Source organism: Nonomuraea sp. NPDC003707 (assembly GCF_053587055.1).
This window is the reverse complement of the sequence record NZ_JBSFNK010000030.1, coordinates 56520-113316: the sequence shown is the minus strand read 5'-3', so window position 1 is coordinate 113316 and position 56797 is coordinate 56520. Positions and strand designations below refer to the sequence as shown.

The 56797-nt window shown below is 70.9% G+C and carries 48 protein-coding genes and 1 riboswitch (2 of these 49 only partly in view); of the genes, 28 read left to right on the top strand and 20 right to left on the bottom strand.

The window, feature by feature from the left end; all coding sequences use genetic code 11:
• Nucleotides 1–602 carry the start of a lysine N(6)-hydroxylase/L-ornithine N(5)-oxygenase family protein gene (locus ACWDRB_RS49225; RefSeq protein WP_449906479.1) on the bottom strand. It extends 697 nt beyond the left edge of the window, so 602 of the gene's 1299 nt are visible here — the first part of the coding sequence; its start codon is at nt 600–602; its stop codon lies beyond the left edge, outside the window.
• Nucleotides 603–729: 127 nt separating this feature from the next.
• Between ACWDRB_RS49225 and ACWDRB_RS49220 the strand changes: the two genes are divergently transcribed.
• A complete protein-coding gene (locus ACWDRB_RS49220) occupies nt 730–1674 on the top strand; it encodes a methionyl-tRNA formyltransferase (protein ID WP_449906476.1) in 945 nt (314 codons plus the stop codon).
• A gap of 4 nt (nt 1675–1678) precedes the next feature.
• Here the strand turns inward: ACWDRB_RS49220 and ACWDRB_RS49215 are convergent, their stop codons facing one another.
• The 3 genes from ACWDRB_RS49215 to ACWDRB_RS49205 all read right to left on the bottom strand — a co-directional run bounded on the left by ACWDRB_RS49215 (nt 1679) and on the right by ACWDRB_RS49205 (nt 6287).
• A complete protein-coding gene (locus ACWDRB_RS49215) occupies nt 1679–3436 on the bottom strand; it encodes an ABC transporter ATP-binding protein (protein WP_449906473.1) in 1758 nt (585 codons plus the stop codon).
• Nucleotides 3433–5166, bottom strand: a complete 1734-nt coding sequence (locus ACWDRB_RS49210; protein ID WP_449906470.1) for an ATP-binding cassette domain-containing protein — start codon at nt 5164–5166, stop codon at nt 3433–3435. Before ACWDRB_RS49210 ends, ACWDRB_RS49215 begins: the two co-directional genes overlap by 4 nt.
• Before the next feature lie 77 nt (nt 5167–5243).
• Nucleotides 5244–6287: a cellulose binding domain-containing protein gene (locus ACWDRB_RS49205; protein ID WP_449906467.1), complete on the bottom strand. Its 1044-nt coding sequence runs from the start codon at nt 6285–6287 to the stop codon at nt 5244–5246.
• Between the two features lie 372 nt (nt 6288–6659).
• Between ACWDRB_RS49205 and ACWDRB_RS49200 the strand changes: the two genes are divergently transcribed.
• Nucleotides 6660–8216: a glucuronyl esterase domain-containing protein gene (locus ACWDRB_RS49200; protein ID WP_449906464.1), complete on the top strand. Its 1557-nt coding sequence runs from the start codon at nt 6660–6662 to the stop codon at nt 8214–8216.
• 23 nt (nt 8217–8239) lie between these two features.
• On the opposite strand, the gene ACWDRB_RS49195 is transcribed toward ACWDRB_RS49200, so the two are convergent.
• The gene (locus ACWDRB_RS49195) at nt 8240–8656 is read right to left on the bottom strand and encodes a VOC family protein (protein ID WP_449906462.1); all 417 of its coding nucleotides are present in this window, start codon (nt 8654–8656) and stop codon (nt 8240–8242) included.
• 73 nt (nt 8657–8729) lie between these two features.
• Here ACWDRB_RS49195 and ACWDRB_RS49190 point away from each other — a divergent pair, with 73 nt between their 5' ends.
• Nucleotides 8730–9347: a TetR/AcrR family transcriptional regulator gene (locus ACWDRB_RS49190; RefSeq protein ID WP_449906459.1), complete on the top strand. Its 618-nt coding sequence runs from the start codon at nt 8730–8732 to the stop codon at nt 9345–9347.
• Here the strand turns inward: ACWDRB_RS49190 and ACWDRB_RS49185 are convergent.
• Genes ACWDRB_RS49185 through ACWDRB_RS49170 form a run of 4 tightly spaced genes read right to left on the bottom strand, consistent with a single transcriptional unit; the run spans nt 9320 to nt 13397 of the window.
• Nucleotides 9320–10135, bottom strand: a complete 816-nt coding sequence (locus tag ACWDRB_RS49185; RefSeq protein ID WP_350735656.1) for a carbohydrate ABC transporter permease — start codon at nt 10133–10135, stop codon at nt 9320–9322. The genes ACWDRB_RS49190 and ACWDRB_RS49185 overlap by 28 nt on opposite strands.
• Nucleotides 10132–11016 carry a carbohydrate ABC transporter permease gene (locus ACWDRB_RS49180; RefSeq protein WP_355199872.1) on the bottom strand — a complete coding sequence of 295 codons (885 nt, stop codon included), beginning with the start codon at nt 11014–11016 and terminating at the stop codon, nt 10132–10134. The genes ACWDRB_RS49185 and ACWDRB_RS49180 overlap by 4 nt, the downstream gene beginning before the upstream one ends.
• The gene (locus tag ACWDRB_RS49175) at nt 11013–12365 is read right to left on the bottom strand and encodes an ABC transporter substrate-binding protein (RefSeq protein WP_449906454.1); all 1353 of its coding nucleotides are present in this window, start codon (nt 12363–12365) and stop codon (nt 11013–11015) included. Before ACWDRB_RS49175 ends, ACWDRB_RS49180 begins: the two co-directional genes overlap by 4 nt.
• Nucleotides 12366–12386: 21 nt before the next feature.
• Entirely contained in the window at nt 12387–13397 is a 1011-nt protein-coding gene (locus tag ACWDRB_RS49170) for a LacI family DNA-binding transcriptional regulator (RefSeq protein WP_449906451.1), read from the bottom strand.
• A gap of 182 nt (nt 13398–13579) precedes the next feature.
• Here ACWDRB_RS49170 and ACWDRB_RS49165 point away from each other — a divergent pair, with 182 nt between their 5' ends.
• From ACWDRB_RS49165 to ACWDRB_RS49150, 4 genes are all read left to right on the top strand, one after another.
• Nucleotides 13580–14590, top strand: coding sequence for an ADP-ribosylglycohydrolase family protein (locus tag ACWDRB_RS49165; RefSeq protein ID WP_449906448.1), 1011 nt, complete (start codon nt 13580–13582; stop codon nt 14588–14590).
• Entirely contained in the window at nt 14580–15638 is a 1059-nt protein-coding gene (locus ACWDRB_RS49160; protein ID WP_449906446.1) for an ADP-ribosylglycohydrolase family protein, read from the top strand. Before ACWDRB_RS49165 ends, ACWDRB_RS49160 begins: the two co-directional genes overlap by 11 nt.
• Nucleotides 15639–15692: 54 nt before the next feature.
• Nucleotides 15693–15875, top strand: coding sequence for a hypothetical protein (locus ACWDRB_RS49155; protein ID WP_449906443.1), 183 nt, complete (start codon nt 15693–15695; stop codon nt 15873–15875).
• Between the two features lie 162 nt (nt 15876–16037).
• Nucleotides 16038–17495 carry an MDR family MFS transporter gene (locus tag ACWDRB_RS49150; RefSeq protein WP_449906440.1) on the top strand — a complete coding sequence of 486 codons (1458 nt, stop codon included), beginning with the start codon at nt 16038–16040 and terminating at the stop codon, nt 17493–17495.
• A 216-nt stretch (nt 17496–17711) separates the two neighbouring features.
• Here the strand turns inward: ACWDRB_RS49150 and ACWDRB_RS49145 are convergent, their stop codons facing one another.
• The gene (locus ACWDRB_RS49145; RefSeq protein WP_449906437.1) at nt 17712–18476 is read right to left on the bottom strand and encodes an IclR family transcriptional regulator; all 765 of its coding nucleotides are present in this window, start codon (nt 18474–18476) and stop codon (nt 17712–17714) included.
• Between the two features lie 137 nt (nt 18477–18613).
• On the opposite strand from ACWDRB_RS49145, the gene ACWDRB_RS49140 reads away from it, so the two are divergent.
• Nucleotides 18614–19546, top strand: a complete 933-nt coding sequence (locus ACWDRB_RS49140; RefSeq protein ID WP_449906435.1) for a U32 family peptidase — start codon at nt 18614–18616, stop codon at nt 19544–19546.
• Nucleotides 19547–19636: 90 nt separating this feature from the next.
• Here the strand turns inward: ACWDRB_RS49140 and ACWDRB_RS49135 are convergent, their stop codons facing one another.
• A complete protein-coding gene (locus tag ACWDRB_RS49135; RefSeq protein ID WP_449906432.1) occupies nt 19637–21277 on the bottom strand; it encodes a glycoside hydrolase family 53 protein in 1641 nt (546 codons plus the stop codon).
• Nucleotides 21278–21553: 276 nt separating this feature from the next.
• On the opposite strand from ACWDRB_RS49135, the gene ACWDRB_RS49130 reads away from it, so the two are divergent.
• Nucleotides 21554–21685, top strand: a complete 132-nt coding sequence (locus tag ACWDRB_RS49130; protein WP_449906429.1) for a Beta-galactosidase C-terminal domain — start codon at nt 21554–21556, stop codon at nt 21683–21685.
• A gap of 26 nt (nt 21686–21711) precedes the next feature.
• Here ACWDRB_RS49130 and ACWDRB_RS49125 read toward each other — a convergent pair whose 3' ends face one another.
• On the bottom strand, nt 21712–22584 hold the full coding sequence (locus ACWDRB_RS49125) for a helix-turn-helix domain-containing protein (RefSeq protein ID WP_449906426.1): 873 nt from the start codon (nt 22582–22584) through the stop codon (nt 21712–21714).
• A 77-nt stretch (nt 22585–22661) separates the two neighbouring features.
• On the opposite strand from ACWDRB_RS49125, the gene ACWDRB_RS49120 reads away from it, so the two are divergent.
• From ACWDRB_RS49120 to dgoD, 7 genes are all read left to right on the top strand, one after another.
• Complete coding sequence (locus ACWDRB_RS49120) at nt 22662–25007, top strand: beta-galactosidase (protein ID WP_449906423.1); 2346 nt, start codon at nt 22662–22664, stop codon at nt 25005–25007.
• Between the two features lie 116 nt (nt 25008–25123).
• Nucleotides 25124–26455: an ABC transporter substrate-binding protein gene (locus tag ACWDRB_RS49115; RefSeq protein ID WP_449906420.1), complete on the top strand. Its 1332-nt coding sequence runs from the start codon at nt 25124–25126 to the stop codon at nt 26453–26455.
• Nucleotides 26452–27393, top strand: a complete 942-nt coding sequence (locus ACWDRB_RS49110) for a carbohydrate ABC transporter permease (protein WP_449906417.1) — start codon at nt 26452–26454, stop codon at nt 27391–27393. The genes ACWDRB_RS49115 and ACWDRB_RS49110 overlap by 4 nt, the downstream gene beginning before the upstream one ends.
• Complete coding sequence (locus ACWDRB_RS49105) at nt 27390–28220, top strand: carbohydrate ABC transporter permease (protein ID WP_449906414.1); 831 nt, start codon at nt 27390–27392, stop codon at nt 28218–28220. The genes ACWDRB_RS49110 and ACWDRB_RS49105 overlap by 4 nt, the downstream gene beginning before the upstream one ends.
• Before the next feature lie 9 nt (nt 28221–28229).
• Entirely contained in the window at nt 28230–29471 is a 1242-nt protein-coding gene (locus ACWDRB_RS49100; protein ID WP_449906411.1) for a cellulase-like family protein, read from the top strand.
• The gene (locus ACWDRB_RS49095) at nt 29468–30211 is read left to right on the top strand and encodes an SDR family NAD(P)-dependent oxidoreductase (protein WP_449906409.1); all 744 of its coding nucleotides are present in this window, start codon (nt 29468–29470) and stop codon (nt 30209–30211) included. Before ACWDRB_RS49100 ends, ACWDRB_RS49095 begins: the two co-directional genes overlap by 4 nt.
• Nucleotides 30212–30222: 11 nt before the next feature.
• The gene (dgoD, locus tag ACWDRB_RS49090) at nt 30223–31368 is read left to right on the top strand and encodes a galactonate dehydratase (RefSeq protein WP_449906406.1); all 1146 of its coding nucleotides are present in this window, start codon (nt 30223–30225) and stop codon (nt 31366–31368) included.
• Here the strand turns inward: dgoD and ACWDRB_RS49085 are convergent, their stop codons facing one another.
• Nucleotides 31369–32067 carry an MBL fold metallo-hydrolase gene (locus ACWDRB_RS49085; protein WP_449906403.1) on the bottom strand — a complete coding sequence of 233 codons (699 nt, stop codon included), beginning with the start codon at nt 32065–32067 and terminating at the stop codon, nt 31369–31371.
• Nucleotides 32068–32176: 109 nt separating this feature from the next.
• On the opposite strand from ACWDRB_RS49085, the gene ACWDRB_RS49080 reads away from it, so the two are divergent.
• On the top strand, nt 32177–33121 hold the full coding sequence (locus tag ACWDRB_RS49080) for a LysR family transcriptional regulator (protein ID WP_449906400.1): 945 nt from the start codon (nt 32177–32179) through the stop codon (nt 33119–33121).
• A gap of 25 nt (nt 33122–33146) precedes the next feature.
• Here ACWDRB_RS49080 and ACWDRB_RS49075 read toward each other — a convergent pair whose 3' ends face one another.
• Nucleotides 33147–33743 carry a TetR/AcrR family transcriptional regulator gene (locus tag ACWDRB_RS49075; RefSeq protein ID WP_449906397.1) on the bottom strand — a complete coding sequence of 199 codons (597 nt, stop codon included), beginning with the start codon at nt 33741–33743 and terminating at the stop codon, nt 33147–33149.
• A gap of 114 nt (nt 33744–33857) precedes the next feature.
• Here ACWDRB_RS49075 and ACWDRB_RS49070 point away from each other — a divergent pair, with 114 nt between their 5' ends.
• The 3 genes from ACWDRB_RS49070 to ACWDRB_RS49060 all read left to right on the top strand — a co-directional run bounded on the left by ACWDRB_RS49070 (nt 33858) and on the right by ACWDRB_RS49060 (nt 35913).
• On the top strand, nt 33858–34256 hold the full coding sequence (locus tag ACWDRB_RS49070) for a hypothetical protein (RefSeq protein WP_449906394.1): 399 nt from the start codon (nt 33858–33860) through the stop codon (nt 34254–34256).
• Between the two features lie 23 nt (nt 34257–34279).
• Entirely contained in the window at nt 34280–35305 is a 1026-nt protein-coding gene (locus ACWDRB_RS49065; RefSeq protein WP_449906391.1) for a patatin-like phospholipase family protein, read from the top strand.
• Between the two features lie 107 nt (nt 35306–35412).
• Nucleotides 35413–35913, top strand: coding sequence for a MarR family winged helix-turn-helix transcriptional regulator (locus ACWDRB_RS49060; protein WP_449906388.1), 501 nt, complete (start codon nt 35413–35415; stop codon nt 35911–35913).
• 85 nt (nt 35914–35998) lie between these two features.
• Here ACWDRB_RS49060 and ACWDRB_RS49055 read toward each other — a convergent pair whose 3' ends face one another.
• From ACWDRB_RS49055 to ACWDRB_RS49035, 5 genes are all read right to left on the bottom strand, one after another.
• Entirely contained in the window at nt 35999–36676 is a 678-nt protein-coding gene (locus ACWDRB_RS49055) for a DUF4142 domain-containing protein (RefSeq protein ID WP_449906385.1), read from the bottom strand.
• A gap of 274 nt (nt 36677–36950) precedes the next feature.
• Nucleotides 36951–37718 (bottom strand): glycoside hydrolase family 25 protein, encoded by a 768-nt coding sequence (locus tag ACWDRB_RS49050; RefSeq protein WP_449906382.1) that lies wholly within the window; start codon nt 37716–37718, stop codon nt 36951–36953.
• A gap of 11 nt (nt 37719–37729) precedes the next feature.
• Nucleotides 37730–37874, bottom strand: a riboswitch (cyclic di-AMP (ydaO/yuaA leader).
• Nucleotides 37875–38340: 466 nt separating this feature from the next.
• Entirely contained in the window at nt 38341–39732 is a 1392-nt protein-coding gene (locus tag ACWDRB_RS49045) for an MBL fold metallo-hydrolase (RefSeq protein ID WP_449906379.1), read from the bottom strand.
• Between the two features lie 82 nt (nt 39733–39814).
• Nucleotides 39815–40084 (bottom strand): metal-sensitive transcriptional regulator, encoded by a 270-nt coding sequence (locus ACWDRB_RS49040; protein ID WP_350735590.1) that lies wholly within the window; start codon nt 40082–40084, stop codon nt 39815–39817.
• 284 nt (nt 40085–40368) lie between these two features.
• Nucleotides 40369–41325 (bottom strand): Lrp/AsnC family transcriptional regulator, encoded by a 957-nt coding sequence (locus tag ACWDRB_RS49035; protein ID WP_449906375.1) that lies wholly within the window; start codon nt 41323–41325, stop codon nt 40369–40371.
• Between the two features lie 141 nt (nt 41326–41466).
• Here ACWDRB_RS49035 and ACWDRB_RS49030 point away from each other — a divergent pair, with 141 nt between their 5' ends.
• From ACWDRB_RS49030 to ACWDRB_RS49020, 3 genes are all read left to right on the top strand, one after another.
• Complete coding sequence (locus tag ACWDRB_RS49030; RefSeq protein ID WP_449906372.1) at nt 41467–42927, top strand: carboxylesterase/lipase family protein; 1461 nt, start codon at nt 41467–41469, stop codon at nt 42925–42927.
• Between the two features lie 147 nt (nt 42928–43074).
• Entirely contained in the window at nt 43075–44511 is a 1437-nt protein-coding gene (locus tag ACWDRB_RS49025; protein ID WP_449906369.1) for a multicopper oxidase family protein, read from the top strand.
• A gap of 132 nt (nt 44512–44643) precedes the next feature.
• Nucleotides 44644–45330 (top strand): TIGR00266 family protein, encoded by a 687-nt coding sequence (locus tag ACWDRB_RS49020; protein ID WP_350735582.1) that lies wholly within the window; start codon nt 44644–44646, stop codon nt 45328–45330.
• 484 nt (nt 45331–45814) lie between these two features.
• On the opposite strand, the gene ACWDRB_RS49015 is transcribed toward ACWDRB_RS49020, so the two are convergent.
• Nucleotides 45815–47047 (bottom strand): alkyl sulfatase dimerization domain-containing protein, encoded by a 1233-nt coding sequence (locus tag ACWDRB_RS49015; RefSeq protein ID WP_449906366.1) that lies wholly within the window; start codon nt 47045–47047, stop codon nt 45815–45817.
• A gap of 434 nt (nt 47048–47481) precedes the next feature.
• Between ACWDRB_RS49015 and ACWDRB_RS49010 the strand changes: the two genes are divergently transcribed.
• The 5 genes in view from ACWDRB_RS49010 to ACWDRB_RS48990 are tightly spaced (at most 37 nt apart) and all read left to right on the top strand, a layout consistent with a single transcriptional unit that may run on beyond the window.
• Entirely contained in the window at nt 47482–52803 is a 5322-nt protein-coding gene (locus tag ACWDRB_RS49010; protein WP_449906364.1) for a non-ribosomal peptide synthetase/MFS transporter, read from the top strand.
• 37 nt (nt 52804–52840) lie between these two features.
• Nucleotides 52841–54361: an AMP-binding protein gene (locus ACWDRB_RS49005; protein WP_449906361.1), complete on the top strand. Its 1521-nt coding sequence runs from the start codon at nt 52841–52843 to the stop codon at nt 54359–54361.
• Complete coding sequence (locus ACWDRB_RS49000; RefSeq protein ID WP_449906359.1) at nt 54358–55857, top strand: condensation domain-containing protein; 1500 nt, start codon at nt 54358–54360, stop codon at nt 55855–55857. The genes ACWDRB_RS49005 and ACWDRB_RS49000 overlap by 4 nt, the downstream gene beginning before the upstream one ends.
• Nucleotides 55851–56090 (top strand): phosphopantetheine-binding protein, encoded by a 240-nt coding sequence (locus tag ACWDRB_RS48995; protein WP_350735567.1) that lies wholly within the window; start codon nt 55851–55853, stop codon nt 56088–56090. Before ACWDRB_RS49000 ends, ACWDRB_RS48995 begins: the two co-directional genes overlap by 7 nt.
• Before the next feature lie 8 nt (nt 56091–56098).
• Nucleotides 56099–56797, top strand: the 5' portion of a protein-coding gene (locus ACWDRB_RS48990) for a condensation domain-containing protein (RefSeq protein WP_449906354.1). 621 nt of this gene lie beyond the right edge of the window; only the first 699 of its 1320 coding nucleotides appear in the window; the start codon lies at nt 56099–56101; the stop codon falls past the right edge of the window.

Here is a 56797-nt window from a genome sequence, read left to right as displayed (position 1 = left end):
CGGCGCGGGTCCGTCAGCGTGGGGAGCCTGTCCAGGAGCTCCTCGCTGTGCCAGACGCGGTCGTCGCCGACCATCCCGTCGGGCAGCACCGGGACCAGGCCGACGGCGACGACCACGTTGCGGGTGCGGCGGGTGCTGAGCTCCCCGTCGCCCTGGCGGACCACCACGTCGAGATACTCCACCGCGCCGTCGACGGTGACGGGGGTGACCGCGACGACCTCCGAGCCGTACTCGACCTGGTCGGCGAACGGCGCCGCGGCCCACTCCAGGTAGTCGTGGAACTCCATGCGGGAGGGGAACATCGTCTTGTGGTTGATGAAGTCCAGCATCCGGCCGCGCGCCTTCAGGTAGGACAGAAAGCCGAACTCGCTGGTGGGGTTGCGCATGGTGACCAGGTCCTTGAGGAAGGAGACCTGCATCGTGGTGCCTTCGAGGAGCATGCCGCGGTGCCATCCGAACGAGAGTTGCTTCTCCAGGAACACCGCGTCGATCCGCTCGCCGGTACGCGCCTGCCGCTCGCGCAGCGCGATGGCCAGGGCGAGGTTGGACGGTCCGAAACCGATGCCGACGAGGTCGTGGACGGGCTGCTCGGCAGTGGGCATGAAAGGCCTTTCGAGAGAGCGGTCCGAGATGGGGAGCCATGGGTGGAATCAAGAACCAACTTAGGTTAGGCTCGCCTAATTAGGCGAGCCTAACCTTTATTCCCCTCACCTCACAAGGAGAGCGCTGATGCGGGTCGTGATGTTCGGCTACCAGACCTGGGGGCATCGCACCCTCCAAGCCCTGCTGGACTCCGGGCATGACGTGGTGCTGGCGGTCACTCACCCTCAGAGCGACCACGCCTACGAGAAGATCTGGAGCGATTCGGTGGCCGAGCTGGCCGAGGCGCACGGCGTACCGGTCGTGCTCCGCAACCGGCCCGACGACGAGCTCCTGCTCACCCTCAAGGAAGTCGAGCCTGACCTCATCGTCGCCAACAACTGGCGCACCTGGATACCGCCGGAGATCGTCACCCTGCCCCGGCACGGCATCCTCAACGTGCACGACTCGCTGCTTCCGGCCTACGCCGGCTTCTCCCCGCTCATCTGGGCGCTCATCAACGGCGAGAAGGAGGTCGGCGTCACCGCCCACATGATGAACGCCGAACTGGACGCCGGGGACATCGTGGTGCAGAGCGCGGTCCCGGTCGGCCCGGCCGACACCGCCACCGACCTGTTCCACCGCACGGTCGACCTCATCGGCCCCATCGTCGCCGAGGCCCTGGACCTCATCGCCTCCGGCCGTACCGAGTGGACGCCCCAGGACCGCACCAAGGCCAGCTTCTTCCACAAGCGTTCGATCGAGGACAGCAACATCGACTGGAACTGGCCCGCCGAGGACATCGAACGGCTGGTGCGCGCCCAGTCCGACCCCTACCCCAATGCTTTCACCCACTACAGGGGCGAGCGCGTCCGCGTCCTGAAGGCCTCGGTCTCCCAGGGCGTCTACGGCGGCACCCCGGGCCGGGTGTTCATCCGCGAGGGCGACGGCATCGTCATCGTCGCCGGCGCCGAGGCCCGCCGGGGCGGCAGCCACGGCCTGGTGATCGAACGGGTGCGCACCGAGGACGGCACCGACCTGCCGGCCGGCGAGGTGTTCCGGACGATGGGCGGCTACCTCTCCCGCCACCCGTGAGCGATCACCGGTAGGCGGACGCCTGGAGGTCGTACAGGCGGGCGTACCGGCCTGAGAGTTCGATGAGCTCGGCGTGCGTGCCGCACTCGGTGATGCGGCCGCCGTCGAGCACGACGATCAGGTCGGCCATCCGGATGGTGGCGAACCGGTGCGAGACCAGCAGGGTGATCCCGCCGGTGGCGTGCTGCCATTCCTGGGCCGCCTCCGCGTACCGCTGGTAGACCTCGTACTCGCTGGCCGCGTCCAGCGCGGCCGTCGGCTCGTCTAGCACGGCGAGCAGTGGCGTCGACCGCATGAACGCCCGTGACAGGGCGACCTTCTGCCACTGGCCGCCGGAGAGCTCGACGCCGTCGCCGAGGGCCTTGCCGAGCCTGGTCTCCCCGCCCTCCGGCAGGCGGTCGAAGACCCGGGCGGCGCCGCCCTTCTCTGCGGCCCGCGCGATGTCGTGCATCCTGGGCAGGTCGCCCACGCCGACGGCCTCGCGGGCCAGGAACGGGAAGCGGCTGAAGTCCTGGAAGGCCGAGGTCACGCGGTCCCGCCAGGCCGCGGGATCCAGCTCGGCGAGGGGTGTCCCGTCCACGGTGACGGTGCCGCCGGTCGGCCGGTAGAACCCGCACAGCAGCTTGACCAGCGTCGTCTTCCCGCTGCCGTGGTCGCCGACCAGCGCCACCGTGGCCCCGGCCGGGAGCCGCAGGTCGATGCCGCGCAGCACGGGCGGGCCGCCGTAGGAGAAGTCCACGCCGGACAGGGCGATGCCGTCGCGCAGGCGGTCGGGCGGGGCGAGCGTGCCGCTGGTGCTCGCCGTGTGCAGGTCGCGCAGCCACAGGTAGTGGCCGGCCATGGTCAGGCCGCGGCCGGCGCGGGTGAGCGCCTGGGTGAGCAGGTCGAGCTGGCCCCTGATCTGGCCGCCGAGCGTGGCCACCAGCAGCAGCGCGCCCGCGCTGACCGCGCCGGACAGGGCCAGCTGGACGGTGAGGAACAGCGCCCCGATGAAGGCCGCCACGAAGACGAGCGAGCCGAGCAGGGTGAGACCGCCGACGGCGAGCGTGGCCCGCAACAGGATCGCGGTCCGCTCCTCGCGCAGGCGGCGCGCGATCGCGGCGGCGTGCGCGCCGGAGGTGCCGAGCCGGAGCTCCTTGGCCGTGTTCGCCTCGGTGATCATCGTGAAGAGGTGCTGTTCGGCCCGGTTGCGCTCGGCGGTCTCCGCCCTGGCCGCCTCGGTCCGGCGCGAGGTGGTCCGGGTGAGCAGGATCGACGGCACCGCGAACAGCGGCAGCGCGAGCAGCACGGGATGGACCCTGGCCAGCAGGATCGTGGTGATGACCAGCCAGAGCCCGCTCTGCACCACGAACAGGGAGGCCAGCCCGGTGATGACGGTTCGCGGGCCGAGCCCGCGGATCTGCTCGATCCGGCGCAGCGACTCGGTGTCCTCCAGGTGCGCGGTGGTCGGCAGGGTCGCGCACCACCGGATGATCCGCCGGTCCAGTACGGTGCCGACCTCGCTGCCCAGCAGGTCGGTCTGCACCTGGAGGACGCGAGTGCCGGCCAGGACGAAGGCGCCCGCCGTCGCCGCGCAGAGCGCCCCGCCGACGATCAGCGGCCGGTGCCCGGTGAGCACACCGTCCACGATCCACTGCAGGCCCAGGGCGGTCATCCCGGGGGCGATCGCGCCGAGCGGGGTCAGGATGAGCACCAGCCAGGTGCGTCCCGGCGCGTGGCGCAGGCACTCGCCCAGCAGCGTACGGATCTCGGCGAACCTCATGCGCTCTCCTTGAACTGCCGGGCCTGGAGGTGAAACATCCGCGCGTATTCACCGCCGGTGGCGAGCAGCTCGTCGTGGGTGCCGTCCTCGGTGATCCGCCCGCCGGACAGCACGACGATCCGGTCCGCCTTGCGGACGGTGGAGAACCGGTGCGAGATCAGGACGACGCTCGCCCGGCCGCGCACCTGGCGGATGCGGTCGAAGGCCTCCAGCTCGGCCTCGATGTCCAGGTTGGCGGTCGGCTCGTCCAGCACGAGCAGCCGCGCCCCGCAGGCGGCCGCCAGCGCCGCCCGGGCGAGCGCCAGCTTCTGCCACTGGCCGCCGGACAGGTCGCCGCCGTCGGCGTACTTGGGTGAGAGCACCGTCTCCCAGCCCCTGGGCAGCCTCTCGATCAGCCCGGTCGCGCCCACCGCGGCGGCCGCCGCCTCGACCTGCTCCCGCGTCGCCTCCGGCGCGGCGATCCGGATGTTCTCGTACGCGCTCAGCTCGTACCGGTTGAAGTCCTGGTACACCGCGTACGCCGTGGGCTCGGTGACCACGGTGCCGCCGCGCGGAAGGTACTGGCCGGTGAGGAGCTTGGCGAGGGTCGTCTTCCCGGCCCCGTTCACGCCAACTATCGCGATCACCTCGCCGGGTGTGAGCGTTAACGTCACGCCCTTCAGCACGTGGACCTCCCCGTACCCGAAGTCCACGTCCCGAAGGGCGATCTGTCCGGCGCCGTCCGGTGCGGGCGGCGTCTCCAGGCCGGGCGCGAGCGCGCGGATCCGGGTGACCGCCTCCACGGCGGGCATCGCGACCTCGTCCATGTCCTTGCCCTGGCTCGACATGGAGATGACGAACATGGCGGAGACCGCGCCGATCGTCGCGGCGATCCGGCCGACCGACACCTCGCCGGAGGTGGCCACCGCCACGTACACCACCGACGCGGTCGCCGCCCACCCGAGGAAGACCGACATCTCGCGCCGCAGCAGGGCCACCCTCGACTCGACGACCCGCCGCGCTGCGTCGGCGATGTTCTCGTCCGCGTGTCTCTCCAGCCAGTCGGTCAGCCCGAAGATCCGCACCTCCTTGGCGTCCCGGTTGTCCGACATCATCGCGGCCCACGCGCGGCCGCGCATCGCGGCCGGCATGGTGCCCGACACCACCCTGAAGAACTCCCGCCACATGCTCGCCCGGTAACGGCCCAGCAGCAGCGCCGCCGCGACCGTCGCCGGGCCCCACCACCACACCACGGAGGAGAGCGCCAGCATCGCCGTCACCAGCCCGGCCATGGTCAGCCCGGCCCGGAACCGCACCACCGCCCCCGCGCCGATGCCCTCGTCGGTCCAGGTCAGCAGCGGCGAACGCATGGTGGTCAGCTCGTTCTGGACGGCGATGTCCTCCACCCGGTCCAGGGTCGGCAGCGCCAGCACGCGGGAGGTCAGCTCCTCGCGGACCGCCGCGTCGATCCGCTGTCCCACCCGGTCGGCAAGCGGCCGGCTCATCGAGCGGAGCACGTTGCCGGTGACCAGCAGCGCGCCGAGCAGCGCCAGCGGCGCCACGATGCCGACCTGCCCGGCCGCGCCGGTGGCGACGCCCTGTGCCAGGCGGCCCACCAGCTCGCCGGTCACCAGGGCCACTGCGGTCGGCTCCACCAGGAGGAACAGTTCGAGGAGGGAAAGGGCCGCCAGCCACGGCCGGCCGGCCAGCAGGAGGAAGCCCAGGAACCGGCGTTTGGGGGATAAGGCCACAAACAGCACCCTATCGACGTCCCGGCCTCAAGATCGATCAGCGCCGGCCGCACTGCGCGGCCGGCGCCGGGGACCGCTCAGGGGCTGGAGCAGCCGATGCCGGTGGGCGTGTTCGCGCCGTTGCCGCCGGCGACGTAGCCGAACGTCGTGGTGCCGCCGCCCGCGAGGGTGCCGTTGTAGGAGGCGTTGCGGACGCTGATCGCGCCGCTGGTGCCGGTGTTCACGCCGCCCCACAGGTTGGTGACGGCCTGCCCGGCGGCCAGGGTCATGCCCACGGTCCACCCGTTCAGCGGCGCCGACCCGTTGTTGCGTACGGTCACCTCCGCCTGGAAGCCGCCGCTCCAGGTGTTGACCGTCCGGTAGGTCGCGGTGCAGGCGCCGCCCTGCCCGGGAGGCGTGGGCGTCGGGGTCGGCGTGGGGGTCGGGGTTCCCTCCAGGCTGCCGGGGACCGAGCGCAGGGCGTTGTACCAGACGGTCGCCATCTTGCTGTAGCCGCCGGCGTTGGGGTGGACGCCGTCGGCCAGGTCCGCGGTGGTCAGGGCGCTGTACATGTCCACCAGGTGGACATGTTTGCCGGCCGCGGCCCTGGACTGCACGATGCCGGGGATCGCCGAGTTGAAGCCCCTGACGGTCGGGTCGGCGCCGTTGAGGGGGATGATCGTCGCCACGAACACCTCGGCGTCGGGCGCGGTGCCGGTGATGCGGTCGATGAGCGTGGCCAGCCTGGAGGACGCGCCGGTCGGGTTCTGGTACATGTCGTTGGTGCCGATGTGCAGCAGGATCGTACGCGGCTGGTAGGTGCGCAGCCAGGTCACGATGTTGGCGTCGATCTGGTCGATCCGCCATCCGGAGTGGCCTTCGTGGTCGTGGTCGCCCAGGTTCGACGGCCCGTTGAACTGGGATCCGACGAAGTCGACCCGGTAACCGGCCGCCACCAGCTTCTGCCACAGGTCGACGCGGTAACCCCCTGGCACGTTGAACCCGTCGGTGATCGAGTCGCCGAGCGGCATCACCCGCACGCCGCCGTTCGACTCCGCGCCGGCCGCCGTGGCGTAGACCGTGGCCGCGAGCAGCGCCAGCACGGCGACCAGGCCGCTCAGCAGGCGCGTCATCCTCACCATGGATGTCTCCGTTTCTGTGAGCGCTAACAGAGACCGCGGTCCCTGAACGGTCGGCCCCTTCCACGTGGAGCGAACCCCGCCGGGCGTGGACCCGTCAATGCGCCGCCCCGCCGATCCCGTCCTGCCGCCCGCCGTCTTCCCTGGTCGCGCAACGCGGCCCGCCCCGGACGGAGAATGAAAATTTCACGCCACCGGCCCCGTGAAACGTTTCGGGTATCCGGCCTGAAGGAAGCTCTGGACGCGATCCGTACAGAGCTCGGATGGCCTGGTTAAGTGGCCGAAATATTTCGGATCGCTATTGACACCTTTCGGAAGGCTTTTCACACTGGCCGTCGTCAGAGCGGCGTCCCCGGAAGGCATGAGGAGTTCACCTTGGGCACATCCCTCCGAACGGCCCGCAGACAGACGTTCGCCGCGCTCGCGGCGGCCGTGCTCGTCGCCGCGGCCGTCCTCGTCCACCTCGTCTCGCCGAACGCGGGCGCGGCCGCCTGCGGCCCGCTGCCGCCGTCCCTGCCCGCCCCCGGGTCGCTCCCGGCGGTCTCGGAGCTGCCCGATCCGTTCAAGTCGTGGGACGGAACCAGGCTGACGAGCTCCTCGGAGTGGGCCTGCCGGCGGGCGCAGCTCAGCGAGCTGATCCAGTACTACGAGTACGGGCACCTGCCGCCCGCGCCCACCAGCGTCACCGGCACCCGCAACGGCACCACGCTGACCGTGACCGTGCAGGCCAACGGCCGCTCGGCCGCGTTCAACGCGACCGTCCGGCTGCCCGGCGGCACCGGCCCGTTCCCCGCGCTCATCCTGCTCAACCCGCTGGCCGCCAGTGCGACCAGCCGCGGGTACGCCGAGGTCAGCATCGACCCCAACAGCATCGCCGCCGACAGCACCGCCAAGACCGGCGCGTTCTGGACGTTGTACAACGGCACCGACGTGGACACCGGCGTGCTCATGGCCTGGGCATGGGGCGTCCACCGGACGCTGGACGCGATCAAGGCGGCGGTGCCCCAGATCGACGCCACCAAGGTCGGCGTGTCGGGCTACTCCCGCTACGGGAAGGCGGCCGTGGTCGCGGGGGCGTTCGACGAGCGGATCGCGCTGACCGTACCGGGGTCGTCGGGCACGGCCGGGATGGGCAACTACCGGTTCTTCTTCACCGGCAACACCAACGACGAGAAGCTCGAGGACATTCTCGGCGCCGCTTACTGGTTCACACCGCGGTTCGCCACGTTCCGCAACCAGGCCAACCGGCTGCCGTTCGACCAGCACTCGGTGGCGGCGCTGGTGGCGCCCCGCCCGCTGCTGGCCACCAGCGGCACCGAGGGCTCGGACGTGCGGACCAACCCCCAGGGCAGCGGCCTGACCTACCGGGGGGCCAAGATGGTCTACCAGTATCTCGGGGCCGCCGACCGGATCGGCATCGCCTACCGCCCGGGCGGCCACCAGATCGACATGAACGACTACAACGCGATCATGGACTTCGCCGACAAGCACCTCATGGGCAAGCCCGTCTCGCGTACGTTCGACAACGTGCCCTATCCGGCGCCCACGCCGGCCCAGATCCCCTGGACCGTCCCCACCGACGGCACGCCCGGCCCCACCCCCACGCCGACTCCGACGCCCACCCCCACGCCGGTTCCGACCGGATGCGCGGCGACGATCGAGACGGTCAACGCCTGGCCCGGAGGCTTCCAGTCCACGGTCACCGTCCGCGCCGGCACCTCGGCGATCAACGGCTGGACGGTCACCTGGAACTGGCCCGGATCGCAGAGCATCACGCAGCTGTGGGGCGGGGTCCGCTCGGGCACCGCGCCGTCCGTCAGCGTCCGCAACGAGTCCTGGAACGGCAGGCTCGCCGCCGACGCCACCACCACCTTCGGCTTCACCGCCGCCGGCACCGCCGCCACCCCGGCACTCACCTGCACCGCCACCTGACCGGCCGCTTCGCCGGCCGGGCGTCATGAGCCGGTGTACTGCCCGGCGTACTCAGCCGAGGGAGCGATCGGGGTGATGACGTCGATGAGGACCCCGTTGGGATCGGCCACGATGAAGTGCCGCTGCCCGAAGTCCTCGCTGCGCAGCGCCAGCTCGGCGGTCAGCCCCGCGCCGACGACGAGCCGTTCCCATTCGGCGTCCACGTCCGCCACCTCGAAGTTGAGCAGCAGTCCGCGGACCGGGGCGCGATACGCCTCGGGCAGCGTCGGGTGGGTGTGGTCGAGCAGCGCGAGCTCATAGGACGGCGTCCCGGGCCGCCGCAGGCTGACGTACCAGTCGGCCTCGAACGTCGTCTCGAACCCCAGGAGCCCGGTGTAGAAGTCGCGGGACTCCTGAAGCCGGGCGGTGCAGATCACGGGATAGAAGCTGGTCAGTTTCATACGAACCTCTTTCACATACCATCGGTACGTGAATGTGTATTTGACGTACCATCGGCATGTCAAGGGAGGAAGCATGAAGACGCACGGCGTCCGGGCGCAGCAACGGGAGCAGACCAGGCAGGCCCTGCTGCGGGAGAGCAGGCGCCTGTTCGCGGACCGGGGTTACGGCGCGGTGAGCCTGTCGGAGATCGTCGCCGAGGCGGGGGTGACCAAGGGCGCGCTCTACCACCTCTTCGAGAGCAAGGCCGAGTTGTTCAGGGCCGTCCTGGAGCAGGTGCAGCAGGAGGTGGCCGAGACGGTGGCGCGGACCGCCGACGTCCACGACGACCTCTGGACCCGCCTGACCGTCGGCTGCCAGGCGTTCCTGACGGCCAGCACGGCCCCGGGCGTTCAGCGGATCATGCTCGTCGACGGCCCCGCCGTGCTCGGCTGGACCGAATGGCGCGCGATGGACGAGGCCGCCTCGGCCCGCCACCTGGCCGAAGCGCTCACCGACCTGATCAAGGAGGGCACGATCGCGCCCCAGCCGGTCGCGCCGCTGACCCACCTGCTGTCCGGCGCGATGAACGAGGCGGCGCTGTGGCTGGCCGGCTCGGACGACCCCGCGGACCTGCCGGCCACCCAGTCCGCCCTCGCGCGGCTGCTGGAGGCGCTACGGCACGCTCAGCCCGACATCCCCGAGGAGGTGTAACCCTCGACGAAGCGGCGTTGCAGAGACAGGAACAGCACCAGGGGCGGCAGGGCCATGATCAGGCCGGCCGCGCTGACGAGCGCCCAGTCGGGGGAGAAGCCCTGCTGGAAGGAGTAGAGCGACAGGGAGACCGGCAGTTTCTCGCTGTCCTGGATGAACGTCACGGCCAGCAGGAACTCGTTGTACGCCTGCAGCCCCGCGATCAGGCCCGCGGTGAGGACGCCCGGCCAGATCAGCGGGAAGACGATCCGGGTGAACAGCCGCACCTCTCCCGCGCCGTCGAGACGCGCCGCCGCTTCGTACTCCCTGGGGACGGCGAGCAGGAACGAACGGATCAGCAACGTGGCGAACGGACTGTAGATGGCCCAGTAGATGACGATCAGCCCGAACCTGCTGTCGTACAGCCCGATCTTCGTCCACAGGGACAGCAGCGGCACCAGGAACAGCTGGATGGGCAGCGAGCTGGCGACCAGCAGATAGAGGATGAACAGTCCAGGTTTGGGCAGGTCCAGCCGGCCGAGCGCGTAGGCGGCGCAGCCGGAGATGACGCAGACCCCCGCCGCGGTCGACACGGCGATGATGGCGCTGTTGACCAGGCCCGCGCCCATGTTCGCGTCGGTCCAGGCCGTCGCGAAGTTCTCCCAGCGGAACTCGCCGGGAAGGCCCAGGGGGTTGGCGCTGATCTCGCTCGGAGTCTTCAGCGAGGCCAGGACGAAGACCAGCATCGGGCCGAGGGCGTAGACGGCCAGGACGGTCAGGATCAGGTAGGCGAACGGGCGCCGGGTCATATCTCCCACCTCAGGCGGCGGCGCAGGTAGAGGTAGCCGCCGACGGTGACCGCGCTGATCAGGGCCAGGATGACGCCGATCGCCGAGGCGTAGCCGGCCTGCTGCTCGCTGAACGCGGCGCGGTACATCACGGTGCTGAGCACGTCGGTCGAACCGGCGGGACCTCCCTGGGTCAGGATGTAGATGTAGTCGAAGACGAGGAACGACCAGATGACGGTCATCAGCGACAGGAACATGAAGGTCGGGCGGATCGACGGCAGCGTGATGTGCCAGAACTCGCGCCAGCTGCCGGCGCCGTCCATCCTCGCCGCCTCGTAGAGCGACGGCTCGATCGACTGCATGGCCGCCAGGAAGATCACGACCAGGAAGCCCCACCACTGCCAGTTGTTGATGAAGGCGACCGCGCCGAGCGCGATCCGCCCGTCACCCAGGAAGTTCACGTCGTTGAGCCAGGGGAGGCCCAGGCTGCCGAGGGCGGGTGCCAGGCCGCTGGTCGGGCTGAGGATCTGCCGCCAGATGGCGGCCGAGACGACGGTCGCGATCACGTACGGGATGAAGTAGAGCAGCCGGAACAGCAGCTGGCCGCGCTTGATCCGGGACAGCAGGAAGGCGCCGAGCAGCCCCATCGACATCGGCACGACCAGGAAGAAGGCCGTCCAGAGCAGGTTGTGCAGCAGGGCCCCGCGGAAGTCGGGGCTGCCGAACAGCGTCGCGTAGTTGGCGAGCCCGACGAAGTGCGCCTCGTCGAGGCCGTCCCAGTCCGTGAAGGAGTAGTACACCGACATCAGGCCGGGCCCGGCGACGACGAGCAGGTTCACGAGCAGCAGAGGAGCGATGAACAGCCAGGCCGTCAGCCGGGCGCGGGCACGGGGCGCGCTCACGACTCGGGGGCGAACGGCTTGGCCACCGCGCCCGCCGCGAGCTCTGCGGCGAAGGTCTTCTGCAGCCCGGCGCAGAAGTCGGCGGGCGACATCGCACCCGTGATGACCTTGTCGAACTCCGTGTAGAGATAGGTGTCCGTCTTCGGCGGGACGAAGCTCCAGCTCGCGTAGCCCAGGTTCGTGGTTTCGGGGATGGCCTTGTACAGCCGCGCGACCCGCTCGTCCATGCCGGCCGGATAGGCGTCGGCGGCGACCTTGAGCGGCGGGGGGTTGGTGCCGGTCGTGGCGAGGAAATCGAGCATGCGCTTGGGATCGGCGATGAGGTAGTCGATGAACTCGGCCGCCCCCGCCGGGTTCTCCGAACGCGCGTTGATCGACAGCGTGGTGCCGATCGCCAGCGGATAGACCCCGGCGGGCACGCCGTCGCCGAGCGAGGGCAGCGGCGCCCAGTCCCACTTCTTGCCGCCGGTGAAGAACGTGCCGGCCGAGTCGAAGCTCCACGTTCCCGTCATGTACATCGCGACCTTGCCGGCGGCGAGGCCGGTGAACATGTCGGTGTCGGTGTTGGTGAACCAGCGGTCGGCCCCGCCGCCCCACCAGCCCTTGTCGATCTGCGCCTTGAACAGGGTGATGGCGTCGACGAAGACCTTGTCGTCCCATTTGCGGGCGCCGGTGAGCGCCTCGTGGATCGCCTTCGGGCCGGCGGCGGCGTTGAGCACGCAGGTCAGGTACCACTCGCTCTGCGCCTTGTAGCCGCTGTTGCCCGCCCCGACGGGGATCAGGCCCGCGCTCTTGGCGGCGGCGCACACGGTCTCGAACTCGGCCAGCGTGGTCGGCACCTTCCAGCCGTGCTGGGCGAAGGTGTCGGGGTTGTAGTAGAGCACCAGCGAGCCGTAGCCGACGGGCACGGAGTGGAGCTTGCCGTCGATCTTGCTGACTTCGTACGCCCAGGGCAGCAGCTTGTCCTGCCAGCCGTACTTCGTGGCGTACTCGTCGAGCGTCACGGTCTTGGCGCTCTTGGCGAAGGACAGGGCGGCCGAGGGGCCGTCGGCGTAGACGACGTCGGGGCCCTTGCCCGCCGCCACCGCGGTGTTGGTCAGGTTGCCCAGCGTCATGAGCTGCTTGACGTCCATCTTGACGCGGACGTCCTTGGCGCTCTTGTTGAAGGCGTCGACGAGGTTCTGGCGGAAGTACTTCTCGCTGTCGGGGGTGGCGAAGGCGGCCCAGTAGGTGACGCTGTTGCTGCCGGAGCCGGAGGACGAGCTGCCGCACGCGGCGAGCGCCAGACCGGCGGCCACGGTGGTGCCGCTCAGCTTGAGGAAGTCACGGCGGGCGAGGTTGACGGACAAGGTGGTTCTCCTTACGGACGGCTAGGACGAGTCGCGGACGATGAGCCGGTGGGCGAGGACGATCTCGCGGGCCGTGTCGTCGTACTCGCCGGCCAGCCGGTCGAGCAGAAGACGTGCGCAGGTCCTGCCGATCTCGCGGGCCGGGTTGAGCACTGTGGTCAGGGCGGGGGTGATGAGGGAGGCGGCCTCGATGTCGTCGTAGCCGGTGACGGCCACGTCGCCGGGGACGGACAGACCGAGCTGCCTGGTCACGTCGAGCGCTCCGACGGCGATGAGGTCGTTGGCGCAGACCAGGGCGTCGGGGCGGGGCGAGCGGGAGAGCAGGACTTTGGTCCCCTCCACGCCGCCCGCCCGGGTGAACGTGCCCGAGTGGATCAGCTCGGGCAGGATCGGCCGGCCGGCCTCGCGCAGCGCCCGCTCGTAGCCTTCGAGCCTGATCTGGCTCGGGTGCGCGTGCGGCTCGCCGTTGAGGAACGCGATGCGCTGGTATCCCCGGTCGATCAGGTGGCTGACGATGTCGTGCACGCCGCTGGTGTCGTCGGCCCTGACGATGTCGCCGAATTCGGCGCGGAACCGGCCGCCCAGCCGTACGAGCTTGGTGCCGGATTTCGCGATCTTGTCGATGTCCTGATCGGTGGCGCCGTAGGTGGCCAGCACGATGCCGTCGACCCTGCGGGCCAGCACGTGCCGTACGACCTCGGGCAGGGCCCGGCTGGGCAGCGCCGCGTCGGTGACGGACAGCAGGTAGCCGCTCGACATCAGCACGTCCTGCAGCCCCGCCGCGACCAGCGGGTAGAACGGGTTGGTCAGATCGGGGACGATCAGCGCGATCGACTCGCTGCGGTCCGTCCGCAGGCTGCGGGCCGACGGGTTCGGCCGGTAGCCGAGCTCTTCGATGACCGCCTCCACCTTGGCCCGGGTACGGGCGCTGACCGGTCTGCGGCCGCTCAGCACGTGCGACACGGTCGTCACGCTGACTCCGGCGGCCGCGGCGACGGCGGCGATGTCCGGGCGCCGGCCTGCTTCCTTCATCTCGCTCCCACAAATGCAAATCGATTTGGGTCGTAGCATGGGGTGCGGCCCCGGCTCCGGTCAAGGGGTCAGCGTAACGATCCTGTTTCCAGAAGTCATCCCAGGCAGCTCGCTGTTCGTGGGGGAGCGTGCGCTGCTAGCGTGTGCGGCATCATGCAAAACGATGCGACTCTGGAGAGCGAGTGACCACTCTGGACCGGTGCCGAGGCGCGCTGCTCGGCCTCGCGGTCGGCGATGCCCTCGGCGCACCCACCGAAGGCATGACACCTGCTGAGATCCACGCACGCTACGGCAGGGTCACCGACTTCCTCACCGAGGACGCGGCCGGCACCGACGACACCGAGTACGCGGTCCTCTGCGCCCGGGGCCTGCTCGCCCACGGCAGGAGCATCACCGCCGACGACGTGGCCGACGTCTGGCTGGACGCGGTCGCGGCGCAGCGGGGCGGCTTCCACGGCGCCGGCTTCAGCGAGATGGTCGCCCTCGCCAACCTGCGTTCGGGGCTGCGACCGCCGCAGAGCGGCAGCGACAGCTACGAGATGTGGAGCGACGGCGCCGCGATGCGGATCGCTCCCGTCGGCATCCTCTGCATGGGCGACCCCGACGAGGCCGCCAGGATCGCGGCCGTCGACGCCTCGGTCAGCCACGCCCGCGACGGCGTCTTCGGCGCCCAGGCGGTCGCCGCGGCCGTCGCCGTCGCGATGACCGCGCACGACCACCGCGACGTGATCGACGCGGGCGTGCGCGCGCTGCCACGGGACTCCTGGTCGGCGCGGCTGGTGGGCCGGGCGCTCGACGTGGCCGCGGCGGCGGGCTCACCCGCCGCCGCGGAGGAAGCGCTGTACGCGGAGATCCCGCTCTTCCACTACCCCTGGGCCGATGCCGCCCCGGAGGCGATCGCGCTGGCCTTCGGCCTGTTCGCCGCCCACCGGGGGGACTTCACCCCGGTGGTGCTGGCGGGGGTCAACATCGGCCGCGACTCCGACACCATCGCCGCCATCGCGGGCGCCATGGCGGGCGCCCTGCACGGCGCCCAGGCCATCCCCGAACGGTGGCGGGCCCAGGTGGCACGCGTGAGCGGACGATGCATCACCGCCACCGCCGGCACGGACCTCGTCGACCTGGCCGACCGGCTGCACGACGCCGGCCGGCAGAGCTCGGCGCTCAGGGAGGTGGCCGTCGATGGGCGTTGACGCCACCGCCGCGCGGGACAATCGTGCGGCCGGCGCCCTGCTGGGGCTGGCCGCCGGCGACGCCGCGGGCCTTCCCGCCCAGTTCCACCGCAGGGCCAGCTCGGCCTGGGCGCGGGCCGCCGGTTGGCGGCTCTCGGCCGCGCTGGACGAACAGCGGGTCTCGCGCCCGTTGCTGCCGTTCACCCTCGGGATCGGGGACGACATCCCGCTGTCTCCCACGGACGACGCCGAGACCGCGGCCATGGCCGCGCTGGTGCTCCTCGAGGCGCCGGGCCACGATTCGGCCGCGCTCTTCGCCGAATGGCGCAAGCGGATGTCGTCCGATGTCTGGACCGGCGTCGCCGAGCGCTCCGCGATCATCAACAGCGCCAGGGGCCTGACGCCGCCCGCCACCGGCAACGACAACCCGATGCACTACTCCGACAGCGCCGTGCCCGCCGGAGTGTCGATCGGCCTCTACTACGCCGGCGACCCGGCCGGGGCCGCCGAGGTCGCGCGACGCTATGCCGAGATCACCCACGCCGAGGACGGGGTCTGGGCCGCTCAGGCGATGGCCGTCGCCATCGCGTCGCTCGTCGGCGGCGCCTCCCTCCGCGACGCGCTGCGGGAGGCGGCCAGCGCCTTCCCCGAGAACAGCTGGACCGCCCGCAACCTCGCCAGGGCGGCAGGCGTCCGAGAGTCGGCGCGTACGGCCTTCGACGCCGTCCCCGGCCTGGTCGAGCGGCTCAGCCCGGCCGTGTACAGCCATGGGGGAGTGGCCGCCGAGACCCTGCCCACGGCCTTCGTCCTGGCCGAGCTGGCCGACGGCGACCTCGCCACGGCCCTCGGCTCGGCCGCGCTGGTCGCCCGGCAGTCCGACAGCATGCCGGCCATGGTGGGCGCGCTGTGCGGCGCGGCATCGGGGGCCGCCGCCGTCCCCGACGCCTGGCGCCGGCATGTCGACGAGATCGCGGGGGTCCTGATCCCCGACCTGAAGGGGCTCAGCCTCACGGCTCTTGCGGGTCGCCTGCTGGCCGCGTCCGAGTCGGACGTCAACGGGCCCGGCTGAGCCGAACGTCCGGTCGTCGTCCGGGGCGATGAGGCATGGTCCATGACGCCCGGCATGAGCGCCGTCGTCGGCATGGCGCGCAGTCCGGCCGCGGACCGCAGGTGGACGACGAGGGGCGGGAACATCCCCCTCGTCGTCCTGACGGCGGCAGACCGGCCGCGCCCCGGCTTCGGCGCCGGGATCGACGGGCGCACGGCGTTCGCCGCAGGTCATGGGGCGACACGGGACCCGGGTTAAAAGCGGGTGACATTTCGCATCACGTGCCGGAATGTTGGACGGGGGCGATGAGTTTTGTCGGTGGTGTAGGTCAGTCTGTGTATGACCACGACTACTCGTGAGACCCAAGGCTGGAATGCCGGCCGTGACGACACCATTTCCGACAACTCTGATAGAGGTACCGTGCCCAGCCCACAGCTCGACTCACCCGCCAAGTCCGCGGCCGCCGGTTCGGGCCGCACCCCGGCCGTGATCCGGCTGCTTGTGCTCGCCACGTTCGTGGTCATCCTCAATGAGACGATCATGATCAACGCGATCCCGCGGTTGATGGACGCGTTGCACATCACCGAGCAGACCGCGCAGTGGCTCTCGACCGCCTTCATGCTGACCATGGCCGCGGTCATCCCGGTCACCGGCTGGTTCCTGCAGCGGGTGTCCACCCGCAGCGCCTACACGGTGGCGATGGCGTTGTTCCTGATCGGCACGGCGTTGGCCGCCGTCGCGCCGACGTTCGAGGTGCTGCTGGGCGCGCGCATCATCCAGGCGTCCGGGACGGCCGTGATGATGCCGCTGCTGATGACCACGCTGATGCAGGTGGTGCCCGAGGAAGACCGGGGCAAGGTCATGGGCAACGTCACCCTGGCCATCTCGGTCGCGCCCGCGATGGGCCCCGCGATCTCGGGGGTGATCCTGCAGTTCGGGTCCTGGCGCCTGCTGTTCGCCGTGGTGTTCCCCATCGCCGCCCTGATCGCCTGGAGCGGCCTGAAGCGGCTCAAGAACATCGGCGAGCCCCAGTTCAGCACCATCGACTGGTTCAGCGTGGTCACCGCCGCGGCGGGCTTCGGCGGCCTGGTCTACGGGCTCAGCCGGTTCGAGGGCGGTGACGTCCGGCTGGCCGCCGGGATCGTGGCGGCCGGGCTGGTCACCATCACCGTCTTCGTCTTCCGCCAGCTGTCGTTGCAGAAGCGCGATGTACCGCTGATGGACCTGCGCACCCTGCGCAACCGCACCTACACCGTCGCGCTGATCCTGATGTCGGTGTCCTTCATGGCGATGCTCGGCTCGATGATCCTGCTGCCGCTCTACCTGCAGAGCGTCCGCGGGCTCAGCGCCCTGGAGACCGGGCTCCTCGTGATGCCGGGCGGCCTGGCGATGGGCCTGCTCGGTCCGACCGTCGGCCGCCTGTTCGACCAGTTCGGCGGCCGGGTGCTGGTCATCCCCGGCGCGATCGGCATCATGCTCTCGCTCGCCGGCTTCACCCAGGTCACGATGACCATGCCGTACTGGCAGATCCTCGGCCTGCACGCGCTGCTGATGGTGAGCCTGGCCGCGACCTTCACCCCGGTGTTCACCCTCGGGCTCGGCGCGGTTCCCCCGCACCTCTACTCCCACGGCAGCTCGATCCTGAGCACCCTCCAGCAGGTCTCGGCGGCCCTCGGCACCGCGCTCGTGATCACCGTGATGAGCGCGCGCGCCGACGCCCTGAAAGCCGAGGGGGTCGCCGAGGCGCTCGCCAACCTCGACGGCATGCGACTGGCGTTCATCCTCGGCGCGGTGCTGTCCGTGGCCGTGGTCATCACCGCCCTGCTCCTTCCCGCCCGGGCGGAACACGCCGTCGAGCTGGAGGAAGCCGGTCGGTGAAGCCGCAACCGGCCCGGCATGACCTGGTCAGGAGGCCGTTAACCGCGACCGACGCCCGATGAGCACATAACCCGACCCGCCGCAGGGTCGGGTTACGTGCTCCGGGGTACGGGTGGTGTGTCCTCGACCCCGGCGCCGCCCTTTGAGATGTGAGTCGGCGTGCCTGGCCGATCGTCACCGGCTGCTCCGTGCCGAAAGAGTGGTGCCGTCCACGGATTATGAGCGGTGGCCGAGGCGGTGGGAGAGTGTGGCGGCGCCGGTGCGGACGAGGTCGGTCCACTGCTCTCGGCGCTCGACGGTCCAGCGGACGGTGGGCACCGAGACGCTCATCGCGGCCACCATGCGGTCAGTGTGATCGAGCACGCCGACGGCGACGCAGGCGACCGCTTCGTTGGACTCGCAGTTGTCGTAGGCCACGCCTGCCTGCCGGATCTCCGCCAGTTGTGTGCGGAGCGCGGCGGGTGTGGTGATGCTGTTCGGGGTCATCGGCTGGAGGGGCCGGTCGGGCGGGTAGCGCGTATCGAGTGCGTCCGGGGCCAGGGCGGACAGCAGCATCTTTCCGACCGCGGTGCAGTGCGCCGGGAGCCGGCGGCCGACCGCGGAGACCATGCGTACCGAATGGGTGCTGTCCACCTTGGCGATGTACACCACCTCGGCTCCGTCCAGTATCGCCACGTGCACGCTCTCGTCGCAGGCGGCGGCCACCTCGGTGGCCGCCGCCTGAGCCTGTCTGGCCAGGTCGAGGCGGTCGGCGAAGAGCCCGCCGAGCTCGAAGAGCTTCATGCCCAGCTGGTACCGGATCGGGGCGCTCGGCCCGGCGACCAGGTAGCCGCGGTCGACCAGGGTGTTGACCAGTTCGTGGACGGTGGTCCGGGGCAGGTCGAGCCGGGCGGTGATGTCGGAGGCGGCCAGCGCGTCCTCGGCGAGGAACAGCTCGAGGATGTCGAGCGCTCGGTTGACCGCCGGAACCGTCCGGGCCATCGCTGTCTCCTGCTGGTCGGGGGGCGCGGCATGTCCATCGGCCGGCATTGACGACCGCGAGCCGGAATCGTTAGCCTCCGCATGTCGATATACCGAACCTTGTTCGAGATTTCGAACAATACGGGACTGGGAGCGCGATGTCCACCACCAATGAGCTGCTCGTCCGTCTTGGGCTGCCCGCTGACGACGGGTCCACGCCTCCGCCGTCTCCCGGCCGGTTCCCCGACGGGGCCCAATACCGCGTCGAGATCCCCAGCGTGGAGGGGCCGGCCAGCCTCGCCGCCGTCCTGCGCGAGGCACAACGGCTGGACGTCCCGGTCACCCGGGTCTCGCAGGGCAGCGGGGTGGGCCTGCTCACGGACGGCGAGATCACCGACATGGTCGGCATGGCCGCCGACGCCGGGGTGGAGCTGTCGTTGTTCGCCCGGCCGTGTGCCGGCTGGGACACCTCCGCGATGAGCCGCGCGCCCGCCGGGGGTGGGCTGGCGCCGGCGGTGCGCGGGCAGGACCAGCTGGTCGCGGTGGTGGACGAGATCCGCCGGGCCGCTGAGCTGGGCGTGCGCAGCGTTCTGATCGCCGACGTGGGTGTGCTCTCGGTGTTCGGCCGGCTGCGTGACAGCGGGGAGCTGCCCGCGGAGATGCAGGCCAAGATTTCGGTGATGCTCCCGATCGCGAACCCGGCCACCGCCAAGGTGATCGCCGGGCTCGGGGCGGACACGCTCAATCTGCCGACCGACCTGACACTCGCGCAGATCCGCGCCATCCGCGGTGCGGTCACCCAGCCGCTGGACATCTATGTCGAGTCGCCGGACAACCTGGGCGGTTTCGTCCGACACTACGAGCTGCCCCGGCTGGTGGAGCTGGCGGCGCCGGTGTATGCGAAGTTCGGCCTGCGCAATGCCCCGGACATCTACCCGTCGGGCAGCCACCTGGAGTCCACGTCGGTGGCGCTGTCGATCGAGCGGGTCCGTCGCGCCAGGCTGGGGCTGGACCTGCTGGCGCGGGCCGGTTCCGAGGCTGTCTGCTCCGCTGCCGGTGCTGCCGGACTGGCCCTGCCGGTCACTGGCTGACACCGGGCGGGCCATGCCGGGACGGTCCTGCTAGTCAGCGGCTGATGCTGGGTGGGGCGGGCCTGGGAGGTCGTGCCCCACCCGGATCGGTCAGCGTCCGCCGTCGACGTTGTAGCGGTACGCGTCGAGCGCGGGCAGCGCCCTGCCGGTGAAGTCGAACAGGGTCGTGTTGCTGACGAAGTTCGGCTCGCCGACCTCCCAGCCGACCCCGGGCGCCGGGATCATGACCGGGTCCCAGTAGAGATCGCCGATCACGGCGCCGTCGGGCACGCTCTTGAGCGCGGCGAACAGCTCATAAAGGAAGTCGCGCTGCCCGGCGGGAGTCTCCCCGTAGGGCACGGGACCGTTGTCGTGGAGCTGGCCTTCGAGGCCTTCGTGGGTGACCGGGTTCCAGTTGATGCCGGTCTCCATCACCATGATCTTCTTGTTGAACTCCCGGCTGATGGTGTCGAAGAACCGGACGACGGTGGGGATGTCACGACGGGTCCAGAAGGGGTAGTAGGACGAGCCGATGAGGTCGTACGGGACGCCGAGCCCGTTGAGCAGGCCGAAGAACCAGCGGTACTCGTCGTAGTCGCCGGCATCGGTGATGTGGATGATGACCTGCGTGTCCGGCGATACCTCCTTGGTGGCGCGGTAGCCCGCCTTGAGGAACCGGGCCAGCGCCGGCGCCCCGTCGGCGGTGTAGGAGTAGCCGTAGGGGAAGAGCAGCCCGCCCTGCATCTCGTTGCCGAGCGAGACGAAGGCCGGTGGCGTGCCCTGGGCGGCCATGCGCTGGAGGAAGTACCTGGTGTAGTCGTAGACGTGGCTCTCCAGCTTGTCGACGGCCTGGTCGCGGGGCAGGCCCGTGACGTCGCGCCAGTCCTTGGGGATGTCCTGGATCTCGCCGTTCGTCCAGTAGTCGCTGTAGTGGAATGTCAGCTGGATCCGCATCCCGTACCGGGTGGCGCGCCGGGCGAGGTCGAGGATGTCCTCCTCGTCCTGGTAGCCCTCGGGTAGATAGTGGCCGGGATACCCGACCCGCGGGTGATCGGGGCCGGTGTCGTTGTAGAGGCGCAGGCGGACGATGTCCGTCCCGTTCTCCGCCATGATCTTCAGCGGGTCCTCGCGGCGGCCGCGCTCGTCGTAGTACCGGCCGCCGCTGTCCTCCACCCAGTTGAGCATCGTGATGTCGCCGCCGGCGAGGAAGTCGTACGGCGCTCCGGCGGTCAGTCGCACGTCGTCGAGCCGGGTCCAGCCGCCCTGGGGAGCCTCGGTGCGCAGGCCGATGGTGAGCCTGCCGTGCCGGACCTCGACGCCGCGGACGGTGACGACCGTCCAGGCGGACGACACCGGCACCGCGGTGCGGGCCTGGCTTCCACCGGCCGGCTCGGCGAACAGGTAATTGGCGCGCTGCCCGCCGCCGCTCTGGGCGTAGGCGGTGAGGGTGTAGTGCCCGTCGGGCGCGCGCACGGTCTGGGTGGTGGTGACCGTGTACGCCCGCGTGCCGTTGTGCTGCAACGCGAACGCGCCGGTCCGGGCGGGCCCGGCGATCGTCGCCGCGCCGCGGGTGCCCGCCGCGCGCCAGCCCGGTAACTCGGCCGGCCCGGTGGGAGGGGTCTCGAAGCCGGAGTTGCGGATCTCGGGGGAGGGCGCCGCCGCCTGGGCGGTGGCCAGCGCCACGGGCCCGAGCAGGCTGAGGACCAGTCCGGCCGCCAGGCCTGCGCGAACACTCCAACTGGCCATGGGCATCAGGGCTCCTTCGGAACGGGGGGTGAGGGCCCAGTGTGGCTCCCGTGTTTCAGGAGTGTCAACGGATTAATAATATTTTTCAATACAAAAGTATGCTTGTTGAAGGTATGGTCGCCCGCTGAGCCGGGTGGTCGACGAGGCGCACCAGCGCGGCCTCAAGGTGATCGTCGGCACCCCGACGTACGCCATCCCCCCAATGGCCGGCACGTCAGCATCCGGAGGTGATGGCGCAGCCCTTCCAGGAGCACGTGACGGAGGCGCTCGGCGCCGGCATGCGTGAGCAGCGTCACCCGGCCCGACGGCGGCCGGCTGTGGTTCGTCGCCAACCACAGCTGGGAGCCGGCGGAGGTCCCGGACGGCGGCACGCTGCGGCTGGGCCCGTGGGAGAGCCGGGTCATCGTGGGGTAGACCGCACGACGCGGGGTGGCGCGGGGTCAGCGCGCGCGGTTCCGGTACGCGGTGGGCGCGAGCCCGTGGACGCTCGCGAACTTCCGGGAGAAGTACAGGGCGTCGTCGTACCCGGCCTCGCGGGCGACGGCCTTGACCGCGAGGCCGGAGTGGTCCAGCAGTTCCCGTGCGCGCGCCATGCGGAGCTGCGTCTGGTACTTCAGCGGAGAGACCCCGAGCTGCTCCCGGAAGAGCGCGCCGAGCTGGGACGTGCTCAAGCCGACCATCGCCGCCAGCGAGTCCACGGAGGTGCGCTGGGGCGTGGTCGCGCGCAGGTGCTCGACGGCGCGTTCGACCGGGCTGAGCGAGGTTCCGAGGGGACGGCGGCCGGTGGCGACGACCTGGGCGAGCGCGTTCCACGCCGCGCCGGCGGCCCGTACGAGGCCGCCCGTGGTCCCGGCGTCCAGGCCGTCGATCACCTGGGAGACGAGACTGGCGACGGGTGCGGGATCCCGGAGATGCGTGACGATCCCACCGGCCGCCGCCAGTCCGGCGCTGACGAGGTCGGCGGCGTCGGCGCCCACGGCGTGGAACCACCACAGGGTCCAGGGGTCGGTGTCCGAGGCCCCGTACTCGTGGGCCATTCCGGCGGGCAGGAGGACCGCGTCCCCCCGCTGAACGGCGAAACGTCCATCGCCCGTCTCGACCCATCCCGAACCGTCGGTGCAGACCAGCAGGATGTGCTGTCCGGCGCCGCCGGGCCGGGCCGCTCCATGCCGTGCGGCGCGGAGAAAGATCCCGGTATCGGTGACAAGGAGCCGGTTCGTCACGGGCCGGCCGAGCGCCCTGCGCACCATGGGCCGGGGGACGACCAGCATCCGTCCGCCGGCGAACCCCTCAGGCAGCGTCGTTTCGTCCATATGAGGCAGTGAAACGCCCATCGGCTCGCCGGGTCAACCGGCCGTACGATCGCCCACGCCCCTCTCGAAGGAGAACAATGAACGACAAGGCCCGCACCGTGCGCGTCTCCCCGCAGTCCCCGCCCCGCCGGGGACACCTCCCGCTGGGGGACGACACGAGGACGTCGGACCGGATCGAGGTCACGAGCCGGTGGCTCGAACGCGGCGGCAAGCCCTGGTTCCCGGTGACCGGGGAGATCCACTACTCCCGCATCCCGCGCGAGCGGTGGAACGAGGTCCTCGGGCACGCGCGCGCCGGCGGACTGGACACGGTGGCGACGTACGTGCTCTGGCAGGCGCACGAGCCCGAGCCCGGCCGGTTCCGGTGGGACGGCAACCTCGATCTGCGGGCGTTCATCGAGCTCGCCGCACGCCACGGCCTGGACGTCGTCGTCCGCATGGGCCCGTGGGCACACGGCGAGGCGCGCCGCGGCGGATTCCCGGACTGGATCGTCGAACGCGGGCTCAAGACCCGCACCAACGACCCCGCCTACCTGGAGCTGGTCCGCGCGCTCTACGCCCAGACGATCAGCCGGCTGGCCGGCCTCACCCACGCCGAGGGCGGGCCCGTGGTGGGCGCCCAGATGGACAACGAGCTGTACGACCAGCCGCAGCATCTCGCCATGCTCAGACGCATCGCCGAGGACCTGGGACTGCGGGTGCCCCTGTGGACCGCGACGGGCTGGGGCGGCGCCCTGGTGCCCGAGACGCTGCTCCCGCTCTACAGCGCCTACTCCGACGGATTCTGGGAGGACTCCCAGACGGAGTGGCCCCGGTTCGCGGCCCACCATTTCCGCTACAGCGAGGTCCGCGACGATCTGACGGTGGGCGCGGACCTGCGCGAGGCGCTCGACGGCATCGTGCTCGACCCCAACGCGGTCCCGCTCAAGGACGACGCCGCGACCCCCTTCGCCACCTGCGAGATCGGGGGCGGCATGCACGTCGCCTACCACCGGCGCCCCCTGGTCACGGCTCAGGACGTCGCCGCGCTCGCCCTGGCCAAGATCGGGAGCGGGTCGATCTGGCAGGGCTACTACATGTACGCCGGCGGCACCCAGCGGGTCGGACCGCACGGCACCGAGCAGGAGTCCCACGCCACGGGCTACCCCAACGACGTGCCGACCCTGAGCTACGACTTCTACGCCCCGGTCGGGGAGCACGGCCAGATCCGCCCGCACCACCACCTGCTGCGCCGCCTGCACCTCTGGCTGGCCGGAGAAGGCGCCCGGCTCGCGCCGATGAGCGTCGCCGTCGGCGGCGGCAGCGACGACCCGGGCGAGCTGCGATGGGCCGTCCGTTCGGACGGGCACAGCGGCTACCTCTTCCTGACCACGTACCAGCCGCCCAAGCGGCCGCTCGACGCGCAGAAGGACGTCCAGGTCACGGTGTCGTTCGAGGACGCCGACGTCACCGTTCCGACCAGGCCGCTCGACCTTCCCGCCGGGGTGTCCCTGGTGTGGCCGCTGCGCTACCCGCTCGCCCCCGGGCTCGTCCTGCGCAGCGCCACCGCGCAACTCGTCACCCGGATCACCGACGAGGACGGCGACCTGGTCGTCCTGTGCGCCACCGACGGCGTGCCGGTGGAGCTCGTCCTCGACGGCGACGTGCGGGTCGAGGGGGCGCGGTCCGTCGGCGACACGACGGTGGTGGACGTCGCCGAGCCCGGGACGGAGTGCGTCGTCGACCTGCCCGGCGCGCGTGTCCTCGTCCTCGACGAGGCGAGCGCGAACCGCCTGTACCGGCTGGAGGTCGCGGGCCGCGAGCGGCTGGTGCTGTCCGACGCGCCGGTGTACGCCCTCGACGGCGCCCTGGTGATCCAGTCGGAGGCCGAGCGGTGCACCGTGGCCCTGCTGCCCGCGCCCGCCCGGCTGACGGCCGACGGCGGCGAGCTCGACGGCCCACGTGGAGAGGGGCTGTGGCGCACCTGGTCGGTGAACGTGTCCGGCGCAGGGGCCCGAACGGTCGCCGCGGACCTGCACCCGAACGCCCCCGCGCCCCCCGACCCGGTGCGCGGCGGGCCGATGGACCGGCTCAGCGCGCCGGCCGACTACTCCGGCGCGGCGCACGTGCGCCTGGACGTGCCGCGTGACGTGCTCGACGGCGCCGACCGCGTGCTGTTGCGGGTGACCTGGACCGGCGACGCCGGCCGCGCGTACGTGGGCGACCGGCTCGTCAGCGACCACTTCTGGCACGGGCGCACCTGGGACATCGACCTCACGCCGTGGCGTGACGACGTCGCCGGACAGGGGGTGCGGCTCGAACTGCTGCCGTGGCGTCGCGACACCGGCGTGTGGGTCGACCCGGCCGTACGGAACGTTCCCGACGGCATCGCCGTCGCCTCCGCGGAGGTCGTGCGGGTGGGCCGCGTCACCTTGCACCTCTAAAAATCATATCAATGCAGAAAATAGTAGTACTGATTCATTGACACCGGCACCGGCCGCCGAGCATGCTGCTCGACACGCCCCCTGAGGCGAATCCCCCATCCTCGAAGGAGTTCCAGATGACCGACGTATCGCGTCGCGTGTTCCTACGTCGGAGCGGAGCGGTCGGTGGCGGCCTGCTGGCGGCGGGCGTGCTGGCCGCCTGCGGCGGTGAGAGCGGCGGCGGCTCGGCGTCCGTGTCGTCGGGCAAGGTCGAGCTCAACCTGTGGACGCACGACCCGGGCTACGTGAAGACCTTCACCGAGCAGGCCAAGCGCCTCACGGAGGCCCCGGGCGGCCGGTACGACTACACGATGAAGTTCACCAACGCCGACAGCGAGGCGCTGGTGACCCGCATGATCTCGACCGGTGCGGCGGGCCGGGGGACGCCCGACATGATCGGCATCGTGATCAGCGTCTTCCCGCGCGTCATGTCCGGCGGCATCGGCAAGCAGCTCTTCGCCCCGCTGGACGACCTGGCCGCGCCGGTCAAGGACGACCTGCTGCGCACCGCCCCCTACTCGATCGACGGCACCCTGTACGCGCTGGAGTCCGACACCTGCCTCAGCGTCCTGTACTACCGCGAGGACGAGTGGAAGAAGAACAAGATCCCCGCGGACATCGCCACCTGGGAGGAGCTCGCCGAGGTCGGCGCGAAGCTGCACGAGAAGACCGGCCAGTCGCTCGGCATGGTCTCCACCGGCGACAACACCTCCATCACCAACCAGTTCCTCCAGCTCCTGCTCCAGCGGGGCGGTGGCTACTACGACGAGGGCGGCAACCTCGTCCTCGAATCGCCCGAGGCCGTCGAGGTGCTGGAGTTCATGGCCAAGGGCGTGCAGAGCGGCTTCCTGATCGCGTTGCCCGACCCGTACGGTGCCCCGAACACCGCGGCGCTGAAGAACGGCAAGCTCATCGCGACCGTCATGCCCAACTGGTACAACGTCTACGGCCTCCAGGCGAACGTGCCCGAGCAGAAGGGCAAGTGGAAGATCCGCAACCTGCCGAAGTTCGCGGGCGGCGGCCACATCGCCTCGGCCATGGGCGGCACCGGCTTCGCCGTCCTCAAGGACAAGCCGGGCACCGCCGCCGCGCTGGAGCTGCTGAAGCAGACCTACCTCACCCCCGAGGGCCAGCTCCTCCGCTTCCAGATGGGCGGCTTCCTGCCCACCCTCAAGTCGCTCTACAAGGACCGGAAACTGCTGAGCACCGAGGACGCCTACCTCGGCCAGCGCGTGTTCGACGTCTACACCCCCGCCGCCGCCGACAGCCCGACCTTCTACCAGAACGAGAAGCTCAACACGCTGATCGAGGCGCTGGGCGGGCCGATGCTGGAGACCCTCCAGGGCAAGAAACCCGCCGCCCAGACGATCAAGGAGGCGGCGGCCGCGTACAAGAAGAACGGCGGATGAGCGTGACCGAGGTCCGTGTCTCCCGTGTCTCCCGGAGGCGGATGACGACGCCGCCGCTCACCGCCCGCCTCCGGGGGCCCGGCGCCGCACCCTACGTCTTCGTCCTGCCGTTCTACGTCCTGTACGGCCTGTTCCTGGTCGTGCCGATCGGGATCGGCGGCTACCTCAGCCTCACCGAGTGGGCGGGCCTCGGCACGCCCCAGTGGGTCGGGCCGGCCAACTACGAGCGGCTGCTGTCGGATGGCAGCTTCCGCACCGCCGTGGGCAACACCGTGATCTACGTGGCCTTCTCGGTCGGCGTGGTCGTCCCGGTCGCGCTGCTGGTCGCCCAGGCGCTCAACACCCGGGGGCTGAAGGGCCGGGACTTCTTCCGGCTGACGTTCTTCATGCCAGTGGTGCTGTCGCCGATCATCATCGCGCTGGTCTTCACCCTGCTCTACGACCGCGAGTACGGCCTGCTCAACGCCGCCCTGCGCGGGTTCTTCGGCTGGGGCGGCATCGACTGGCTGGGCGAGCCGAGCTGGGCCAAGGTCAGCGTGATGCTGCTGGTCCTGTGGCGCTGGACCGGCTACCTGACGATCTTCTTCCTGGCCGGGCTGAAGAACATCCCGCGCGACTTCTACGAGGCCGCCGAGATCGACGGCGCCGGACGGGTGCGCACCTTCTTCAGCGTCACCGTGCCGATGCTCAAGCCGGTCACCGCGTTCGTCGCGGTGACGGTGCTGGTCGGCACGGCGCAGATCCTGGAGGAACCCATGCTGCTCACCAAGGGCGGCCCCGGCGAGGCGACGCTGTCGGTGGCGATGTTCATCTACCGCGAGGCGTTCACCCGCCAGCAGCTCGGCTACGCCGCGGCGGCCGGGGTGGTCATGTTCCTGCTCGTCTTCGTGCTCGGGCGGGCCGCCAACGCGGTGTACGGCGTGGGGAGGGAGCGATGAAGGCCGCCCCGCGGTCCCGCCGCGGCCTGGTCCACGTCTTCCTGGCCATGCTGGTGGTGCTGTTCGCGGTGCCGCTGCTGTGGGCGCTGAGCTCGTCGTTCAAGCCGCGCGGCGACATCTTCGCCTATCCGCCGCAGCCGCTGCCGATCCCGTTCACCTGGGAGAACTACGCCCGGCTGCTGGAGACCCAGCCGTTCTGGGGCTGGTTCCTGACCAGCACGGTCGTCGCGGTGGTCTCCACGGCGGTGTCGGTGTTCGTCTGCGCGCTGGCCGGGTTCGCCTTCGCGAAGTACCGCTTCCCGGGCAAGAAGTTCCTGTTCAACGTGATGTTCAGCTCACTGGCGGTGCCGTTCGCGGTGATCGTGGTGCCGCTGTTCATCATGCTGATCAAGGCCGGGGTCACCAACGTCTACTTCACCCTGATCGTGCCCTGGCTGGCCCCGGCGTTCGGCATCTTCATGATGCGGCAGTACGTCGAGCAGTCGGTGCCCGACTCGATCCTGGAGTCCGCCCGGCTCGACGGTGCCTCCGAGTTCGGCCTGTTCCTGCGGATCGTGCTCCCGCTGCTGCGCCCGGCGCTCGGCGCGCTGGCCGTGTGGAGCTTCCTGAACAGCTACAACAGCTTCTTCTGGCCGCTCATCGTGGTCTCCGACCCGGCCCAGTACACCCTGCCCCTCGGCATCCAGGCGCTCTACGGCGCCGAGAGCCGCCAGGTCGACATGGTGCTCGCCGGCTCGGTCCTGGCGGCCATCCCGAGCCTGATCATGTTCCTGCTGCTGCGCAAGCAGCTGCTCGACGGACTGACGGCGGGGGCCGTCAAGTCCTAGGAGATCCCTGTGACCCCTTCCCGCCTGACCATCACCCTCTGGGACTTCACCTGGTACACGCGCACCGGGCCCGGCGAGCCGTTCGCCGACCTGGACGCGGCCTTCGCCGAGGCCGTGGCGCGCGGGTACAACACGGTGCGGATCTGCGCGATGCCGTACCTGCTGTTCGGCTCCGGCCTGGACACCACGGCGCTGACCTTCAGCCCCTTCGGCGGCTACGGCGGGCGCACCCGCTGGTACGACGTCCGCGAGCGCGCCACGCTCGACGGGCGCCGCCACCTGCTGGCCCTGTTCGAGGCGGCCCGGCGGCACGACTGCCACGTGATCGTCTCCAGCTGGGAGTTCCAGCAGAGCTCGGTCTTCCTGGACGATCCCTCCTGGTACGAGGCGCTGCGTGCCGTACCGCCCGCCGACCGGGCGTCGGCGCTGGCCACGGCGCTGGCCGACCTGGTGGACTTCCTCGACGTGCACGGCCTGGCCGACCGGATCGCGTTCGTCGAGCTGCACAACGAGATCCAGTCGACCTGGCTCAACGAGGTGGTCGAGCCGGATCAGCCTAAGGTGCTCGGGCTGCGGCCCTACCTGGAGGCGGCGATCGACGCCTTCAAGGCCCGCCGCCCCGAGCCGGTCACCGCCAACTACGCCCGGGTGCCGGTCGGCGAGATGCGCGGCCTGCCGCGCAACGCCGACGTCGGGGTGTTCCACCCCTATGTCTACGGCGTGCTCGACGAGCTGATCGACACCTTCGCCCTGCGGGACGCCGCGCGGCCGTTCCCGCAGGAGCGGGTATACCGGGAGCTGCTGCGGCCGGACGCCCCGCCGCTGGAGGAGTGGGGCCCCGACCAGGAGTGGCGGCGCGCGGCGACGGTGGTGCCCGCCCGGGAGGTCTACGTCCACGACTGGTGCGACCCGGTCCGGTTCGACCAGTGGTTGTACGACCGCTACTCGACCTACCGCTACGGCATGTCCGAACGGCTGCGCATCTGGATCGACGCCGCCGCCGACTGGGCCGCCCAGGCGGAGGTGCCGCTCGTGCTCGGCGAGGGCTGGATCGGGTACACCCCTCTCCACGGGACCTTCGAGGAAGGTCCGGTCGGCCGCGCGATCTGCCTGGAGGCCGTCGCCCACGCGGCCAGGGTCGGCGCGTGGGGCACGGTGGTGTGCTCCAACGCCGCGCCCCATCACCCGATGTGGCAGGACCGCGCCCTCCAGGAAGAGGTCAACGCACTGTTCACGGGAGCCGCACGATGATCCGTTTCGCAGGGAAGGTCGCCCTGGTCACCGCCGCCGCGTCGGGGATCGGCGCGGCGACCGCCCGGCTGCTGGCCCAGCGGGGCGCCTCCGTCGTCGTCATGGACGTGGCCGACGACGCGGGGGCCGAGCTCGCCGCCGAGATCGGCGGCCACTACCTGCACGGCGACGTCGCCTCCGCGGCCGCCTGGGCCGCCGCCCGCGACCTCGTCGCCGAACGGTACGGCCGCCTGGACGTCCTGCACGTCAACGGCCCCGGCCGGGTCGTGCCGTCGGTCCCCGTCCACGAGCTGCCCGAGGTCGACTGGGACCGGCAGATCGCGGTCTCGCTCAAGGCCGCCTACCTGGCCGCCCACGTCTTCTGCCCCCTCCTGGCCGAGAACCGGGGCGCGATCGTCATCACCTCCTCCGTACACGCTCAGACCGGCATCCCCGGCTGCGGCCCCTACGCCGCGGCCAAGGGTGGCCTGCAGTCACTGGCCGGCCAGCTCGCCGTCGAGTACGCCCCCGACGTGCGGGTCAACGTCGTCGTCCCCGGGCCGATCATGACCGCGGCCTGGGACGGCATCGGCGAGCAGGGCCGGGCCGCGACGATCGCCGAGACCCCCGCAGGCCGGTTCGGCCGCCCCGACGAGGTGGCCGCCGCGGTCGCCTTCCTCGCCTCGGCCGAGGCCTCCTTCATCACCGGCGCCTGCCTCAAGGTCGACGGCGGCTGGAGCATCTCCACCACCTCCTCCTAGAACGGACCCCCATGAAGATCGTGTCCATGGACACCTTCCTCGTCCCGCCCCGCTGGTTGTTCCTGCGCGTCCGTACCGACGAAGGCATCACGGGCTGGGGCGAGCCGGTCGTCGAGGGCCGCGCCGAGACCGTCCGGGCCGCCGTCGCGGAGCTGAGCGAATATCTCGTCGGTGAGGACCCCCTGCGCATCGAGGACCACTGGCAGGTCCTGACCAAGGGCGGCTTCTACCGGGGCGGCCCGGTGCTGTCCAGCGCGGTCGCCGGCATCGACCAGGCCCTCTGGGACATCGCCGGCAAGGCCGCCGGGCTGCCCGTGCACGCCCTGCTCGGCGGCCCGGTCCGCGACCGGGTCCGCATGTACGCGTGGATCGGCGGCGACCGCCCCGCCGACGTCGCCGCCGAGGCCCGAGCCCAGATCGAGGCGGGCTTCACCGCCGTCAAGATGAACGGCTCGGCCGCGCTGACCCCCATCGACACCCCGGCCCGCATCCGCGAGGTCGTCGAACGGGTGACGGTGGTCCGCGAGGCCGTCGGCGAGGAGAACGACGTCGTCATCGACTTCCACGGGCGCATGTCGACGGCGATGGCCCGGCGGGTGCTGCCGCTCATCGAGTCGCTCCTCCCGCTGTTCGTCGAGGAGGCGGTGCTGCCCGAGCACACCTCCAACCTGGCCGCCCTGGCCCGGTCGACCTCGGTCCCGCTGGCCACCGGCGAGCGCCTCTACTCCCGCTGGGACTTCCGCGAGGTGCTGCGCGACGGCATCGCGGTGGCCCAGCCGGACGTCAGCCACGCCGGCGGCATCTCGGAGGTGCGCCGCATCGCCGCCATGGCCGAGGCGTACGACGTCACGATGGCCCCGCACTGCCCGCTCGGCCCGATCGCGCTGGCGGCGAGCCTGCAACTGGCGTTCGCGATCCCGAACTTCCTGATCCAGGAGCAGAGCGTGGGCATCCACTACAACCAGGGCAATGACGTGCTCGACTACCTGGTCGACCGCACCCCGTTCCGGTTCGTCGGCGGTTTCGCCGAACGCACCGCCGTACCGGGCCTGGGCATCGAGGTCGACGCGGCGGCCGTGGAGCGCGCGGCCGAGCGCGGGCACCGCTGGCGCAACCCGGTCTGGCGGCACCCGGACGGTTCCTTCGCCGAATGGTGATCAGGCGGGCAGGGTCGCCGCGACCGCGTTGAGGGCCGTGCGGGCGTCGGGGAGCGGTTCGCCATGACCGACGCAGGCCGGCCGCGCGTCGATCTCCGCGAGCCTGCGGAAGGAACGGAGCAGCTCAAAGCGGTTCAGATTGAACACCCCGGGCATGACCTGTCCGTTGACATGCGCGACCGTGTCCCCGGTGAAGAGCACCCCAGAGCGCGGCAGGTGAACCGCGATGCTGCCGTCGGTGTGGCCGGGAGTGTGGATCACCCGCGCGCCACCGCCGAAATCGATCGTGTCGCCGTCCTCCAGCTCGCGATCCACGCGGCACGCGGGCGCGGCGGGCAGCAGATGGGCCCCGAGGTCGCGGTGCAGGACGCGCTCCTCGTCGGTGAAGCGGGGCGGAGGAGCGGGCTTGTCACCGCGGATCACCGGCGCCTCCAGCCGGTGGGCCAGCACGGTGACGTCTCCCCACCCGCTGATCTCGGCGGCCCCGCCGCAGTGGTCCTCGTGGAAATGGGTGAGCACGACCTGCTCGACGTCGCTCCTGCGGTGGCCCAGTTGCTCGATCGCGGCCGCGATGTCCGTGCCGGAGGTGGCGACACCGGTGTCGACCAGCGTGAGCGCGCCCGCGTCGGTCCAAAGGTACGCCTGGCCGAACTCCAGCAGGATCAGGTGCAACTCCGGACGGATTTCCACGATCTTCATCTCGTGCCCCCTTCGGTGGAGAGACCAGCAAACTCGCAGGCGGCCGGTGGTGTCCAACAGCTCTCTGCGGCCGATTGACAACCAACGGTTTTCAATCCACCCTCGAGGCGTGGAGGCGGACATCGAGGGCCTGCGCGCGTTCGTGGTCACCGCGGAGGAGCTGCACTTCGGCCGGGCCGGCGCGCTGCTGTTCATCAGCCAGCAGGCGCTGTCGAAGCGCATTCGCCGATTGGAAGAGGCGCTGACGGTGCCGCTGTTCGAGCGGACGACTCGTGCTGTGGAGCTGACCGAGGCGGGGGAGCGGCTGCTGCCCCGCGCACGTGAGGCAGTCTCCGCGTTCGACCGGGCGATCCAGGCGGTCCGCCCGGGCAACGAGCCTTTGCGGGTGGACGTGTACGACGAGCGGTTCACGCCGCTGCGGATGGTACGTCAGGCGAGTGAGCGCGACTCTCGCGTACGGATCGAGCTGAGCATGCGGCAGGGGTTGTCCGTGGCGTTGCCGGCCCTGCGGCGGCTGGAGCTCGACGCCGCGTTCGGGCGCGTGCACGACACGCCGGCACCCTGGCCCGCCGAGCTGGCGTACCGGCTCGTGCGTCTGGAGCCGCTGCACGCGTTCGTGCCCGAGGACCACCGCCTGGCCGCCAGGGACGTGCTGCGGCCGGCTGACCTGCGCGAGGCGGGCATCGCGATGCCCGACCCGGCGGGCGCGGCGGAATGGCGCGGTTATCTCGTACGGCTGGCCGACCGGTTCGGCGTGCCGTTGCGCTTCACCGCTCCGGCCATCGGGCAGCGGCATCTCGTGGAGCAGTTCCTGATGGAGAAGAGCGCGGTGGGCCTGGGCGAGATGAGCATCGACCCGGCAGGGAGCGGCCTGCGCCGCATCCCGATCGTCGAGCCGACGCCGCTGATGCCCTGGTCGGTCGTCTGGCACCGGCGTAATCCCCGGCCGCTGCTGCGGGTGCTCCTGCGGCAGTTGCGACCACTTCCCGCCCCGTCCGACCCTGAGGTGTGGGTGCCCGAGATAGACCTGACCCCTTTGGGTCTCTCCGGCTGAGGCGATTCGAGCGCCCGGCTCGTCGTCAGCTGTAGGTGTTCACGTGGTTGCGGATGGCGGTCCTGGCGCGCTCGTAGGCGTTCGGGTCGTCGTGCAGCAAGGAGACGGCGTTGGCGTTCTCCATGAAAGCGATCAGCTCGAACGCGAGCTGGTCGGCGTCCGTGTCGTCGGCGAGCTCGCCGAGCTGGCGGGCATCGTCGACGGTACGCGTCACGAAGCGGATCCAGTCGAGGCCGGCTGCGGCGACGGCATCCCGCACCCGGCCCGGGCGGGCGTCGAACTCCGCGGTGACGGCGAAGAAGAAGCAGCCGCCGGGGAAGACCCGCCGCTGCGAGTAGCTCAACCAGCTCTCGCACAGCCGCCGCACCCTCCCCAGGCCCGGCGGCACGGTCAGCGCGGGCTGGACGACCTCGTCGACGTACACGCTCATCGCGGTGCGGATCGTGGCGAGCTGTAGCTCCTCCTTGGAGCCGAAGTAACCGAACAGGCCGCTCTTGCTCACGCCGAGCTCCGTGGCCAGCCGGCCGATCGACAGCCCCTCCAGCCCGTCCTGCGAGGCGATGTCCGCCGCCCGGCGCAGGATCACGTTGCGGGCCCGCTCGTCCCGCGGCCGTCCCGCCATCTTCACCCTTTCTGCGTACGAACGTTCGGCCCAGGATAGCGGCTTGACGTCATCCTCGGTATGTTCCTATTCTCGGCACGAACGTTCGTACAAAGAAAGGACTGGAGCAGCGGCATGCTGAGATCCCGATGGACTCCCGGACCGGCGGCCGGCGCCACCGGCTCGGTGCTGGTCAGCGTCACCGACTTCTCGATCAGCCGGCTGATCGACCTGCCCGGCGTCTACCACGCCGGGCTCACCCTGCGCCGCGCGTGGCCCGACCTGCCCGGCGCGGTCGGCATGTGGCTGTGGACGGAGCCGCTGGAGGGCAGGTGCGGCTCGGTGTCGATCTGGCAGGATGAGCAGGCCCTGCGCAAGTTCGTCGCCTGGCCGGACCACGTCGCCATCGTGCGGCGCTACCGCGGCCGGGGAAAGCTCAGGTCCACCGCATGGACGACCACGTGGACGACCACCCAACCCGACCCCGGCGTCTGGGCCCGGGCCCGCTCGTACCTGTCCGGCGACCGTGACTAGCCACACAACACAAAGAAGGACATATGCCACCCGAGACCGGCGAACACGAAGTGCTGCGCGTCATAGCCGACCGGGTCCGTAGCGGCAGCCGTCCCGGCGCCCGCCAGGACGGCCACCGGGTGGCCCTGGCCATCGAGGGCGGCGGCATGCGCGGCACGGTCTCCGCCGGCATGGCCCTGGCCCTGCACGAGGCCGGAGCGGCGCACGCCTTCGACGCGGTCTATGGGGCATCGGCCGGGGCCATCACCGGGGCCTGGCTGCTGAGCGGAACCCCCGAGAACCTGACCGGTTGGGCCGAGCCCGTCTACGCGCGAGCGATGATCCGCCCGTCCAACCTCCTGCGCGGCCGTCCGATGGTCGACGTGCGGAACCTGGTCGAATACCTGTACTGCGAAGTCACCCGGATGGACTTCGACGCGGTCCTGACCAACCCCATCGAGTACCACCCGCTGGCCACCGACGTACAGACCGGGCAATCCACCGATCTGCGCCCGCACCTGACCGGTCCCGTCGAGCTGCGGCTGGCCCTGCGGGCCAGTGCGGCACTCCCGTTCCTCGCCGGTCCGCCGGTCGAGCTGGCCGGGCGGCTCTTCTACGACGCGGGACTCGCCGAGTCCATCCCGTACCGCACCGCCCTGGCGCAGGGCGCCAGCCACGTCCTCGTGCTGCGGTCCCGTCCCGCGCCTTCGGCCGCGGCCGAAGCACCGGCCGCGCGACCGTCCTACGGGACGCGCCTGATCGCCGCGACCGTTCTGCGGAGCTATCCGGAGGCACTGCACCGGAGTTTCTTCGCGCGCGACCACCGCTTGCTGCACGACGACACGCTGCTCGCCCGGTACGACCGGCCCGAGCCCCCGACGACCCCTCCACCCGCCGACGGCCAGGCCGCGCCCGATCCTGCGGTGCTGTCCGTGCGGCCCGCGCCTGACTCCCCGCGCATCGGGCGGCTCACCCGCGACGGCCAGCCCCTCAAAGCCGCGCTCGAAGCCGGCCGCGCAGCCGTCAACCTGCTGCTGCAACCGCTCGGCCGGCCGACCGCCGCACCATAGACGCGACCCCGCCGGCGACGGCGTTCCTGATCCTGGCGTTGCGGAGGTGCTGCGGACGATGGGGATCTCGTGCCCGTGATCCGTCCCGCGCATGTACAACAGTGCCTATGAAGGATGACGATGACCTCCAGGCGCAGGGAGAGGATCTTTCGGCTGTCGTCACGGCGGTGCTGACCGGGTCGCGGCTGTTGGTGGCGGTCGCGGTGAGGTCATTGGGGGCGGTCGGGGACAGGGTCACGTTGCCGCAGTTCAGGATGCTGGTGGTGCTGGCCGGCCATGGTGAGACCAAGCTGGTCACGATGGCGGAGCTGCTGGGCGTCAACTCCTCCACGGCGATGCGGATGGCCGATCGGCTGGTGGCCGCCGGGTTGATCGTACGGGAGGTCAATCCGCACAACCGGCGCGAGAGCCTGATGCGGCTGACGGACGAGGGACGCCGCATCGTGGACGAGGTGACCGCGCGCCGCAGGGAGGAGATCGGCGCGATCGTGGCGCGGATGTCGGCCAGGCAGCGCCGGGCGCTCATCTCGGCCATGAACGCCTTCAACGAGGCGGGCGGCGAGCCACCCCTGAACGTGCCGAACCCGCTGGGCTGGTCCGCTGTCTGAATTGCTCGCGCGGCGTTGAGCCGCCGACCGATGCCCGCTGAGCACTTCGCGGCGGCCGGAAGCCGTGCGGGCTCCCCCCCGGTCGTCAGATGGACGGGGTGGGGAAGCTCTCGGGCGTGGTCAGGCCGGTGCTCTCCAGGAGGCGCTGGTGGTTGAGCACCGCGGCGTTGGCCTGTTCGGAGAAGCGCCGCACCAGGGTGTTCTGCGTGGTGCCGCGTACCGTGCCGATCAGGGTGAAGATCTGTCCGTGCGCCAGGCGCAGCCATTTGACGTACGTCTTGTCATAGGCGGATCCGGACCTGCCGGAAATATCTGTCATCCAGTCCTGCTGCTGAGGCGTGGGCTTCACCGGCAGTTTGACCTTCAGCTTGGCGGCCACGTCGCGAACCTGCCCGTCGAGCATGTCGTGCTGAGCCGCGATCTCCTTGCTGACCTGGCGGACGCGGGCGCTGTTGGCGCGCTGTATCGCGTCCTGGGCCATGGGCATCTCCCACAGGCTGGCGAGCCGGACCTTCTTGATGAGCTCCTGGTCGGCCTCCGACAGCGGTCCCCACTTGGTCTGCCGGGTGCGGACCTCCGGCTGTTCCTCCACGGGTTGGACCGTGGGTGCGTCGGTCGGTCCGGTCTCGACGGCGGTCGGCTCGGTGCTGAGGCCGACGGTGTCAGAGACGGGCGTCGGCGTGTAGCCGGCGCAGGCGGTCAGAGTGCAGAGGGCGGCAATGCCGCAACTGATGAGAGCGCGACGGCTGTCGAGGAGTCGCATACGCCGTCATCCCCTTCCGGTCCCTTGGACGCGGCCTTCGTGAGTGGCGCCGGTCACTGAGGGATACGCGGGAGGGTGCGGGAGTGTTCATGGCATTGTGCAAGATTTGCATGGGGCAAGACTGCCGGGGTCCGCTGAGCCGTTGTCCGAGGCGGCCTTCACCGGTGCCATCCGTGACCGGCGTCCACCGCGTGCTCCTCCGGGCCGAGAGGAGCACGCGGGGCGGCGTTCACCTGGGAGCAACCCGATCGCGGTGCGGACCCGCCGTGTGGGTTCAGGCCGTGGGGCGGCCCAGGCCGCGCAACTGGTCGGCGGTCAGCGCGGAGACGTTCTGGTCGACAGGGGACTCGGAGTACTGGTGGATGGCCCAGGACTTCCAGTCGGCGGGCGGGGAGATGGCCCCCTTGGCCTTGCTGTAGTGGGCGACCCACAGCGGGTACTCGGACAGGCCCTTGCCGTACTTGTTGGCGAAGTTCCAGCCGCTGTAGAACATCGGGGTGATCCCCGTCTTGTCCTTCACGTACGACAGCCACGTCTTGGCCCAGGCGTTGACCTCGGCGACGGATCTGCCGTTCGCGGTCTCCAGGTCAAGGACCAGCAGGTCGCCGGCCTTGGCGGGCTGCGAGTTCACCACGGACAGGAAGTGCTCGGCCTCCGCGATGGGATTGTTGCGGGGATGGCCATAGTGGTAAGCCCCGCGCACGATGCCCTTCTTGCCCAGCTCGCGCCAGTGCCTGGCGAATGAGGCGTCGCGGAAGGACGTGCCTTCTGTGGCTTTGATGATGCCGAACTTGGCCGGGCTGGCATTCCAGTCGTACAGGGGCTCGTAATTGGAGATGTCCAGGCCGTAGATGAGGGGTCCGGCTGCTTGACGAGTCGCCGGCACCGGGTTCTGCGCGGTGGGCGATGCGAATGCGAAGGTGGCGATGGCGGCGGTTGCGGCGAGGATCGCGACGGCGACGGCGAAGCTGAGGTATTTGGTGAGGAGATCGCGGTGATTCTTGAGGATGTAGGCGATTGTGGCAAGCCGAGGCTTGGACATGAGGCATTGACTCCTTGCTTCCATACCGCCTACCGGGTTAGCTGACGGGTTCGGGCCTGGAAGTGCCCTACATGGCGCAGCCTGGGCTGGCGTCCGATTCACCCCAAGAACGTGGGTCCCCGGTTCCGCGAGGCGCGGATTCGGCGGCCGGACGCTGTCCCCGAAGGGCTTCTTCGGGCAGCGCGCGGTCCGGTCAACGAAGCGGCAACGATGCGGCGAAAGGGCGCCACATCCGTGCCGCAACTAGGCAAAAGATAGACATATATCCATAGATGGTGCAAGTAGTGCAAATCTGATTCGCGGGTGTCGGCGACTGGGCGGCGCTGAAATGCCGTGCCTGTAGGGATTCTGGTGCTTGGCAAAAAATCGGGGGAGTCGCTTCCGGGCCTTTATGATCTCGGCACGGGTGGGACAGGCTATTCATGCGTTGCCCTTGTGACAAAACTCCGTTCTACGGGTAATCGTGACTCCAGCCCCGTCGTTTGACGTCCGCGGCGCCGTCGGGCACGCGGGAGCCGGGCAGGCGGGCGGACTCCAACGCTCCGGGGGTCCGCACGTCGATCGGCCCCGGCGGGTCACCGGATCCCGGCAGGCGTACCGGTGTCGCCGGGGCCGAGGGTGGTCAAGAGGGGGCCTCATCGGGGGCGGTGATGGGCAGGCCGGCGTCGGCGGCCCGGGAGTAGGCGTCGTCGATGTGGACCACCTGTCGGCCGCTGCGGGCCAGCAGGCTCGCGGCCGCCGCGGCCCGGTAGCCGGTGCCGCAGTGTACCCACACCGTTCCCTCCGGCACCTCGGCCAGGCGCCCCGGCAGCTCTGGCAGCGGGATGTGCACGGCGCCGGCCACGTGACCGGCCCGCCATTCGTTGCCCATCCGCACGTCCAGGACGGTCGGGCCGCCGACCGGCTCCCCCGCACGGGCGGCGGCAAGGTCGGCGAAGGTCGCGGTGGTCAGGTCGGCGATCAGGTCCGGGTTGTGCCCGGCCCACTGTTCGACGGAGCCGGTCGAGGCGGCGGCCGGGCGGTCTATGCCGATGCGGGCCAGTTCGCGCTGGGCGGCGGCGACCTGTTCGGCCGACTCGCCGAGCAGCGTGAGGGGCGTGCCCCACGGGGCCAGCCAGCCCAGCCAGGTCGCCATCGGCCCGTCCAGGCCGAAGCTGAGCGTGCCGGCCAGATGCCGGTCCGCGAACGCCTTGCGTGAGCGCAGGTCCACCACCCATTCGCCCGCCCGCAGGCGAGCCAGCAGCTCAGCGCTGTCGGCCGGCCGCGCCGGGGTCAGGTCGATCGGCTCCGCTCCGGCGGCGTTGCGCGCGCCCATGTGGGCGTAATAGGCGGGGTAGGCGTCCAGGCCTTCCAGGATGTGGGTGACGAAGTCGTCGGCCTCCATCCGCAGCACCGGGTTGACGTCCTTCTCCCGGCCGATGGTCGAGGCGGACGCGCCGGACTGCGTGACCGCGCAGAAGCTGCCGAACCCGTGCGTCGGCCAGAGCCGCGCGCCGTCGGGCAGCAGGCCGGACAGCCGCCGCGCGGAGGCGTGCTGGTGGCGGGCCAGGGTGCGGGCATGCTCGGCGCCCAGCAGGTCGGTACGCCCGGTGCCGCCGAACAACAGCGATCCTCCGGTGAACACCCCCTCCGGCCCGCCCGGCCCGGCCAGCACGTAGGAAAGGTGGCGAAAGGTGTGTCCCGGCGTGCTCACCACGTCCAGCCACATCCGCTCGGAGACGGCGATCCGATCTCCGCCGGCGACCGGCACGCGGTCGAAGCCGACCTCCTCGGCCCCGCCCACCAGGTACGCCGCCCCGCTCACCCGGGCCAGCGCCAGGCCGCCGGAGACGTAGTCGTTGTGCAGATGGGTCTCCACCACGTGGGTGATCCGCACCCCCAGGCGGCCGGCCAGGGCCAGGACGCGGTCGATGTCGCGCTGCGGATCGACCACCACCGCGACCTGCCCGTCATGGGCGAGATAACTGCGGTCCCCCAGGGAGGAGGTCTCGATCACCTCGACCTGGATCGTCATCTCCTTGTCTCCTTTCGATCATCAAATACCCCCGGGGGTATCAAGAGAACATATGGGTGCCCCGGCTCACCCGATCACACGGTCAAGAAAGAGCGAGGAACAGCTTCTCCAGCCGCTCCACGCTGATCGGTGGCTCCTCGCCCTGCTCGCGCGCCACCTGGCACTGCTGCAACCCGGTCGAGATAATCTTGAATCCGGCCCGGTCCAACGCCTTCGACACCGCGGCCAGCTGCGTCAGCACCTTCTCGCAGTCCTCGGCGTTCTCGATCATCGCGATCACTCCGCCGAGCTGGCCGTGGGCCCGCTTCAGCCGCGTCAGCGCATCCCTCAGGACGGTCGCGTCCATCTCCATCCGCACCACCTCCGCGCCCAATATACCCCCGGGGGTAAATCTCCATCGGTAAAGGGCACCGGCGCTGAGAGCGCTGGTCCACCTTGATCAGGGTTCCGGCCGGGTGCGGTGACGTACCGGATGACATGCTGGAGCCGCGCGCATCTCCGACGGGAGCGATGGAGCGAGAACGTGGGCCGATCCGTGATCTCGGGACCTGACGTGCTCCTTCGGGCGGCGAGGAGGTCTGGCGAACGATACGTCATGACGCGCGGGGTGTCGTGGGCGGCGACAGGTTGAGGAACTCAGATCTCGGATCGGCGAAAGAGGCCGGTCCGTTTCAGTGAGCTCAGGATCGGGGTCACCTCCAGCCCGCGGACATCGTCTAGCGATCCGACAGTCTCGGTGAGAAAGGAGTACAGCCCGCCCAGATCGTCGGCCGCGACGGCCACCAGGAGGTTCGCCGCCCCGGTCGTGGCCGCGGTGAACCGCACCTGCGGATGCCGGCTCAGCTCTTGCCCGGTCGCGTCCAGGCTGCCCGGACCGGTGGCGATCCACAGCAGCGCCTCACTGCCGATGCCCAGCAGCCTCAAGTCCACCTCGCACGCCATACGCACCATGTGGGCAGAGATGAGCAGGTCCAGCCGACGGCGCACCGTCGACGCCGACGTTCCCAGCCGGGTGGCCAGGTCGCTGTAGCCGGCGCGCGCGTTCGCGGTCAACTGGTCGATGAGCGCGTCATCGAGCGGTTGAATCTGCGGCGCGTCAACGGGCTCTCGCGGCAAGGTGGCGAGGGTCTCGAACTGATCCATGGGCAGCAGTCCCGCGCTCCAGGCGAACCCCGCGGGAAACACTTTCAACAGGTCGTAGGCGTCCCACGAATGGACGGCGGCTGTGGCGGGCAGGTCCCGCAGCAGCAGCGAGGTCCGGGCCTTGGGCCCGTCGAGAAAGAGCACGCTGCTGATCTCGTCACCGCCGCCGAGAATGTCGACCCACACCGTGTCGGCACGCCGCGCCAGTCCCGCGGCGATCGCCTGGATGCGGCTGGGCCGGCACCGGATCCGCAACACCATGGGGATGAGCCGAGGAAAGAGAGCGGGATTGCGGATCGCTGTGGGCCGCAGCGTGCCGTCGTGCAGGAGCGGTGTCGCACGGCGCACGACCGTGCGCTCGGAGATCCCAAGGACACGGGCGATCGTTCGCCATGACGCCCGCGGCGACGCCATCAGCACCGCGGCGATCCGCCGCTCCGTCGCATCCATCTCATGTCTCATATGTCTTACTTTCGCCAGAATCCCGTGATCCATGACGCATATCAGGAAGCTACGGGGCGGCTGCTCGCTCTTTTCCGCCGAACGACCGTAGAACGGAGGCGTACCACTCCGGCAAGGAAGGTGACATCAATGATCGTGAGGGAACGCCCCGTCGTGGACACCGAGTCGGGGAGCGTGCAGGGCACCGTCGAGGACGGCGTCGCCGCGTTCCGCGGCATCCCCAACGCGGCTTCCCCGCTGGGGGACCGGCGCTTCGCCACCCCCGCGCAGCACCCCGACTGGTCGGGCCAGTGGGATGCCGCCTGCTCCGGCCCGTCCGTCCCCCGGGCCCCCTCCCGTCTCGAAGCGGTCATGGGACACCGCACCCCCGACTGGAACGAGGACGGCTCTCTCACCCTCAATGTGTGGACCCCCCGCCTGCCGGTCGGCGGATCCACCCCGCACGCCCTCCCGGTCCTGGTGTGGTTCCACGGCGGCGGATTCACCAGCGGATCCGGTGGCTGGGACTGGTACGACGGCCGAAACCTGGCCGCCGCCGGCGACATCATCGTCGTCACCGCCAACTACCGCGTCGGTCCCCTTGGCTACCTCTACCTCCCGGAACTCGGCATTGAGAACCTCGGCGTGCAGGACCAGGCCGCCGTCCTCACCTGGGTGAAGCGCAACATCACCGCCTTCGGGGGAGATCCCGGCAACCTCACTGTCGGCGGCCAGTCCGCCGGAGCCTTCTCCGCCCTCTACCTCGCCCTCTCGCCGGTCACCGGCCCGGAGATCAAGCGGGTCATCACCCAGAGCGGTCCCTGGGGGCTCCCCCCGCAAGACCCCGGGGAGGCGGCCGACCATGCCCGACGCTTCCTCAAGATCCTCGGCCTGGAGCGGGGCCCGGATCCCATCACCACCCTGCGCGCTGTCCCAGCCGAGCAGCTCCTCGCCGCCTACCAGCAGCTCGCCCAGGACGTCTTCCGCCCGGGCAGCGTCGCTCCGCCGATGTACCCCGTCCTCGGCGCCTTCGGAATGCCCGAGGCGTGGGAACAGGCGCTGGCCCACGGACGCCTCGACGGCAAGCAGTTGCTGACGGGGACCACCAGGAACGAGATGGCGGCGTTCTTCGCGTTCGACCCGCGCATCCAGGCCATCACCGCCGGCCAGGCGAGCTCGATCGTGGCAGGCCAGGTCGACGGCGGCGCCGAGCGGTTCGACCGCGCCGCCGCCCAGCGTCCGCACGCGACACCGAGCGACGTCTTCACCGAGGTCGAGACCGAGATCATTTTCCGCGACGGGGCCCTCGCCATCGCCGATCACCACGCTGCGGCCGGCAACCCCACCTACGTCTACCAGTTCGACTACGCCCCGGCTCAGGACCGCGCACACCTGGGCGCCGCGCACTGCGTGGAACTCCCCTTCTTCTTCGACACCATCGACGCCTACCCCGACAGTCCCATGCTCGGCGAGGCCACCGTCGCGGCCCGCTCGCTCGGCCACACGTTCTCTCACGCGGTAGCGGCCTTCATAGCCTCTGGCCGGCCCGCCGCAGATCAGTGGCACCCGTACGAGGCCGCCAACCCTGCGACCATCCGGCACTTCGCCTGACATTCCGCCGCCTCCTGGTCCGCGCGCCTCGCAGCACAGCCGCTCCAACGGCCAATCTTTGTGAAAATGCGGGCCAGCTCCCGCGTGGGCGAGTCGACGCCGGGCATCCACGTAGCCGACCGCGTCGTTGCGAGGAGCGCCATGCCTATGTCCAGAGCCGTCCTCTTGCTATGGCCGGCCCTGCTGATGGCGACCGGCTGCGGCACCACCGCCACAATGGAGGCCGCCCCAGGCGGCCCTGCCGGCCCGGCGAGTCCGGCCACCCCGACCGCGCAGGCGCAGCCGGCCTTCCGCCAGCCGCGCGAATTGTCGAGCCACAACGGCCGCCTGCACGTGCGGCTGGTCGTGGAGCAACGCGTGGTACGGCTCGCGGGCCAAGACGTCCGCGCGTTGACCTACAACGGCGACTTCATGCCGCCGACCCTGCGCCTGTTTCCCGGCGACCGGATCGACCTGGAGTTGGTGAACCGGCTGGGCGAGCACACCAACCTGCACACGCACGGCTGGCACGTCTCACCGAAGGACAGCTCCGACAACATCTACCTGCACATCAGGCCGGGCCAGACCTTCCACTACACCTACCGCCTGCCCGAGGACCTGGCACCGGGCACGTACTGGTACCACTCCCACGCGCACCCGCTCTCGGAGGGGCAGGTGTTCGCCGGACTGTCGGGCGCGATCGTGATCGAGGGGCTGAACCGGTACCTGCCGTCCGACCTCCATGACACGGCCGAACTGCTCATCGCGCTCAAGGACTTTCAGGTGCGCGCGGGCGCCATACCAACGGCGAACATCGACAGCAACGCCCCGACCACCCGGACCGTGAACGGGCTCGTCAACCCGATCATCCACATCCGGCCCGGCGAGACGCAGATGTGGCGGCTGGCCAACATCGGCGCCGACATCGCCTACAACGTCCAGCTCCAGGGCGTGCGCTTCCACGTCATCGCCCAGGACGCCAACCCCGTCGCCAGGGTCTGGAGCGCCGACACGCTGCTCATGCCTCCCGGCAGCCGGTGGGACGTGCTCGTGCAAGGGCCGCCGGCCGGCCGTACCCGCCTGGTGACCCGGCCCTACAGCACTGGCAAGGACGGCGACTCCTACCCTGAGGCGACCCTGGCCACCCTGGTGTCCGCGGGGCGCGCCGTGACGCCCGCACGCCTGCCCACGACGTTCGCCGCCCGGTACTTCGACGACCTGAGGAAGGATCCCATCGCCCGGAGGCGGGTCGTCACGTTCTCGGAGAACACCCGCGCTGACCAGTTCTTCATCAACGGCAAGTCGTTCGATCCGAACCGGATCGACGTGCGGGCGAGGCTGAACACCACCGAGGAGTGGCGGGTGCGCAACCTCGCCAACGAGGAGCACACCTTCCACGTGCATGTCAACGACTTCCAGGTGATCAGCGTGAATGGCAGGCCGTACGACGCCCGTAACTGGCAGGACACGGTGCAGCTCCCCGCGCGCGGCGAAGTGGTGATGAGGACGAGGTTCAGGGATTTCGTCGGGAAGTACCCGCTGCACTGCCACATCCTCAACCACGAGGACCGCGGCATGATGGCCAACATCGAGGTCGTCCGCTGACAGCGGTTGGTGGATCTGCGGCATGCGTCGACCAGGAGGCCCGCCCGACGGGGCGTTTACGCGTTGTCAACGAATCGTGTACGGCCGTACAGCAGAGTCGCCCCGGACAAGATGATCGGGATGGAGGGGTACATGAAGACCGAGATCCGTCACCCTGGTTCGTTCGCGGTCGCGCGCTGCCACCTGGACGGCGGGGAGACCCTGCGCGTCGAGGCGGGCGCGATGTACGCGACGAGCGCGGGGGTCCAGCTCCGGGCCAAGGTGGAGGGTGGTCTGCTGCGTGGGCTGGCGCGTTCGGCGCTGGGCGGCGAGTCGCTGTTCACCACGCGCTACACCGCTCCGGAAGGCGGCGGCTGGGTGGACGTGGCGCATCACCTGCCCGGCGATGTCCAGGCCGCCGAGGTACGAAGCGACAACGCGCTCCTGCTGACCAGGGGATCGTGGATCGCGTCCAGCGACGGCGTGGAGATCGCCACCAAGTGGGGCGGCATGTCCAACCTCATCGGCAGCGAGGGCGGCTTCCTCATCAAGGCGCAGGGCGACGGCGTCGTCGTGCTCGGCTGCTACGGCGCGATGGACGTGATCGACCTGGCGGCCGGGCAGCAGGTCGTGGTCGACTCGGGGCATCTGGTCGCCTACGACGAGACGGTCAAGAGCAATCTGCGCCGGGCGGTCGAAGGGAAGACGGTCCAATCGCTCAAGTCGGGCGAGGGCCTGGTCTTCGAGTTCACCGGGCCGGGCAGGATCATGACGCAGACCAGGAACCCTGGGGCCTTGATCCTCCACCTGACGGAAGTGCTCCCCTTCGAGCGCGCCTGACCCCGCGCCGGCGGCCCGGCATGCCTCTTGGGCGATGGGGATCGACGCGGCGAGGTCTCAGCGGTTGGTGCCGAGCAGGAGGAAGGCGTTGATGCGGCCCGCCGGTGGCGAGCGGTGGCGCGTCGTGACGGGTTCCTGATCCGCCGGATGGTGTGCCGGGCGGGAACGGCGACGGTGCCCGCGCGGCCCCGGGGTCGGCGGCCACCACCGCCTGGTCCACCGCCTGGTCCGCCGCGCACGCCCGCGCGCCGCCGCGCAGCCCCATCGGCCCGGCCCCTGCGTCTCGCCGCTGCGGCGATGGGCTGCTGGCTGCGGTGGGCCGAGCTGGCGCTGCCCCGCCCAGCGGTCACGCCGGGTGGGGTGCGGATGTGGGAACCGTGGGCTTCTCGGCCGTGACGACGGGATCGACGGCCGGGGTGATGGGACATGACCATGTCCGCCGCCGCCAGGAAACGCCCGTTGCCGCCGGAGTGGAGGCCGGCCGTTACGAGCGTTTCCGGGACTCGGCGGCGGCCCAGGCGAAAATGCCCTTCGCCATGAGGGACAGTTCGCCGGCCGCCCTGGTGGAAAAGACCTCCGCGCGTACGCGATGCACTCCCGCGTCGTCCGGAGCCGCCAGGGCGGCCATTTCCGCCAGATGCCCGGCCAGCCGCTCATCGCCTTCGGAAAGGGCCTTGAGCGCCGCGTCCGCGAGGGCCTGCGCCCCGCCCGCCAGTTCCGCGACCGATTTCGCCAGCACCGCCTCGGGAGCGGGCTTCAGGTGGGCCGGATTGCCGTCGTACCAGCCGCCGTAAAGGCGCCACAGATTGCGTACGACGAATTCCGGCTCGTCGTAACGCGCCCGCAGATAGGGCCGGTCGGCCAGATGCTCCGGCGCCTTCACGGAGTGGACGATCTCGTCGAGCCGGGCGCCCGCGTTGAGCAGTTGCAGGGTCTGCGTGATGAGCGACTCCAGCCATTCGGCCGTTTCCAGCAACGCCTGCCGGATGCGGTCGCGGCCGAAGATGGGGGCGCCGTGGCCGGGGAGCATGATCTCGGCGTCCAGGGCGGCCATCCGGTGCAACGCGTGCACCCATTCCCGGGGATAGCGCTGCGCCTTCTGCGGGTTGCCGCAATTGGGCGTCACCCAGAGGAACAGGTCACCGGGCAACAGCAGTTTGTGCTCACGCACGTAGCCGATGGTCCCGTCGTCGGTCTCGCCCTTGGCGTGCACGAGGTCGAACGTGAGCCCGCCGCGCCGCACGGTCAGGGCGTCGGTGTAGGTCACGTCCGGGTGGCGGTAGTCGGTGGGCCAGTGGAGCCCGGCGGCCTGGAACTGCCGCTGGTTGATCATCGAGTTATAGCCATTTGTCAACACATAACGCTCGAACCGGTCAACAACCGCTTTATGGGCATAAATCGCGGCCCGAGGCCCCGATTCCTCGAACGGCCCCGTCCCGAAGACATGGTCGACGTGCCCGTGCGAGTAGAACGCCGTGGTCAATGGCGCCCGTGTCCAGGCCCGTACGTCCTCGTGCAATTTCGCCGCCGAGAACGCGCTGCTCGTGTCGAACAGCACCAGCTCGCCCTCGGTCTCGAACGCGGTCACATTGCCGAACCCCGGCCACCAGCCGACACCGTCGGCGATCGGCTGAACACCCTTGCCCTGCAGGCCCGCGTCCACGACGCTGTCGTCCGATTCGCCGCGCCACACGCGCTCGGCGTACTCGATAATCATGGGCCCAACCCTGCTTCCAGAACCTCATTCTGGGCAAGGGGGTTCGCGGCAGGATCTCGCCTTTGACGCGCGGTCAAAGGGCGGAGGCGCTCGGCTTCCTTGCAGGCGCAGGTCAGAGATGATGACTCGCTGTGGGAGCGCTCCCAGATATATGACGAAGATGTTTCCGAGCTGTCAAGGACCCGAAAGACAGAGCTAACGGAAACATGGGTGCGACGTGCGCACATCGCGAATTGTTCTTGTTAGACCACGGTGGGCATCCGGAAATGCGGATCTAGCCCTTGACCTCGAAGGAGCCGAAACCTAGCCTCCCTCGTGGGAGCGTTCCCACGGCCTCATCAGGCTTCGCCGTTCCGGCTGCAGCACATCCGCGTCATCGCCGCGGACCTCCGTACGTGTACGTGTACCACCGCGTGTTCCGAGGAGAAAGACGCGTGACCAGGAGCTCCCTTTCACCGGCCAAGCAGGCCCTGCTGGAGCGTCGCCTTCGGGCGCGCGGCACCAAGGTCAGTGTTCCCCGCCGTGACCCCGGCACCGCGCCGCCGCCGTCGGCCATGCAGGAGCGATTGTGGTTCCTTGAGCAGTACGCCCCAGGCACGGCCGCCTACACCGTGCCGTTCGCGGTCCGGCTCACCGGCGACCTCGACGAGAACGCCCTGGCCAGGGCCCTGACAGAGCTCACCCGGCGGCACGAGAGCCTGCGTACCAGCCTGGTCACCACCCCGGACGGCCGCCCGGAGGCGGTGGTCGCCGAGGAGCCGGTCGTGGAGTTCCGCGTCACCGACGACCCCGGCGAGATCGACCGGGAGCTGGTCCGGCCGTTCGACCTGGCCCGCCCGCCGCTGCTGCGCGCCCTGCTGGTGCGCTCGGCCCCCGGCGAGCACGTGCTGCTGCTCACCATGCACCACGCGATCACCGACGGCTGGTCGTGCGACATCCTGTTCCAGGAGCTGCTGGCGCTGCACGCGGGCCGGGAACCGGCGCCGGTGCCGCTGCAGTTCGGCGACTACGCGCACTGGCAGCGCGGCCGGACCTTCGACGACGACGTGCGCTACTGGGTGTCCAAGCTGGACGGGGTGCCCGCCCTGGAGCTGCCGACCGACCTGCCCCGGCCCGCCGAGCAGCGCTGGGACGGCGCCGCCGTGGACGTCGTCGTGGACCCCGCCCTCACCGCGTCGATCGCGGAGCTGGGCAAGGCGCACCGGGCCACGCCGTACATGACGCTGCTCGCCGCCTTCCAGGTGCTGCTCGGCCGGTTCGCCGGGCAGGACGACTTCGCGGTGGGGTCGCCGGTGTCCGGGCGGGAGCTGCCCGAGCTGGAGACGGTCGTCGGGCCGTTCATCAACACCCTGGCCCTCCGGGCCGACCTGCGCGGCGACCCGACCTTCGGCGAACTGCTCGGCCGGGTCCGCGACTCCACCCTGGACGCCTTCGCGCATCAGGCGCTGCCGTTCGACCGGCTCGTCACCGAGCTGGCCGTGGAGCGGGACGTCAGCCGCACGCCGGTCTACCAGACCATGTTCGCGCTGCAGAACTACCGCGGCCGGACCCTGGACACCTCCGGGCTGGGCGCGGAGCCGTACCCGATCCCCACCGTGGCCAGCCGGTTCGACCTGGCGCTCTACCTCTTCGAGGGCGGCGGCGGGCTGCACGGGCAGCTCACGTACAGCACCGCGCTGTTCCGGGAGGACACGGCGCGGCGGCTGGCGGGATGCCTGGAGACGCTCCTGCGGGCGGCGGTCGCCGACCCCGGCCTGCCGATCTCCCGGTTGCCGCTGCTCGGCCCGGACGAGCGGCGGCGCGTGCTGGCCCTCGGGGCCGCCGAGCCGGCGCCGCCCGCCGGGATCGGGCTGCTGCACGAGGTCGTCGCCGGGCAGGATCCCGCGGCGGTCGCGGTGGTCGCGGGGGAGGCCTCGCTCACGTACGGCGAGCTCGGCACCCGCGCCGACCGGCTGGCCCGGCGGCTGCGGGCCCTCGGCGCCGGGCCCGGGGAACGGGTGGCGCTGTGCCTGGAGCAGTCGGCCGGACTGGCCGTGGCGGTGCTCGGCGTGCTCAAGGCGGGGGCCGCGTACCTGCCGCTGGATCCGGAGCATCCGCCCGAGCGGCTGGCGTACGTGGTCCAGGACGCCGGGGTACGGATCGCGGTGACCGATTCGTCCTCCAGGGAGCGGTTGCCCGACGGGCTGGTCACGGTGGGCCTCGACGAGCCCGACGGTGACGAGGCGCCGGTCCCTCAGGACGTGACCCCCGACGACCTGGCCTATGTCATCTACACCTCCGGCACGACCGGGAGGCCCAAGGGCGTCGCGATCCAGCACCGGCAGGCGCTGGTCTATCTCGCGGGCCTGCGGGAGCGGCTGGGGATCGAACCCGGCGGTTCGTACGGGCTGCTGCAGTCGCTGGCCTTCGACTTCGGGGTGACGGTCTTCTACGCGTGCCTGATGACCGGCGGCACGCTGCACATCATCCCGCCGCGCACGGCGGGGCACGAGCTGGCCGAGTACGTCCGGGACGCCGGCATCGACTATCTCAAGATCACCCCGTCCCATCTGGCCGCGTTGCAGGCCGACGTGCTGCCGCGCAAGCTGCTGATCCTCGGCGGCGAGGCGGCGCCCCGCGACTGGGCGGAGGAGCTGGCCGCGTCCGGACGCTGCCGGGTCGTCAACCACTACGGCCCGACCGAGGCGACGGTCGGCGTCACCACCTATCCGGTCGAGGGCCCGGTCGGAGGCGACGCCGGCACGACCACCACGCTGCCCATCGGCAGGCCGCTGCCGGGGGCTCGGGCGTACGTGCTGGACGAGCATCTGGAGCCGGTGCCGATCGGCGTCGCGGGGGAGCTGTACCTCGGCGGGGATCGGCTGGCCAGAGGCTATCTCGACCGCCCCGCCCTGACCGCGGAACGGTTCCTGCCCGACCCGTACGGCCCGCCCGGCGCTCGCATGTACCGCACCGGCGACCTGGCCCGCCACCTTCCCGACGGGAACCTGGAGTTCCTCGGCCGCCGCGACCTGCAGGTGAAGATCCGCGGCTACCGGGTGGAGCTGGCCGAGGTCGAGTCGGTGCTCGGCCGGCATCCCGGCGTGACGTCGGCGATCGCCGACATGCGCGGCGGTCTCCTCGTGGCCTACCTCCTCGCCGAGTGCGGTGAGGCCCGGCCGGAGGCCGCCGAGATGCGGACGTGGCTGGCCGAGCGGCTGCCCGACTACATGATCCCCGCCCGGTACGTGTGGCTGGACGAGCCGCCGCCGCTGAAGTCGCACGGCAAGGTGGACCGGGCCGCGCTGCCCGACCCGGCCCCGGAGACGACCGGCCGGTTCGAGCCACCGCGATCGGCCGCGGAACGGACGGTCGCCGCCGTGTGGGCCGAACTCCTCGGTGCCGCCGAGGTCGGCGCCACGGACGACTTCTTCGAGCTCGGCGGCCACTCCCTGCTGGCCATGCGGGTGGTGGCCCGGCTCAGGCAGGAGCTGCCGGAGCGTGCCGTCACCGTGCTCGACCTGTTCAAGCACCGCACCGTACGCGAGCTGGCCGCGCTGCTGGAGTCGGACGGCGACGGCCCGCGCCACCTGCTGCACCGGCTCACCCCCGCCAGGACGGCCACCTCGACGTTGGTCTGCGCGCCGTACGGGGGCGGCAGCGCAGTCATCTACCAGCCGCTGGCCGACGCGCTGCCGGCCGACTGGGCGCTCTACTCGATCGCCGTGCCCGGGCACGAGCTGGGTGAGGAGTCCCGGCCGCTGGACGAGGTCGCCGACGGGTGCGTACAGGAGATCCTCGACGGCATCGAGGGCCCCGTCACCCTGTACGGCCACTGCGGCCTCGGCGTGATGCTGGCCGCGGAGATCGCCCGCAGGCTGGAGGACGCCGGCCGCGAGGTCGAGGCGGTCTACCTCGGCGGTGTCTTCCCCTTCGCCCGCCCCCGCGGCCGCCTCTCGGGCCTGACCGAGCTCATGGAGCGCATCCGCGGCGACCAGGCCTGGATCAACGACCTGCGCTCCGCCGGCCTGGACGTGGAGGAGGTCGGACGCGACCAGCTCGACCTCATGGTCCGCAACCGGCGGCGCGGCACCCGGCAGGCGGAGCGGTACTTCACCCGCATGTTCGAAGAGGCTGCGGCCCCGCTGCGCGCGCCGGTGATCGCGCTGGCCGGCGAGCGTGACCCGGCGATGGAGTTCTACCAGGAGCGCTATCGCGAATGGCACGTGCTGTCGGAGCTGACGGCCCTGGTCGTGCTGGACGAGGCCGGGCACTTCTTCCTGAAATATCGGGCGGAGGAGCTGGCGGCCATCGTGACCGGCACGCACCGCGCCATTGCCGAGGGGCGGACCGAGCCGCTGGTACGCACACCGGGATCGACGTGGTGGCTGGAGGGCGTGTCATCCGGAGACTCGCCGGCCCCTTCGGAGGAACGCCGGGCGCGGCCGGGCATGGGGAGGTTCGCGCTGGTCGCGGCCGGGCAGCTGGTGTCGATCCTGGGGTCGGCGCTGACCGAGTTCGCCGTGCCGCTGTGGATCTACACCACCACCGGCTCGCTGGCGAACTTCGCGCTGTTCGCGGTGCTCGGGCTGCTGCCCGGCATGCTGGTCGCGCCGCTGGCCGGGGCCATCGTGGACCGGCACGACCGGCGCGCCGTGATGCTCGCCGGCGACGTCACCGCGGGCGGCGTGCAGCTGGTCCTCGGGGTGCTGCTGTGGACCGGCAACTTGGAGATCTGGCACGTCTACCCGCTGCTCGCGCTGCTGTCGGTCGCGCTGACCTTCCAGCGGTTCGCGTACGCCTCGGCGATCCCGCAACTCGTCCCCAAACGCTTCCTGGGCCACGCCAACGGGGTGGTGCAGCTCGTCACCGGCACGGCCCAGGTGGCGGTGCCGCTGGTGGCGGTCGGGCTGATGGCGGTCATCGGGCTGGAGGGCATCCTCGTCGTCGACGTGCTGTCGTACGTGTTCGCGGCCGCGGTCGTGCTGGCGGTCCGGTTCCCCCGGAGCATGGCCTGGCGGCGGCGCGAGACGGTCATGGCGGAGATCGCCGGCGGCTGGCGGCTGACCTGGGGGAACCGGGGCTTCCGCGGGATGCTGGTGTTCTTCGCCGTCCTGAACGTGTTCCTGTCGCCGCTGTTCCTGATGATCTCGCCGCTGGTGTTGTCGTTCGCGACGCTGCAGGACGTCGGGCGGGTGTCGCTGGCGGGCGGGATCGGCGTGCTGGCCGGCGGGCTGCTGATGGCCGTGTGGGGCGGGCCGCGCCGGGGGCGCCTGCGCGGGGTGCTGCTGTTCACGCTCGCGCTGGCGGGGTTCTGCGTGGTCGTCGGCGTACGGGCGGATCTCGTGGCGATCGCCGCGGGGGCGTTCGGGATGTCGCTGTGCCTGACGCTGCTCAACGGCGTGTACGCGACGATCATCCAGGTCAAGGTGCCGCAGCGGTTCCACGGGCGGGTCATCGCGCTCAACACGCTCGTCGCCTGGTCCACGCTGCCGATCGGGTTCGGCCTGGTGGCGCCGTACGGGGCGACGGTGCTGGAGCCGCTGATGGCGCCGGACGGGCCGCTGGCCGCGACGGCGGGGGCGTTGCTCGGGACGGGGGAGGGGCGCGGGATCGGGCTGATGTACGTGGTCTTCGGGCTGGCCATCGCGCTGATCGCGGTGTGCGCGATGCGCGTGCGGGTGCTGGCGCGCTTCGATCGCGAGGTCCCCGATGCGCTGCCGGATGATCTCGTCGGCATCGAGGAGCTGCGGCGACGTGCGGGAGGCGAGTCGTGATCGGGCCGGAGCTGTGGCGGTGTGCGGGAGGGGAGTCATGATCGTTCCGGAGCTGCTCGCCAGGCGGGCCGCGGAGGAGCCCGAGCGGGTCGCGCTGGAGGTCGCCGGGGGCGGCACGCTGACCTTCGCGGACTGGCACGCGCAAGTGGACTCGTTGGCGCGCGGGCTGGTCCGGCGCGGGGTGCGGCGGGGCGACCGCGTGGGGCTGCTGTTCGGGGCCGAGAACTGGACCGGCTTCGCCGTGGCCTACTGCGCCACGCAGTTGGCCGGCGGGGTGGCCGTGCCGATCTCCGACCGGTTCGCGCCGGCCGAGGTGGCGTACATGCTGGAGCACTGCTCGGCGACCGGCGTGCTGCACGCCGGCAAGGGGCCGGCCGCGCCGCCGGACGGCGGGTACTGGAGCGCCGTGCCGGCCGAGCTGGAGCCCGGCTCGCGCGAACCCGAGCCGCCGGGGCCGGCGGATCTGGCGCAGATCCTCTACACCTCCGGCACCACGGGCAGGCCCAAGGCGGTGGCGGCCACCCACGCCAACCTCACCTACGGCAGCGCCACCCGGGCCAATCGCCGCAGGTTCGGGCATTCGCGGTTGCTGCTGCACGCCTTTCCGATCGGCACCAACGCCGGCCAGGCCATGCTGATCAACGCGCTGGACGCGCGGCCGTCGGTGCTGACGCCGGCGCGGTTCACCCCGGGTAGGTTCGCCAGGCTGATCGAGTCGCGGCGGGTGGGGACGGTGTTCCTGGTGCCGGCGATGGCCCTGGAGCTGCTCAACGCCGGGCTGCACGAGCGGCACGACTTCTCCGGCGTGGTCCTGCTCGGGTCGGCGGCCTCGGCGCTGCCGGCGGCGCTGTGCGCGCGGCTGGCGGCGGCGTTCCCCAAGGCGACCGTGACGAACTACTACACCTCGACCGAGGCGGCGCCCGCCCAGACCGTCATGATCTACGACCCGTCGCGGCCCGCCGCCCTGGGCCGGCCGGCGCTCGGCAGCGGGTTGAGGATCACCGGCCCCGACGGCACGCCGCCGGCGGCCGGGGAGACGGGGGAGATCTGGCTGCGCTCTCCCGCCGCCGCGCGCTCGTACTACCGGGACCGGCAGGCCAGCGCGCACACCTTCCGCGACGGGTGGGTGCGGATGGGCGATCTGGGCTACCTCGACGCGGACGGCTACCTGTATCTCGTCGACCGGGAGAGCGACGTCGTCAAGTCCGGGGCGTACAAGGTGTCGACCGTGCAGGTGGAGGCGGCGCTGCACGAACACCCGGACGTGGCCGAGGCGGCGGTCACCGGCGTGCCGCACCCCGTGCTGGGCACCGTGCTGGCCGCGGCCGTCGTGCCCCGTTCGCGGGCGCCGCGCGTGACGGAGCTGCGGGCCTTTCTCATGACCCGGCTGGCCGCGCACGAACTGCCGACACGAGTGATCTTCGTGGACCACCTGCCCAGGAACCACTCGGGCAAGGTCGTCAAGTCCGGCCTGCGCGATCTGCTGAAGCAGGCGGACTCCGTGATGGAAACAGGCTCTATGGAAACAGGCGCTGTGGAGAAAGAAGGCGGGAGATGACCGGATCGTGGCCGGCCTCCCCTGCGCAGCAGGGGATGTGGCTCACCGAGCGGGCCGGGGTCGCCGGGCGGGCCTTTCACATGCCGCTGGCCGTGTGGCTGGACGGGCCGCTCGACGTGCTGGCCCTGGGGGAGGCGTGTGAGGAGGTGGCGCGCAGGCATCCCGTGCTGGGCGGCGTGCTCGCCGAGGACGGCGGTGAGCTGCGGGTGGTCCCCCACGGGGTGCCGCCGATGCGCGAAGGCGGCGACCTTGAGGAGGAGCTGGCCGGGCCGGTCGATCCGGGGGAAGGCCCCGCGGCGCGGTTCACGCTGATCCGGGAGGACGCCAAGCGGCACGTGCTGCTGTTCCAGGCCCATCACGCGGTGTTCGACGGGGAGTCCAAGGACATCCTGCTGCGGGACCTGGCCTCCTGGTACGGGGGCGCGGCGCCGGCACCGCTGGTGCTGACGCACCCGGAGGTCACGGTCCAGCAGCAGGTCAGGCTGGCGGACGCGCTGCCGGACGCGCGGCGCTACTGGCAGGACCGGTGGCAGGACCAGCGGGAGCTGCACCTGCCCGGCCTGACCGGCGTCTCCGTGGCCGCGGCGCCCGGCTGCGCCCTCGACTTCGTCGTCGAGGACCTCGGCGGGCTCGCCGGGCGACTCGAGGTCACCCGTTTCGAGGCGGTGCTGGCCGCGTTCGTGGCGCTGCTGCGCGCGTACGGCAACGCGCGGCCCGCGGTCGGCGTGGATCTGTCCACGCGGACCGAGCGGAGCCGGGACCACGTGGGCGCCTTCGTCAACGAGCTGCCCGTGATCGGGGCGCCGGAGGCGGGCACGTTCGGCGAGTTCGCGCGGAGCCTGCGGGTCGAGCTGCGGCGGTTGTACCGGCACCGCGAGGTTCCGCTGGCCAGGGCCGTGGACGGGATCGGCCCGCGCGCCGCGCTCACCCCCGTGTCGCTCAGCTACCGCCGGCGGCCGGAGACGGGCCCGCTGTTCGCCGGGCTGGGCGCGTCGGTGGAGTGGATGATGTTCAACGGCTGGGTGCGCAACACCCTCCACCTGCAGATCGTCGACGACCCGGCGGGCACGGCGGCGCGGCTGCAGTACAACCCGGCGCTCCTCGACCCGGCCGGGGCCGAGCGGATCCGGGAGGATTTCGCCGCGCTGCTGGCGGCGGTCGCCGCGGACCCGGACGCGCCGCTGGACCGGCTGCCGCTGCCCGCCCCCGTGCCGGCGGCGTCCGTGATCACTGCCGACACGGGAGCGGGCGGGCCGGTGGCCGCCGAGCTCGTACGGGAGATCCAGGCCATCTTCGCCAAGGAGCTCGAACTGGACGACGTGGAACCCGACGACGACCTGTTCGATCTCGGCGGCCATTCCCTCACGATCACCCAGATCATGGCCAGGGCCCGGGAGCGGTACGGCGTGGAGCTCTCCTTCGAGGTGTTCATCGACGACGCCACCGCGACGAGCATCGCGGCGGAGGTCGCCCGCCTTCGGGAGCAGGCATGTTGAGGGAGCGCGTGGCCGCGCTGGTGGCCCAGGCCAGCGACGGCGAGCTCACCGCGGCGGAGGTGCTGGCGGCCGACTGTTCGCTGACGGCGCTCGGCCTCACCTCGCTGGGCTACATCCGGCTGATCGACGCGATCGAGGAGGCGTTCGGCTTCGACATCGAGTTCGACGGCAGCCTCGACACGCTCGACGGGCTGGTCGACCACCTGTCCCGGTTCGCGGGCCGCCCGTCATGATCGGCCCAGTGATCGGCCCAGTGATCGGCCCAGTGATCGGACCCGTGACGGTCGAGTTCACCGGCGCCAGGTCCGGCCAGGGGCCGCTCACCTGGGGCCAGCGGGCGATCTGGCGGCTCACGGAGTGGCTGCCGCCTGGCGACCCGTACTTCAACATGCCGTGGGCCCTGCCGGTGCACGGCAAGCCCGACCTGCCGGCCGTACTCGCCGCCCTCGCGCGGCTGCTCGGACGGCATGAGAGCCTGCGGACGAACTGGCTCCCCGACGCGGCGCAGACCGGCATGGTGCAGCGGGTCGCCGGGCAGGGCCGGCTGACGGTCGAGCTGGTCGACGCCGCCGGTTCCCGGCCCAGGGTGCTGGCCGGGGAGATCGCCGCCGAGCTCGCGGCCAAGGGCTTCGACTACGCCGACGAGCTCCCCGTGCGCTGCGCCGTCGTCATGGACGGCGGCAGGCCGCGCGCGGTGGCGTTCGCGTTCACGCATATGGCGGTGGACGGGCTGGCGCTCGACGTCATCGCCGGCGAGTGGCCGCGGCTGCTGTCCGGGGAGCCGCTGCCCCAGGACGTCCCGCAGCCGCTCGACCTGGCCGCCGAGGAACGCTCGCCCGAAGGCGCGGCCCGCGGCGAGCGGGCGCTCAGGTACTGGCGGGCGGCGCTGGAACGGATGCCGCGCCCGCTGTTCGCCGCGCCGCCGGGCAGGCCCGAGGAG

Coding starts and splice junctions, on each gene's coding strand:
- ACWDRB_RS49220 (WP_449906476.1), top strand. CDS start 730: ATGCGGGTCGTGATGTTCGGCTACCAGACCTGGGGGCATCGCACCCTC.
- ACWDRB_RS49215 (WP_449906473.1), bottom strand. CDS start 3,436: ATGAGGTTCGCCGAGATCCGTACGCTGCTGGGCGAGTGCCTGCGCCAC.
- ACWDRB_RS49205 (WP_449906467.1), bottom strand. CDS start 6,287: ATGGTGAGGATGACGCGCCTGCTGAGCGGCCTGGTCGCCGTGCTGGCG.
- ACWDRB_RS49195 (WP_449906462.1), bottom strand. CDS start 8,656: ATGAAACTGACCAGCTTCTATCCCGTGATCTGCACCGCCCGGCTTCAG.
- ACWDRB_RS49190 (WP_449906459.1), top strand. CDS start 8,730: ATGAAGACGCACGGCGTCCGGGCGCAGCAACGGGAGCAGACCAGGCAG.
- ACWDRB_RS49185 (WP_350735656.1), bottom strand. CDS start 10,135: ATGACCCGGCGCCCGTTCGCCTACCTGATCCTGACCGTCCTGGCCGTC.
- ACWDRB_RS49170 (WP_449906451.1), bottom strand. CDS start 13,397: ATGAAGGAAGCAGGCCGGCGCCCGGACATCGCCGCCGTCGCCGCGGCC.
- ACWDRB_RS49160 (WP_449906446.1), top strand. CDS start 14,580: ATGGGCGTTGACGCCACCGCCGCGCGGGACAATCGTGCGGCCGGCGCC.
- ACWDRB_RS49155 (WP_449906443.1), top strand. CDS start 15,693: ATGAGCGCCGTCGTCGGCATGGCGCGCAGTCCGGCCGCGGACCGCAGG.
- ACWDRB_RS49145 (WP_449906437.1), bottom strand. CDS start 18,476: ATGGCCCGGACGGTTCCGGCGGTCAACCGAGCGCTCGACATCCTCGAG.
- ACWDRB_RS49140 (WP_449906435.1), top strand. CDS start 18,614: ATGTCCACCACCAATGAGCTGCTCGTCCGTCTTGGGCTGCCCGCTGAC.
- ACWDRB_RS49135 (WP_449906432.1), bottom strand. CDS start 21,277: ATGCCCATGGCCAGTTGGAGTGTTCGCGCAGGCCTGGCGGCCGGACTG.
- ACWDRB_RS49125 (WP_449906426.1), bottom strand. CDS start 22,584: ATGGACGAAACGACGCTGCCTGAGGGGTTCGCCGGCGGACGGATGCTG.
- ACWDRB_RS49120 (WP_449906423.1), top strand. CDS start 22,662: ATGAACGACAAGGCCCGCACCGTGCGCGTCTCCCCGCAGTCCCCGCCC.
- ACWDRB_RS49115 (WP_449906420.1), top strand. CDS start 25,124: ATGACCGACGTATCGCGTCGCGTGTTCCTACGTCGGAGCGGAGCGGTC.
- ACWDRB_RS49110 (WP_449906417.1), top strand. CDS start 26,452: ATGAGCGTGACCGAGGTCCGTGTCTCCCGTGTCTCCCGGAGGCGGATG.
- ACWDRB_RS49105 (WP_449906414.1), top strand. CDS start 27,390: ATGAAGGCCGCCCCGCGGTCCCGCCGCGGCCTGGTCCACGTCTTCCTG.
- ACWDRB_RS49095 (WP_449906409.1), top strand. CDS start 29,468: ATGATCCGTTTCGCAGGGAAGGTCGCCCTGGTCACCGCCGCCGCGTCG.
- dgoD (WP_449906406.1), top strand. CDS start 30,223: ATGAAGATCGTGTCCATGGACACCTTCCTCGTCCCGCCCCGCTGGTTG.
- ACWDRB_RS49085 (WP_449906403.1), bottom strand. CDS start 32,067: ATGAAGATCGTGGAAATCCGTCCGGAGTTGCACCTGATCCTGCTGGAG.
- ACWDRB_RS49075 (WP_449906397.1), bottom strand. CDS start 33,743: ATGGCGGGACGGCCGCGGGACGAGCGGGCCCGCAACGTGATCCTGCGC.
- ACWDRB_RS49070 (WP_449906394.1), top strand. CDS start 33,858: ATGCTGAGATCCCGATGGACTCCCGGACCGGCGGCCGGCGCCACCGGC.
- ACWDRB_RS49065 (WP_449906391.1), top strand. CDS start 34,280: ATGCCACCCGAGACCGGCGAACACGAAGTGCTGCGCGTCATAGCCGAC.
- ACWDRB_RS49060 (WP_449906388.1), top strand. CDS start 35,413: ATGAAGGATGACGATGACCTCCAGGCGCAGGGAGAGGATCTTTCGGCT.
- ACWDRB_RS49055 (WP_449906385.1), bottom strand. CDS start 36,676: ATGCGACTCCTCGACAGCCGTCGCGCTCTCATCAGTTGCGGCATTGCC.
- ACWDRB_RS49050 (WP_449906382.1), bottom strand. CDS start 37,718: ATGTCCAAGCCTCGGCTTGCCACAATCGCCTACATCCTCAAGAATCAC.
- ACWDRB_RS49045 (WP_449906379.1), bottom strand. CDS start 39,732: ATGACGATCCAGGTCGAGGTGATCGAGACCTCCTCCCTGGGGGACCGC.
- ACWDRB_RS49040 (WP_350735590.1), bottom strand. CDS start 40,084: ATGGAGATGGACGCGACCGTCCTGAGGGATGCGCTGACGCGGCTGAAG.
- ACWDRB_RS49035 (WP_449906375.1), bottom strand. CDS start 41,325: ATGGATGCGACGGAGCGGCGGATCGCCGCGGTGCTGATGGCGTCGCCG.
- ACWDRB_RS49030 (WP_449906372.1), top strand. CDS start 41,467: ATGATCGTGAGGGAACGCCCCGTCGTGGACACCGAGTCGGGGAGCGTG.
- ACWDRB_RS49025 (WP_449906369.1), top strand. CDS start 43,075: ATGTCCAGAGCCGTCCTCTTGCTATGGCCGGCCCTGCTGATGGCGACC.
- ACWDRB_RS49020 (WP_350735582.1), top strand. CDS start 44,644: ATGAAGACCGAGATCCGTCACCCTGGTTCGTTCGCGGTCGCGCGCTGC.
- ACWDRB_RS49015 (WP_449906366.1), bottom strand. CDS start 47,047: ATGATTATCGAGTACGCCGAGCGCGTGTGGCGCGGCGAATCGGACGAC.
- ACWDRB_RS49005 (WP_449906361.1), top strand. CDS start 52,841: ATGATCGTTCCGGAGCTGCTCGCCAGGCGGGCCGCGGAGGAGCCCGAG.
- ACWDRB_RS49000 (WP_449906359.1), top strand. CDS start 54,358: ATGACCGGATCGTGGCCGGCCTCCCCTGCGCAGCAGGGGATGTGGCTC.
- ACWDRB_RS48995 (WP_350735567.1), top strand. CDS start 55,851: ATGTTGAGGGAGCGCGTGGCCGCGCTGGTGGCCCAGGCCAGCGACGGC.